Origin of the sequence: Marinicella meishanensis, from assembly GCF_019931145.1 — a bacterium.
In the GTDB taxonomy this organism is placed as follows: domain Bacteria; phylum Pseudomonadota; class Gammaproteobacteria; order Xanthomonadales; family Marinicellaceae; genus Marinicella; species Marinicella meishanensis.
Genome location: NZ_JAIOUV010000003.1, coordinates 56,886 through 114,556, shown reverse-complemented (window position 1 = coordinate 114,556; position 57,671 = coordinate 56,886). Strand labels below are relative to the sequence as shown.

Annotated in this window: 48 protein-coding genes (2 of these 48 cut by a window edge); 13 read left to right on the top strand and 35 right to left on the bottom strand. The window is 53.0% G+C overall.

Annotated features, from left to right (window positions below):
- A protein-coding gene (gene ssb / locus K7G70_RS05360; protein WP_255589889.1) for a single-stranded DNA-binding protein crosses the window boundary here: on the bottom strand, positions 1 to 296 show its 5' portion. The gene continues 166 nt to the left of window position 1, outside the view; 296 of the gene's 462 nt are visible here — the first part of the coding sequence; its start codon is at positions 294 to 296; its stop codon lies beyond the left edge, outside the window.
- Positions 297 to 483: 187 nt separating this feature from the next.
- Between ssb and K7G70_RS05355 the strand changes: the two genes are divergently transcribed.
- Positions 484 to 1,008: a GspH/FimT family pseudopilin gene (locus K7G70_RS05355; protein ID WP_223787581.1), complete on the top strand. Its 525-nt coding sequence runs from the start codon at positions 484 to 486 to the stop codon at positions 1,006 to 1,008.
- A gap of 90 nt (positions 1,009 to 1,098) precedes the next feature.
- On the opposite strand, the gene K7G70_RS05350 is transcribed toward K7G70_RS05355, so the two are convergent.
- A complete protein-coding gene (locus K7G70_RS05350) occupies positions 1,099 to 1,425 on the bottom strand; it encodes a HesB/IscA family protein (RefSeq protein WP_223787580.1) in 327 nt (108 codons plus the stop codon).
- 781 nt (positions 1,426 to 2,206) lie between these two features.
- Complete coding sequence (locus K7G70_RS05345) at positions 2,207 to 2,602, bottom strand: phasin family protein (RefSeq protein WP_223787932.1); 396 nt, start codon at positions 2,600 to 2,602, stop codon at positions 2,207 to 2,209.
- 120 nt (positions 2,603 to 2,722) lie between these two features.
- On the opposite strand from K7G70_RS05345, the gene K7G70_RS05340 reads away from it, so the two are divergent.
- Positions 2,723 to 3,484: a hypothetical protein gene (locus K7G70_RS05340; protein WP_223787579.1), complete on the top strand. Its 762-nt coding sequence runs from the start codon at positions 2,723 to 2,725 to the stop codon at positions 3,482 to 3,484.
- A gap of 114 nt (positions 3,485 to 3,598) precedes the next feature.
- On the opposite strand, the gene lpxC is transcribed toward K7G70_RS05340, so the two are convergent.
- The 21 genes from lpxC to K7G70_RS05235 all read right to left on the bottom strand — a co-directional run bounded on the left by lpxC (position 3,599) and on the right by K7G70_RS05235 (position 28,736).
- On the bottom strand, positions 3,599 to 4,510 hold the full coding sequence (gene lpxC / locus K7G70_RS05335) for a UDP-3-O-acyl-N-acetylglucosamine deacetylase (protein ID WP_223787578.1): 912 nt from the start codon (positions 4,508 to 4,510) through the stop codon (positions 3,599 to 3,601).
- Between the two features lie 246 nt (positions 4,511 to 4,756).
- Complete coding sequence (gene ftsZ, locus K7G70_RS05330) at positions 4,757 to 5,926, bottom strand: cell division protein FtsZ (RefSeq protein WP_223787577.1); 1,170 nt, start codon at positions 5,924 to 5,926, stop codon at positions 4,757 to 4,759.
- 65 nt (positions 5,927 to 5,991) lie between these two features.
- Complete coding sequence (gene ftsA, locus K7G70_RS05325) at positions 5,992 to 7,215, bottom strand: cell division protein FtsA (RefSeq protein WP_223787931.1); 1,224 nt, start codon at positions 7,213 to 7,215, stop codon at positions 5,992 to 5,994.
- Positions 7,216 to 7,217: 2 nt separating this feature from the next.
- On the bottom strand, positions 7,218 to 7,958 hold the full coding sequence (locus tag K7G70_RS05320) for a cell division protein FtsQ/DivIB (protein WP_223787576.1): 741 nt from the start codon (positions 7,956 to 7,958) through the stop codon (positions 7,218 to 7,220).
- A complete protein-coding gene (locus K7G70_RS05315; RefSeq protein WP_223787575.1) occupies positions 7,951 to 8,859 on the bottom strand; it encodes a D-alanine--D-alanine ligase in 909 nt (302 codons plus the stop codon). Before K7G70_RS05315 ends, K7G70_RS05320 begins: the two co-directional genes overlap by 8 nt.
- Positions 8,852 to 10,279: a UDP-N-acetylmuramate--L-alanine ligase gene (gene murC / locus K7G70_RS05310; protein WP_223787574.1), complete on the bottom strand. Its 1,428-nt coding sequence runs from the start codon at positions 10,277 to 10,279 to the stop codon at positions 8,852 to 8,854. The genes K7G70_RS05315 and murC overlap by 8 nt, the downstream gene beginning before the upstream one ends.
- A complete protein-coding gene (gene murG / locus K7G70_RS05305; protein ID WP_223787573.1) occupies positions 10,276 to 11,325 on the bottom strand; it encodes an undecaprenyldiphospho-muramoylpentapeptide beta-N-acetylglucosaminyltransferase in 1,050 nt (349 codons plus the stop codon). Before murG ends, murC begins: the two co-directional genes overlap by 4 nt.
- The gene (gene ftsW / locus K7G70_RS05300) at positions 11,322 to 12,497 is read right to left on the bottom strand and encodes a putative lipid II flippase FtsW (RefSeq protein WP_223787572.1); all 1,176 of its coding nucleotides are present in this window, start codon (positions 12,495 to 12,497) and stop codon (positions 11,322 to 11,324) included. Before ftsW ends, murG begins: the two co-directional genes overlap by 4 nt.
- Positions 12,498 to 12,500: 3 nt before the next feature.
- Positions 12,501 to 13,583, bottom strand: a complete 1,083-nt coding sequence (gene mraY, locus K7G70_RS05295; RefSeq protein ID WP_223787571.1) for a phospho-N-acetylmuramoyl-pentapeptide-transferase — start codon at positions 13,581 to 13,583, stop codon at positions 12,501 to 12,503.
- Positions 13,580 to 14,941: a UDP-N-acetylmuramoyl-tripeptide--D-alanyl-D-alanine ligase gene (locus K7G70_RS05290; RefSeq protein WP_223787570.1), complete on the bottom strand. Its 1,362-nt coding sequence runs from the start codon at positions 14,939 to 14,941 to the stop codon at positions 13,580 to 13,582. The genes mraY and K7G70_RS05290 overlap by 4 nt, the downstream gene beginning before the upstream one ends.
- Entirely contained in the window at positions 14,938 to 16,437 is a 1,500-nt protein-coding gene (locus tag K7G70_RS05285; protein WP_223787569.1) for a UDP-N-acetylmuramoyl-L-alanyl-D-glutamate--2,6-diaminopimelate ligase, read from the bottom strand. The genes K7G70_RS05290 and K7G70_RS05285 overlap by 4 nt, the downstream gene beginning before the upstream one ends.
- On the bottom strand, positions 16,424 to 18,154 hold the full coding sequence (locus K7G70_RS05280) for a peptidoglycan D,D-transpeptidase FtsI family protein (RefSeq protein WP_223787568.1): 1,731 nt from the start codon (positions 18,152 to 18,154) through the stop codon (positions 16,424 to 16,426). Before K7G70_RS05280 ends, K7G70_RS05285 begins: the two co-directional genes overlap by 14 nt.
- Entirely contained in the window at positions 18,151 to 18,414 is a 264-nt protein-coding gene (gene ftsL / locus K7G70_RS05275; RefSeq protein ID WP_223787567.1) for a cell division protein FtsL, read from the bottom strand. Before ftsL ends, K7G70_RS05280 begins: the two co-directional genes overlap by 4 nt.
- A gap of 2 nt (positions 18,415 to 18,416) precedes the next feature.
- Entirely contained in the window at positions 18,417 to 19,331 is a 915-nt protein-coding gene (gene rsmH, locus K7G70_RS05270) for a 16S rRNA (cytosine(1402)-N(4))-methyltransferase RsmH (RefSeq protein ID WP_223787566.1), read from the bottom strand.
- The gene (mraZ, locus tag K7G70_RS05265; RefSeq protein ID WP_223787565.1) at positions 19,331 to 19,795 is read right to left on the bottom strand and encodes a division/cell wall cluster transcriptional repressor MraZ; all 465 of its coding nucleotides are present in this window, start codon (positions 19,793 to 19,795) and stop codon (positions 19,331 to 19,333) included. Before mraZ ends, rsmH begins: the two co-directional genes overlap by 1 nt.
- 562 nt (positions 19,796 to 20,357) lie before the next feature.
- Positions 20,358 to 22,580, bottom strand: a complete 2,223-nt coding sequence (locus tag K7G70_RS05260; RefSeq protein WP_223787564.1) for an NADP-dependent isocitrate dehydrogenase — start codon at positions 22,578 to 22,580, stop codon at positions 20,358 to 20,360.
- A gap of 172 nt (positions 22,581 to 22,752) precedes the next feature.
- Complete coding sequence (locus K7G70_RS05255; protein ID WP_223787563.1) at positions 22,753 to 24,165, bottom strand: metallopeptidase domain-containing protein; 1,413 nt, start codon at positions 24,163 to 24,165, stop codon at positions 22,753 to 22,755.
- Positions 24,166 to 24,232: 67 nt separating this feature from the next.
- Positions 24,233 to 25,021 (bottom strand): N-formylglutamate amidohydrolase, encoded by a 789-nt coding sequence (locus tag K7G70_RS05250; protein WP_223787562.1) that lies wholly within the window; start codon positions 25,019 to 25,021, stop codon positions 24,233 to 24,235.
- Positions 25,003 to 26,529 (bottom strand): histidine ammonia-lyase, encoded by a 1,527-nt coding sequence (hutH, locus tag K7G70_RS05245; RefSeq protein WP_223787561.1) that lies wholly within the window; start codon positions 26,527 to 26,529, stop codon positions 25,003 to 25,005. The genes K7G70_RS05250 and hutH overlap by 19 nt, the downstream gene beginning before the upstream one ends.
- A gap of 12 nt (positions 26,530 to 26,541) precedes the next feature.
- A complete protein-coding gene (gene hutU / locus K7G70_RS05240) occupies positions 26,542 to 28,218 on the bottom strand; it encodes a urocanate hydratase (protein ID WP_223787560.1) in 1,677 nt (558 codons plus the stop codon).
- Positions 28,215 to 28,736, bottom strand: a complete 522-nt coding sequence (locus K7G70_RS05235) for a MarR family winged helix-turn-helix transcriptional regulator (RefSeq protein ID WP_223787559.1) — start codon at positions 28,734 to 28,736, stop codon at positions 28,215 to 28,217. The genes hutU and K7G70_RS05235 overlap by 4 nt, the downstream gene beginning before the upstream one ends.
- A gap of 156 nt (positions 28,737 to 28,892) precedes the next feature.
- On the opposite strand from K7G70_RS05235, the gene K7G70_RS05230 reads away from it, so the two are divergent.
- The 6 genes from K7G70_RS05230 (at position 28,893) to dxs (ending at position 36,452) form a co-directional block, all read left to right on the top strand.
- Positions 28,893 to 29,486 (top strand): hypothetical protein, encoded by a 594-nt coding sequence (locus K7G70_RS05230; protein ID WP_223787558.1) that lies wholly within the window; start codon positions 28,893 to 28,895, stop codon positions 29,484 to 29,486.
- Between the two features lie 70 nt (positions 29,487 to 29,556).
- Positions 29,557 to 30,576: an alpha/beta hydrolase gene (locus K7G70_RS05225; protein ID WP_223787557.1), complete on the top strand. Its 1,020-nt coding sequence runs from the start codon at positions 29,557 to 29,559 to the stop codon at positions 30,574 to 30,576.
- Positions 30,577 to 30,660: 84 nt separating this feature from the next.
- Entirely contained in the window at positions 30,661 to 31,344 is a 684-nt protein-coding gene (gene trmB, locus K7G70_RS05220; RefSeq protein WP_223787556.1) for a tRNA (guanosine(46)-N7)-methyltransferase TrmB, read from the top strand.
- The gene (locus tag K7G70_RS05215) at positions 31,344 to 33,182 is read left to right on the top strand and encodes an SLC13 family permease (protein WP_223787555.1); all 1,839 of its coding nucleotides are present in this window, start codon (positions 31,344 to 31,346) and stop codon (positions 33,180 to 33,182) included. The genes trmB and K7G70_RS05215 overlap by 1 nt, the downstream gene beginning before the upstream one ends.
- 609 nt (positions 33,183 to 33,791) lie before the next feature.
- A complete protein-coding gene (gene gpmA, locus K7G70_RS05210; RefSeq protein WP_223787554.1) occupies positions 33,792 to 34,541 on the top strand; it encodes a 2,3-diphosphoglycerate-dependent phosphoglycerate mutase in 750 nt (249 codons plus the stop codon).
- Positions 34,542 to 34,547: 6 nt separating this feature from the next.
- A complete protein-coding gene (gene dxs / locus K7G70_RS05205) occupies positions 34,548 to 36,452 on the top strand; it encodes a 1-deoxy-D-xylulose-5-phosphate synthase (protein ID WP_223787553.1) in 1,905 nt (634 codons plus the stop codon).
- 4 nt (positions 36,453 to 36,456) lie between these two features.
- On the opposite strand, the gene K7G70_RS05200 is transcribed toward dxs, so the two are convergent.
- Both K7G70_RS05200 and radC read right to left on the bottom strand, forming a co-directional pair.
- Positions 36,457 to 36,933: a hypothetical protein gene (locus tag K7G70_RS05200; protein WP_223787552.1), complete on the bottom strand. Its 477-nt coding sequence runs from the start codon at positions 36,931 to 36,933 to the stop codon at positions 36,457 to 36,459.
- Between the two features lie 129 nt (positions 36,934 to 37,062).
- The gene (gene radC / locus K7G70_RS05195; protein WP_223787551.1) at positions 37,063 to 37,722 is read right to left on the bottom strand and encodes a RadC family protein; all 660 of its coding nucleotides are present in this window, start codon (positions 37,720 to 37,722) and stop codon (positions 37,063 to 37,065) included.
- A 158-nt stretch (positions 37,723 to 37,880) separates the two neighbouring features.
- Here radC and dut point away from each other — a divergent pair, with 158 nt between their 5' ends.
- Complete coding sequence (gene dut / locus K7G70_RS05190) at positions 37,881 to 38,336, top strand: dUTP diphosphatase (RefSeq protein ID WP_348525069.1); 456 nt, start codon at positions 37,881 to 37,883, stop codon at positions 38,334 to 38,336.
- Complete coding sequence (locus K7G70_RS05185; protein ID WP_223787549.1) at positions 38,336 to 40,747, top strand: phosphomannomutase/phosphoglucomutase; 2,412 nt, start codon at positions 38,336 to 38,338, stop codon at positions 40,745 to 40,747. The genes dut and K7G70_RS05185 overlap by 1 nt, the downstream gene beginning before the upstream one ends.
- Before the next feature lie 66 nt (positions 40,748 to 40,813).
- On the opposite strand, the gene K7G70_RS05180 is transcribed toward K7G70_RS05185, so the two are convergent.
- From K7G70_RS05180 to K7G70_RS05170, 3 genes are all read right to left on the bottom strand, one after another.
- Complete coding sequence (locus K7G70_RS05180) at positions 40,814 to 42,316, bottom strand: PH domain-containing protein (protein ID WP_223787548.1); 1,503 nt, start codon at positions 42,314 to 42,316, stop codon at positions 40,814 to 40,816.
- A gap of 4 nt (positions 42,317 to 42,320) precedes the next feature.
- Positions 42,321 to 42,800, bottom strand: a complete 480-nt coding sequence (locus K7G70_RS05175; protein WP_223787547.1) for a PH domain-containing protein — start codon at positions 42,798 to 42,800, stop codon at positions 42,321 to 42,323.
- 65 nt (positions 42,801 to 42,865) lie between these two features.
- Complete coding sequence (locus tag K7G70_RS05170; protein ID WP_223787546.1) at positions 42,866 to 43,756, bottom strand: prohibitin family protein; 891 nt, start codon at positions 43,754 to 43,756, stop codon at positions 42,866 to 42,868.
- A 216-nt stretch (positions 43,757 to 43,972) separates the two neighbouring features.
- Here K7G70_RS05170 and K7G70_RS05165 point away from each other — a divergent pair, with 216 nt between their 5' ends.
- Positions 43,973 to 48,286: a beta strand repeat-containing protein gene (locus K7G70_RS05165; protein ID WP_223787545.1), complete on the top strand. Its 4,314-nt coding sequence runs from the start codon at positions 43,973 to 43,975 to the stop codon at positions 48,284 to 48,286.
- A 68-nt stretch (positions 48,287 to 48,354) separates the two neighbouring features.
- Here the strand turns inward: K7G70_RS05165 and K7G70_RS05160 are convergent, their stop codons facing one another.
- Both K7G70_RS05160 and K7G70_RS05155 read right to left on the bottom strand, forming a co-directional pair.
- Positions 48,355 to 49,767 carry a M28 family peptidase gene (locus K7G70_RS05160; RefSeq protein WP_223787544.1) on the bottom strand — a complete coding sequence of 471 codons (1,413 nt, stop codon included), beginning with the start codon at positions 49,765 to 49,767 and terminating at the stop codon, positions 48,355 to 48,357.
- 121 nt (positions 49,768 to 49,888) lie between these two features.
- Positions 49,889 to 52,633 (bottom strand): M16 family metallopeptidase, encoded by a 2,745-nt coding sequence (locus K7G70_RS05155; protein WP_223787543.1) that lies wholly within the window; start codon positions 52,631 to 52,633, stop codon positions 49,889 to 49,891.
- Between the two features lie 341 nt (positions 52,634 to 52,974).
- Between K7G70_RS05155 and K7G70_RS05150 the strand changes: the two genes are divergently transcribed.
- Positions 52,975 to 53,442 (top strand): YciI family protein, encoded by a 468-nt coding sequence (locus K7G70_RS05150; RefSeq protein WP_223787542.1) that lies wholly within the window; start codon positions 52,975 to 52,977, stop codon positions 53,440 to 53,442.
- Between the two features lie 5 nt (positions 53,443 to 53,447).
- Here K7G70_RS05150 and K7G70_RS05145 read toward each other — a convergent pair whose 3' ends face one another.
- The 4 genes from K7G70_RS05145 to K7G70_RS05130 form a co-directional block, all read right to left on the bottom strand.
- The gene (locus tag K7G70_RS05145) at positions 53,448 to 53,828 is read right to left on the bottom strand and encodes a TonB-dependent receptor (RefSeq protein WP_223787541.1); all 381 of its coding nucleotides are present in this window, start codon (positions 53,826 to 53,828) and stop codon (positions 53,448 to 53,450) included.
- Between the two features lie 26 nt (positions 53,829 to 53,854).
- On the bottom strand, positions 53,855 to 55,129 hold the full coding sequence (locus tag K7G70_RS05140; protein ID WP_223787540.1) for an N-acetylmuramoyl-L-alanine amidase: 1,275 nt from the start codon (positions 55,127 to 55,129) through the stop codon (positions 53,855 to 53,857).
- An 86-nt stretch (positions 55,130 to 55,215) separates the two neighbouring features.
- On the bottom strand, positions 55,216 to 55,635 hold the full coding sequence (tsaE, locus tag K7G70_RS05135) for a tRNA (adenosine(37)-N6)-threonylcarbamoyltransferase complex ATPase subunit type 1 TsaE (RefSeq protein ID WP_223787539.1): 420 nt from the start codon (positions 55,633 to 55,635) through the stop codon (positions 55,216 to 55,218).
- Positions 55,632 to 57,092 carry an NAD(P)H-hydrate dehydratase gene (locus K7G70_RS05130; RefSeq protein ID WP_223787538.1) on the bottom strand — a complete coding sequence of 487 codons (1,461 nt, stop codon included), beginning with the start codon at positions 57,090 to 57,092 and terminating at the stop codon, positions 55,632 to 55,634. The genes tsaE and K7G70_RS05130 overlap by 4 nt, the downstream gene beginning before the upstream one ends.
- Positions 57,093 to 57,180: 88 nt before the next feature.
- On the opposite strand from K7G70_RS05130, the gene queG reads away from it, so the two are divergent.
- Positions 57,181 to 57,671, top strand: the 5' portion of a protein-coding gene (gene queG, locus K7G70_RS05125; protein WP_223787537.1) for a tRNA epoxyqueuosine(34) reductase QueG. It continues 568 nt past the right edge of the window; 491 of the gene's 1,059 nt are visible here — the first part of the coding sequence; the start codon lies at positions 57,181 to 57,183; the stop codon falls past the right edge of the window.

Here is a 57,671-nt window from a genome sequence, read left to right as displayed (position 1 = left end):
TCGGTGGTGTAGCGGTCTTGACCGTTTTGGTCTTGCCATTTGTTGGTTCTGAGTTTGCCTTCAATGTAAACCTGGCTGCCCTTCTTCAGGTATTCACCGGCAATCTCAGCCAAGCGGCTGAAAAACACCACACGATGCCATTCCGTCTTTTCTTGGCGGTTGCCTTCTTTGTCTTTCCAGCTTTCGGTGGTGGCCACGGAAATGGTGGTCACCGCCGCACCTGCCGGGGTGTAACGGACTTCTGGGTCGTTACCCAAATTGCCAACCAGAATGACTTTGTTGATTCCTCTTGCCATGATGTGAGTCCAAAAAAATGAAAGGTCAATTATAGGGTGCCCCCTGCCGTGATTCAAGTTGAGGTTCTGGATTCTTGGGGTCATTTTTGCCCCCAGTGGTCCGAATATTTTGACCGGCCCATAAGAATTCATGGGCAGCCCTGCAGCGTTGTGAACTTGATAATGGGGGTCATTTGGAGCCAATCCCATGAATGCCCATCAAAACCACGGATTCACCTTGATTGAATTGATCATCGCCTTGAGCATGCTGGCGATCCTGTCGGCCTATGCCATCCCCAATTACCGAACCTTTCAACTCAACCAAAGCATGACCCACGAGATCAATCGCTTGGTGGCCACCATCAACCACGCCAGGAACCAAAGCATCATTGCGCAGCAGTCGGTGGTATTGTGTGCCACGGCCAGTGAATTGGGATGCGACGGCAACAGCCAATGGCATGCCGGCTGGATGGCTTTTGTGGATCACAACCAAAACCGGGTGTTTGATGGCAGCGATCGTTTGTTGTTACAAGAACACGGCATGGCTGACTCTTTGCGGGCACAAGCTTCGGTGTACCGACCTTACATACGTTTCGATCGCACCGGGTTTGCCCCAGGCGCCAACCAGACCATTCGTTTTTGTGATCAACGGGGTGCAGAATACGGCAAAGCGGTGATCATCAGCAATGTGGGACGGCCACGACTGGCGAGGCAAATAACCAGCTGTGATTGAATGGATTGGTCATTCCAATCGATCGGTGAGCAACGCAGGGTATGGCCTTTGCAGGCTGAACAGTGGTCTTTCAGTTGGTGTTGACAGACCCTAGTTGGTGGTGAAGCTTTCGCCACAACCACACGAACCGGTGGCGTTGGGATTTCTGTAGACAAAGATTTGATTGATGCCTTGGCGTTCGTAATCGATCACCGTGCCATCCACCTTGTCCAAAGCGTCTTGGGGTACAATTAATGTCACGCCTTTGTCTTCCATGGTCATTTCATCGGCTTTGACTTCGTGGGCCAGCTCGACCTCGTAACCCCAACCGGAACAACCCATTTTCTTCACCGACACCCGAAAACCCATGGCCTTCTCATCCAAAGACAAAAAATGCAAGATGCGGTCAGCGGCTTGTTGGGTGAGTTGTAAGGACATGATAAATGGCTCAATTGACTTGCTGACAATATGCGGTAAATGCAGCGATTTTTCAAGGCATTCTTTAACGGGATTGTGGACCAACAAGGCTGAGACCTTTGGTTGGGTCCTGGGTCTTTGGCAAAAAGAACTGAAAATGCACTGATTAAGGCGGGAAACGCAGTCCAATGCGCCGTCAGTTTTCAAACGCCAAGCAGGGAATTTTAAGGCTTTTAGACATGATCCACGAAACCAACCTCGAGACCTTTGGTTGGTTTCTGGGTCTTTGGCAAAAAGATCTGAAAACGGACTGATTAAGGCGGGAAACGCAGTCCAATGCGCCGTCAGTTTTCAAACGCCAAGCAGGGAATTTTAAGGCTTTTTGACATGATCCACGAAACCAACCTCGAGACCTTTGGTTGGTTTCTGGGTCTTTGGCAAAAAGATCTGAAAACGGACTGATTAAGGCGGGAAACGCAGTCCAATGCGCCGTCAGTTTTCAAACGCCAAGCAGGGAATTTTAAGGCTTTTTGACATGATCCACGAAACCAACCTCGAGACCTTTGGTTGGTTTCTGGGTCTTTGGCAAAAAGATCTGAAAACGGACTGATTAAGGCGGGAAACGCAGTCCAATGCGCCGTCATTGGCAAGTTTTCCAACGCCAAGCAGGTCGTTTTGAGGCTTTTTGACATGATCCACGAAACCAACCAAAGGTCTCACAAAGCCTCAAATAAAAACAGCAACCTTCCTTGGCTGCTGCTGGGGGACGAGGTACAAACTCGTGATTGAAAATGAAGCGGTATTAAGCGGCTTTCTTTTCAATTTTTTTGATTTCTTTGATCAAAGTATCAACACGCTTGGTCAAACCTTTCAGGTCTTCTGCAGTTGGGATGTCCAACTTGTTCAAAGCGCTTTCAACTTTGCCTTCAAAAACAGACTCAATTTTGCTGAATTGCTTGCTGGCCAAAGTTTTGATGTTGTTCAATTTACCTTCGGTTTTCTTGGTCAACTCATCAACAGATTTTTTGGATTTCTTTTCCAAAGACTGACCTTCTTTCAGCAAGTTGCCATACAGCTTGTTGGCTTCTTTTGAAACGTTACCGTAAACTTTGGCAGCTTCTTTCTGGGCAATTGAAACAACACCCAAACCAGCCAATACGGCATTTTTTACTGATTCTTTTACTTGTTTAGTATTCATTCGTGACACCTCATTAAGTTGTGTTTTATTGTTGATGTGGGTATAGTAATCAGCGCTTGTAGAGTAAACACACTAAACCCCCATTTTTTTTCAATTATTTTTTTGGAAGCCGAAAACCTCATGAATATCAGTGACTGGGAAGCAACCGATCCTCAATTCATTCAAGACCTGACCGATGCTGATTTGTTGTCACGCTGGTCAGACCTGCACGCCGCTGACTTGGCTCCTGCGCCCAGTGGTGATTTGTTGGCCGCTTGGCTGCTGTTCCACAATGGCCACTTCGCCGCCGCCGCCGCAGCGGCCCAAGAACTGGGTGATGCCGGAATACCGGTACTGATCCGTTCGGTGGTGGCCTACACCGACTACCTTTGTGAAGATGAAGCCCAGTGCACCGATTTATTGGAACAAGCCTATTTACTAGGAGAGGCTGCAGACAGTAATGACCACAATGTGCAGTTCACCACCGCGCTGGCCATGGGCCGTTATTCTCAGTCGATTTCCATCACCAAAGCCCTGTCCAAAGGACTGGGTGGCAAAGTGAAGCATTTGTTGACAACGGTGCTTGAGGCCCAGCCTGATCACGCCGAGGCCCACCTGGCCATGGCCATGTACCACGCAGAAATCATCGATAAAGTCGGCGCCACTTTGGGCGGCCTGACCTATGGTGCCAAACCCAAAATTGCTTACCAACACATGGAACAGGCCTTGGAGCTGGTGCCCAATGCCATCAATTTGATCGAAGCGGGTAATGCCATGTTGCTGCTGAAAGGGGAAGACAAAGGGATGGATGAAGCCACCGAATATTACACCCAAGCGGCAGCGGTCGAGCCGTTGGATGCCTTACAAAGCATGGATGTGGATTTTGCCGTTTCGCAGCTCTGATCCCCGAACAACACCACCCAACAAAAAACTGGCACCCAACAAAAAACCGGCCAAGCAACCACCTTGCTTGGCCGGTTTTTTATGCGTCTATTTAATGCGGTTCAGAATGTCAGATCAGGCCAGTAAACCCGCTGGCAACATCGACTCGGCTTGGTCTTTGGCTGAAGTGAAGGTCACAATTTCATACGCCGATTCATCGGCCAACAAAGCGCGGGCCAATTCATTGTTTAAGGCGTGACCTGATTTGTGCCCATGGTAGGCACCGATGATCGGGTGACCGAGTTGGTAAATGTCGCCAATGGCATCCAACAGTTTGTGGCGCACGAATTCAGCTTCATAGCGCAAACCGTCATTGTTCAACACCCGGTAGTCATCCAACACAATGGCGTTGTCCATGCTGCCACCCAATCCCAGGTTGTTGTTGCGCAACATTTCAATGTCACGCATGAAGCCAAACGTTCTGGCCCGTGAGATTTCTTTGATGAACGATTGGCTGTTCAGATCAATTTCGGCTTGGTTGCAGTGGTCTTCAAAGGCCGGGTGATCAAAGTCGATCTCAAATGAGAATTGGGAGCCTGAGTGTGGTTTTAAAGTGGCGAATTTATCATCCACTTCAATTTTGATGGCTTTTTTGATTTTGATGAATTTTCTGGGGGCGTCTTGTTCTTGAATGCCCGCCGATTGAATCAGAAACACAAACGGCCCGGCAGAGCCATCCATCACCGGCACTTCTGAGGCGCTCAAATCCACATAGCAGTTGTCGATGTTCATGCCGGCAAAGGCCGCCATCAAGTGCTCAACAGTGCCCACCTTGATGCCGTTTTTCACCAATGTGGTGGACATGCTGGTTTCGCCCACTTGCGTGGCCATGGCTTGGATCGCCACTGGACGTTTGTAATCAACCCGACGAAACACGATGCCAGTGTCGACTGGCGCGGGTCGTAAAGTGATGAAAACTTTTTGTCCAGAATGGATTCCCACACCCGTCGCGCGGACGGTGTTTTTCAAAGTCTTTTGTGCAATCATAGGCGAATGGTACTGATTGTGATGATCAATTTTTGTGAATTGTATCACACTGTCCAGTTCATTCAACGGCTTTTGTGGTATTTTTACAACGCCTGTGACTTTTCTGCCACAGCCCAATTGGCGCCACAAAGGGGGCCGGCCACTGGAGGTTTGGTGACCGGCCAAGTTGACGTTTTTAACTGACAACCTCGGTGGGAATCGGGCTGCCTTATGGTTATTATGGGTTCACAGCCTGCGTCCTCAGTTTCAATCCAGTTGATTTCTCAGGAAGGTTGGGATGTCCAGGTAGTCATCCTGTTCCGCTTCGGTTTTGTTGTCACGCAACTGGTCAATCACCGCCTGACCACCGCTGCTGTTGGCGGTGTTGGGCTCATCTCGGGTGGCCCGAATCGGTTGTTCAATCCGGTTGTTGGTGGCATTGCGCACAATTTCCACCGATTTGAATTGCTTTTGCTTCACCGCTTTGTTCAAGCCGGTGGCCACCACCGTGACGCGGATTTCATCTTTCATGTCCATGTCAATCGACGTGCCGACCACCACGGTGGCTTCATCCGAAGCGTATTCCTTGATCAAGTCGCCAATTTCTTCGTATTCGCCAATGGTCATGTCCATGCCTGCGGTGATGTTGACCAACACGCCGTTCGCACCGTGCATGTCGATGTCTTCCAACAACGGTGAGTTCATCGCCAATTCGGTGGCGGTGGCAGCACGGTCATCGCCTTTACCAACCCCTGAGCCCATCATGGCCATGCCCATTTCAGACATCACGGTTTTGACGTCAGCAAAATCGACGTTGACCAAACCAGGACAGGTGATCAATTCAGCAATCCCTTGCACCGCACCTTGCAGCACGTCATTGGCTGCTTTGAAGGCATTCAATAAGGTCACATCGCGACCAAAGTGCGTCAACAACTTGGCATTGGGGATGGTGATCAATGAATCCACGTGTTGTTCCAAATCTTGGATGCCCTTGTTGGCCACATCCATGCGTCGTTTGCCTTCAAACGGAAATGGCTTGGTCACCACAGCCACCGTCAAAATCCCCATTTCTTTGGCAATCGCGGCAATTACGGGTGCCGCGCCGGTGCCCGTGCCACCACCCATTCCGGCGGTGATGAACACCATGTCGGTGTTGGCCAGACATTCTTTCAAGCGCTCGGAGTCTTCCAAAGCCGCTTGTCTGCCGACTTCGGGATTGGCGCCCGCACCCAGGCCCTTGGTCACGTTCTGCCCGATGCGCACCACATTGCGGCAGTTGGTTTTTTCCAAAGCCTGCATGTCGGTGTTGGCACAAATAAACTCCACACCTTCGATGTCTGCATCGACCATTTGTTGTACGGTGTTGCCACCGCCCCCGCCAACGCCGATCACTTTGATGACCGCGCCAGTGTCTTCTGTTTCCATTAATTCAAACATGTTATATACCTCCGAACTTTATTTTTAATCGCAATGATGATGTTTGATTGGTCTTCATGACGTCCTCAATAATCACCCAAAAACCACTTTTTAAACCGATGCAACCAGCCCTCTGATTCCATCACTGAATCGGCAACAAAATCGGTGTTACTGCCGTATTGCAACAACCCAACACCAGTGGCATGCACTGGGTTGTTGACCACTTCTCTGAGTCCGGCCACATCGACCGGGACCCCCAGCCTGACGGGCACATGAAAGATTTCTTCGGCCAATTCAACGGCCCCTTCCATCCTTGATGCACCGCCGGTGAGCACGATGCCGGCAGCGATCAAGTCAATGTATCCGCTGCGCTGCAAATCGGCCTGCACCAGGCTGAACAATTCTTCGTATCTGGGTTCCACCACTTCGGCCAGGGTCTGTCGGGCCAAGCGCCGAGGCTGGCGATCACCGACACTGGGTACTGAAATGGTTTCTTCCGCCGATGCCAACTGACGCAAGGCACAGGCGTATTTCAATTTGATGTCTTCGGCATGCTGGGTCGGCGTGCGCATTGACACCGCAATGTCATTGGTCACCTGATCGCCGGCGATGGGAATCGCTGACACATGTCGAATGGCGCCTTGGGTGAACACCGCAATGTCGGTGGTGCCCGCCCCAATGTCGACCATGCACACCCCCAATTCTTTTTCGTCTTCGGTCAACACCGCGGTTGATGAAGCCAATTGTTCAACGATCATTTGGTCGACCGACAAGCCACAACGGGCCACACATTTGGTGATGTTTTGCGCCGCACTTTCAGAGCCGGTGATCAAATGCACCCGCGCTTCCAGGCGCACCCCGGACATGCCAATGGGGTGGCGGATGCCGTCTTGGCCATCAATCACATATTCTTGTGGCAACACATGCAACACTTTTTGGTCATTGGGAATGGGCACGGCTTTGGCCGCATCCAGCACTTTTTCCACATCAGTCTTACTGACCTCTTTGTCTTTGATGGCGACGATGCCATCGGAGTTGATTGAGCGGATGTGGCTGCCAGCGATGCCAACGTACACCGATTGAATTTCACAACCGGCCATCAACTCAGCCTCTTCAATGGCCCGCTTGATCGATTGCACGGTGGATTCGATGTCCACCACCACCCCCCGTTTTAAGCCACGGGAAGGCGATGAACCGATGCCCACGACCTCAATCGAACCATCCGGATGCAACTCACCGACGATGGCCACCACTTTGGATGTCCCGATGTCCAGTCCCACTTGCAGTTTTGTTTCATGCTTCTTGGCCATTTTCATCCCATCTCTTGGACCGCAAATTCAACTTTTTGCGCGGTCTGTTCGTCTCCGATGCGCCACTTCACCACATATCCATTGCTGTAACGCAAATCCACTTTTTCCGGCAACCGCTCGGCGGTTGCCAACAATTGATCCCAGGTTTCTGCCAGCCGCAAGACCCGGGCTTCGTGCTTTTCTGAACCCAACAGCACTTCCAAGCCATTGCGCAGAATCAAGCGCCAGTCACCGCGCTCATTGACCCGGGCTTCACTGATTTCATAACCCACCGGTTTCAACAACTGGTTGAACCGTTTGAAATGTTGCAAGGTGGTTTCCGAATCTTCACTGATGCCGTAAATCCGTGGTAAGGCTTTCAAATGATCCACCGCGTCCACTTTGAACACCTCACCCGATTGATTCAACAAATCTTCGCCATTCCAAATGGCCACGGCCTGGTGCTCTTTGATGGTGATTTTCAAAGTGTCTGGCCATTGTTTCACCACATGAGCATAGCGCACCCAAGACATCGATTCGATGTTGGCTTTCACCTGTTCGGCATCCAATCGGAAAAACGACCGCTCTGGGGTTTTGGCCACCATCAAACGCAATTGCTCCGGGGTGATGCGCTGGTATTCAGCGGCCACTTCCAATTGGCTGATGCGCCACCGGTCAGACTGGATCAAACCACTCATCATGGCCACCACCAACAGCAACACCAACAAGCCAAAGATCATCGCCAATTGCATGGTTTTACTCATCCTGACCTCCATTGTCAGCGGTGGCTAAAATCGCCGCCACCAATTGCGTGAAATCCCAACCATGCACCGCTGCGGCCTTGGGCAACAAACTGGTGCTGGTCATGCCGGGGGTGGTGTTGGCTTCCAAGAACCACCGCCGACCCTGGGCGTCCACAATGAAATCGATGCGACACCAGCCATTGATGTTCAAGACCCGGTATATGGTTTGTGCATCGGCTTGCAAGGCTTGCTGCCAATCGGCGGCAAAATTGGCCGGGCAATGGTATTGGGTGGCCTGGCTTTGGTATTTCGCTTGGTAGTCATACAACTCATTGGCCGGTTCGATGCTGACCACCGGCAACACCACTTCGCCAACCAGGCCCACGGTGCATTCCTGGCCGTCAATGTAATCTTCCACCAACACCTGATCAGTGACGGCAAAGGCTGCGGACACCGCCTGCTGGAGTTGCTTCGCGTCATCGACTTTGTACAAGCCCACACTGGATCCTTCGGTGGCTGGTTTCACAATCCACGGGCCTTCACCATTCACCGCCAATTCTTCCATCCGGTGCAACAGTTGGCTGTTGGGGGTCAGGATGCCAGCGGCAGCGACCAAGGTTTTGGCCAGATCTTTATGCCAGGACACACAGGCGCCAGCGAAATCACCGCAAGTCGAACGGTAGCCTTCCAACGCCAACCAAGCGGCCAGTTGACCGTCTTCGCCTTCGGCACCGTGCCAAATATTGAACACCACATCCACAGCAGCCGGACCCAGTTGTCTCAACTCATGCAACTCTCGCACCACCGTGACGCGATGACCCAGTTGCAACAAGGCTTGCTCCACCGCTGCCCCAGAATTCAACGACACTTCTTTTTCGGCGCTGTGCCCACCCATCAACAATGCCACGTGCAACTCAGTCATCATCACCTCCGTTGACAGTCACCATGGATTGGATCAGGGCGCCGATGTTGCCAGCACCAGCCAGCAACACCACATCACCGTCTTCAACCACATGGGCCAAAGCCTCGGGGATGGTGTTGACATCTTGCACGAACACCGGATCGAGCTTGCCCCGGTGGCGGATGCTGCGACACAAGTCATTGGCGGTGGCCCCGGAGATCACGGCTTCACCGGCTGGATACACTTCACTGAGCAGCAACAAATCAACGCCATTAAGCACATCGGCAAAGTCATCAAACAAATCCCGTGTGCGGCTGTAACGATGGGGTTGAAACACCAGCACCAATCGGTTGTTCGACCAGCCATCCCGCACCGCCTTGATGGCCGCTGCCAGTTCGGTTGGGTGGTGGGCATAATCGTCGATCAGGGTCACTGCATGACCATTGATCTCGGTCTCAGGATAAATATTGAAGCGGCGGCCCACGCCATTGAATTCGGCCAAGGCTTTTTTCATGTCAGGCAAGGCCACGTCCAACTCCAGGCCGATGGCAATCGCCGCCAAAGCATTCAAGACATTGTGCTCACCGGGCAAGTTCAGCATCACTTGCTGGAGCACCACTTGTTGGTTGATCAAGACATCGAATTCAACGCGTTGTTGATTTTGTTGTAAGTTAACGGCCTGTATCTGCGCCCGGTCGGTCAGGCCATAGGTGATTTGGTGGCGTGAAATGGACTTGGCCAATTCATACACATGGTCATCATCAACACACATCACCGTCACCCCGTAAAACGGCACGCGGTGTAAGAACGTGGCAAACGACTGTTTCAAATGATCCAGGTCATTGTCAAAGGTTTCCATGTGGTCTTCGTCGATGTTGGTGACCACCGCCATCACCGGCTGCAACAATTGGAACGAACCGTCAGACTCATCGGCTTCAGCCACCAGATACTCACTGGTGCCCAAGCCAGCGTTGGTACCCGCCGAGGTCAACAAGCCACCTATCACAAAGGTCGGATCCAAGCCCGCTTCGGTGAGGATGCTGGCCACCAAACTGGTGGTGGTGGTTTTACCGTGCGTACCAGCCACCGCAATGCCCACTTTGAAGCGCATCAATTCAGCCAGCATTTCAGCCCGGGTCAACACCGGGATTTGCGCCGCTCGGGCGGCTTTCAATTCTGGGTTTTCGGCTTTGATGGCCGATGAATAGACCACCACATCAGCCATTTCCACATGGGCCGCGTCATGACCCAGCATCACTTGAATGTCCATGTTCAGTAATCTTTGTACCACCTTACTGGCTTGGATGTCGGAACCGCTGACTTTGAAGTCCAGGTTGTGCAGCACCTCAGCAATGCCGGACATGCCAGAACCACCCACACCAATCAAGTGAATGCGGCGCATGCGGCTGGCGAATTTGTGTTCAGGATTCAAATAACTCATGCGCTGACCACCTCCTCACACAAACTGGCAATGTGGGCCGAGACGTGGGTTTTTTTGATGGCCTGCAAAGCCTGCTGCATTTGTTGGCGCAGCACCGGATCAATCAATTGCTCAAACAGGGCCACAAATTCAGTCTGTGCAGCCCGTTCCTGCCACATCAGTGCCGCGCCTTTGTTGACCAAACTCAAAGCATTATGAGTTTGGTGGTCATCGACCGCATGCGGATAAGGCACAAACAAGGTGGGAATCCCCACCGTTGAAATCTCAGCTATGGTCAAAGCGCCGGCCCGACAGATACACACGTCAGCCCATTGGTAGGCGCCCGCCATGTTTTGAATGAATTCCTGGATGTCCACTTCCAATGACAGGTCGCCATAAGCAGCTTTGGTGGCCCGCAATTTGTCTTTGCCGCATTGGTGTTTGATCTTGATGGTGCCGTCCTCAATCCAGGTTGACAGGCTTTTGGGAATCAATTGGTTCAAGCTTTGGGCCCCCAAAGAACCACCCAAGACCAACACATTGATGGGGCTGGTGCGGTTGAATTGTTTGTTGATGTTTTCAATGCTGTCGCGCACCGGATTACCCACCCACTGGGCTTCATGCTGTTGTTTCAAATCAAATCCGGTGAGGACCTTTTGCGCCCATTTGGCCAGGTTTTTGTTGGTCAAACCAAACACGCTGTTTTGTTCGTGCACAATCAGCTTGGTGTCACACAAGCGGGTGGCAAAGCCGCCTGGAGCGGCCACATAACCGCCCATGCTGATGGCCGCGTGGATGTGGTTTTGTTGGAAAAATCGCCGGGCCTGCCAAATCCCTTTGAGCAGGCGGAATGGCATGGTCACCATGCCCACCAGGCCCTTGCCTCGCAGGGGTTTGATCGGCAATAAGGTCAATTTGATGCCATGTTGTTTCACAATGCGCTCTTCCATGCCACCCACGGCGCCCAACCAAAAAATTTGATGGCCTTTCTTTTGCAATGACTTGGCCACTGCAATGCCTGGAAAGATGTGTCCACCGGTTCCGCCGGCCATGATCGCGAAATTCATGCGCTGGCCTCCTTATGCACCGCCCTGAAATGCACTTTCCGGTTTTCATATGAAATCCGAAACACCACACTCATGGCAATGATGTTCATCATGATGGCACTGCCACCTGAAGAAATGAATGGCAAGGTCAAACCTTTGGTGGGCAACATACCCAGATTGACCCCCATGCTCAAAAACGCTTGCAGGGCCATCCACACCGCAATACCGGTGCACATGAAGCCGGCAAAATCATTGCCTTGATCAAACGCATTTCTGGCCACTTTAAAAATCCTGAAAATCAACAACACAAACAAGGCGATCATCACCATCACCCCGATGAAACCCAATTCTTCGGCATACACCGCAAAAATGAAATCGGTGTGCGCTTCGGGCAAATAAAACAACTTCTGGATGCTCGAACCGATGCCGACCCCAGTAATTTCACCGCGGCCGACGGCAATCAAGGCCTGCACCAATTGGAACCCTGCATTGAATGGGTCTTGCCATGGATCCACAAAATTAACCAACCGCTTGACCCGGTAAGGTTCGGCCCAGGCGATCACCATCATGGCCGAACCGGCCAACAGGCTGATGACACTCAAATCCCGATAGCGGGCACCGGCGATGTAAACCATGATCAGGGTGATGATCAGCAACAACACCGCCGAACCAAAATCCGGTTGTACCAACAACAAACCAGCGATCAACACCACCATCACCAATGGCTTCAGCACACCCAGCATGGAATGTTGAATGCTTTTTTTGTGTTTCACCACATAGGTGGCCAGTGACATGATCAAGGCCAGTTTGATGGCTTCCACCACTTGGAAGCGGGAAATGCCCAAATTGATCCAGCGCCTGGCACCATTGACCTCAACCCCAATGCCCGGAATCAACACCAGCATCAAAGCCAACACCCCGAGTATCAAAGCTGGGCGACTCAAGCGATTCATCCAGGGCGAAGGGATGTTCATCACCATGGCCCCGAACACCACGCCCAGTCCGATGAAGATCAGGTGGCGTTTGAAATAATAAAACGGATCGTTAACGGCATTTTCTGCCACCGCGATCGAAGCCGAAGCGACCATCACCGCACCAATGGTCAACAATGCCAAAAAGGCCACAGCCAACAAACCGTCGACCCCGACGTTGTACCAGCTGGAAACCAATTTTTTGTTGTTCGCTGCTGCCATGATTTATCTGATCTTCAAAGTGGCCAAACCAATCAACACCAAGATGATGGAAATGATCCAGAAACGCACGATGACTTTGGGCTCGGCCCAACCTTTTAATTCAAAATGATGGTGGATGGGGGCCATGCGGAAAATGCGTTTACCGGTCAACTTGAATGACGCCACTTGCAACATCACCGACACGGTTTCCAGCACAAAAATGCCACCCATAATAAAAAACACAAACTCCTGGCGGGTGATGAAGGCCACCAAACCCAATGCCGCACCCAGGGCCAAAGCCCCGACATCGCCCATGAACACCTGCGCGGGATAGGTGTTGAACCACAAAAAGCCCAAGCCCGATCCGGCCATGGCGGCACAAAAGATGGTCAATTCGCCGGTACCAGGAATAAACGGCAACAACAAGTAATCTGAAATCACCGCGTTACCCGAAACGTAGGCGAACACGCCCAAAGCCGAGGCCACCAACACCGTCGGCATGATGGCCAAACCATCCAAACCATCGGTCAGGTTGACGGCGTTACTGGACCCCACAATCACAAAATAGCCCAAGGGGATGGCCAACAAGCCCAATGACCAGTTGTAATCGCTGATCAACGGCAGCACCAGTTGCTGGTGGATGCTGCTGTGCCCATACTCATATAAATACAACACCGCCAACAAACCGACCAAGGACTGCATGCTGTATTTCCATTTGGCCGACAAGCCGGCCGAATTTTTCAGGTGAATTTTTTTGTAGTCATCGACCCAACCAATCAAACCAAAACCAAACAACACGAACAGGGCCAACCACACGTATTGGTTGCTCAAGTCGCCCCACAACAGGGTGGACATGATGATGATCGACAAGATCATGGCGCCGCCCATGGTGGGGGTGCCTTGTTTGCTCAGGTGGGTTTCCGGACCCAAATCCCTGATGGGTTGCCCAATCTGCTTGATTTGTAAGGTGCGGATGAACCAAGGGCCCAAAAACAAAGACAACAACAGGGCCGTCAATGCCCCCATGATGGCCCGGAAGGTCAAGTAATTGAACAGGTTCAAGCCAGAAAACTGCTCACTGAATTGTTGTGCCAGCCAATAAATCATGCGTGTGCTCCTTGACTCAAAACCGGGATCACCCGCTCCAGGCGCATGCTTCTGGAGCCTTTGATCAGGACCGTTCCCGCTGTGGGTCTGTGTTGTTGTAAATGCGCCATCAGCTCATCCACGGCCGCAAAAGACTGGCATTGACATGTCCCGTCATGGCCGGTCTTTGTGGTGGCGTCCTGACAAACTTGGGTGGCATATTCGCCCACCGCCAGCACCTGATTGATGCCTTGTTGGCAGGCATAAGAACCCACTTGTTGGTGCATCTGTGCGGCATATTCACCCAATTCAGCCATGTCGCCCAAAATCAACACCGTCGGACCGGACTGGGTTTTGAGCACGTCAATGGCGGCATTGACCGCTGCGGGATTGGCGTTGTAGCTGTCATCAATGATGGTCAGGGCATTGGCACTTGGGATGATTTGCAGGCGCCCAGCTTCGGGTTCGAACTCCAGCAAACCTTGGGCAATCTCAGCGAAGCTGACCTGTAAGGACAACGCAATGGCCACCACCGCAGTGGCATTGAGGTAATTGTGGAAGCCCAACACCGGCAAATCCAAATCAAAGGATTCGCCCCTTCGGGTCACCACTTGGTATCGTCCGGCATGCTCGAGCAAACGGAAGTCGGCCTGTTCGTGCTCACCAAAAGTCATCACTTTGCCTTGGACCCTGGCTTTGAATTGTTCGGCATAGGGTGAATCGGCATTGATCACCGCCAGCCCATCGCGGTCCAGCGCCTCGTAGATTTCACCTTTGCCCTGAGCGATGTTATCAACACTGCCAAAACGGCCCACATGGGCGTTGCCCACGTTGGTGACCAGGGCCACATGAGGCCGGATGATGCGGGTTAAGAAGGCAATGTCACCGACTTTCGCCGCGCCCATTTCAATCACCGCCACCTCATCTTCGGCAGCGATCGACAACAACGACAAGGGCACGCCGATTTCGTTGTTGTAATTGCCACTGGTGGCGTGACAACGGTATTTCTGACGCAACACCGACAGCAGCATGTTTTTCACCGTGGTTTTGCCGTTGGAGCCAGTGACGCCAATGACTTTGACGCCGGTTTGCTTGACCCAGGCGGTGGCGATGGCTTGCAGAGCCACCAAAGTGTCTTTCACAATCAACTGAGGCACATCCACTTCCACGGCATGGGCCACCATCACCGCTGCGGCGCCTTGTTGCACCGCGACTTGACAAAAGTCCTCGCCGTTGAAAAATTCGCCTCGTAAAGCCACAAACAATTTGCCTTGGCAGTCGCCCCTGGAGTCGGTGGTGACGCCTTGAATGCGGGCTTCTTTGCCGACCATACTGCCGCCCACAATGGCGGCTAATTGATGCACATTCATCTGAATCATACCGCCACCTGCATCAGTTGTTTGATCACTTGCATGTCATTGAAAGGAATCAACTTGCCATTGATCTCTTGGGTGGATTCATGACCTTTGCCAGCCAACAACACGATGTCACCGGCTTCACTTTGGTCAATCGCATGGGCAATGGCTTGTTGGCGGTTGCTGATCACGTGGGGTTTGGTTTTCATACCAAACTCAATGTCCGCGATGATTTGGGCAGACGATTCAAACCGGGGGTTGTCATCGGTCAACACCACTTTATCGGCCCATTGTTCGGCAATGGCCCCCATCATGGCGCGTTTGCCTTTGTCGCGGTTACCGCCACAGCCAAACACACACCACAATTGTCCTTGGGTGTGGGCCCGCAACGCTTTGAGCACTTGCTCCAATGCATCCGGGGTGTGGGCATAATCAACCACCAGGGTCGAGCCGTTGCTTGGGTTGTCAATGCGGTTCATGCGCCCAGGTACGGGTTGTAAAGCCGCCACCACCGGCACCAAAGCTGCCAAGTCATGGCCTTGGTGGTGCAAGGTGGCAATCACCGCCAGCACATTTTGCACGTTAAACTCACCCAACAATTCGGTGGTGAACTGGACGCTTTGTCCGCCATGTTGCAAAGCAAAAGCCAATCCCGCCGGTTCCAAATGGATGTCGGTGGCTTGGTAATCCAAGCCATTTTGACCCAAACCATAACTTCGGGTGTTGGCCGTGGCCAAATCCTGTTGCAACCAGCCAAGGCCCACCTCGTCATCGGCATTGATGATGCTGACCTCCGGTGCAAAATCAGTGAACAATTTGCGCTTGGCAGCGGCATAGGCTTTCATGGTTTTGTGGTAGTCCAGGTGGTCACGGCTCAAGTTGGTGAACAAGGCGGCCGCCACTTGGGTGCCACTGAATCGGTCCTGGGTCAAGGCATGCGAGGACACTTCGACACACACCTGCTGACAACCCCGTTGTCGCATCTGCGCCAGTTGTTGCTGTATCGCCAAAGCCGATGGGGTGGTGTTGGGCAACGCCTGTAATTGATCCATGTCACCGGCACCCAAGGTACCCAAATAACCGGTTTTTTGACCCAGTTGCTCCAAAGCATGCATCAACAACCAAGCGGTTGAGGTTTTGCCATTGGTACCGGTCACCGCAATAACCTGTAAATGCGCACTGGGGTGGTCATAAAAGGCACAGGCCAACGGTCCCAGCTGGGCGCTCAAATCAGGCACTTCGATCACCGGAATGCCCAACGGCTTTTGGCGGCCCACTTGGGCGGCACGATCTGCCTTGACTGGTTCGGTCAAGACCGCAATGGCGCCGGCCCGTTCGGCTTGGTAGGCATAATCCATGCCGTGCACTTTGAAGCCCGACAAGGCCATGAACACATCACCGGCTTGCACTGCGCGGCTGTCCAAACACAGGTCATGAATCGTTTGTTCGGAATCACAGCCCTCTGGCATGGGAACCTGGAGTTCGGCCAACAACCAGCCCATGGTTTTATTCATTGACATGGGCAGCTCCGGTTGTGTTTTCAGCCCCAGTGACGTCGGCCAGGGTGCGGTTCAATTGATCGGCCGGCACATTCAATAAACGCAGGCCGGTTTTCATGATTTCTGCAAACACCGGTGCTGCCACCAGTCCGCCATAGTATTCTTCCCCTTTGGGGTCATTGATGCTGACAGCCACCACCAGCCGGGGTGATTCCACCGGCGAAAATCCCGCAAAGGAAGACATGTATTTGTCTGAATAGCCGCCTTTTTCAGCGATCCTGGCGGTCCCGGTTTTACCGGCCACGCTGTAATTGGGGATGAAGGCCTTGTGTCCTTCGGTGTCATTCACCACATGCGACAACATGTCGGTCAATTGCGCGGCAATCATCGGATCAATGATGGCTTTGTCTTCGTTGATGTTGCCTTTGATGAAAGTGGGCGCGCGGTAACGCCCTTGGTTGGCAAACACCGAATAGGCCGAGGCCAATTGCAAGGTGGTGACCGATAAGTTATAGCCCCGCGACAAAGCGGCATGGTCGGCTGTGCGCCAACGGTCATGGTGCGGCAAGTAACCAGCGGACTCACCCATGAAACCACTGCCGGAGGATTGACCGAAACCAAAGCGGTGGTACACATCCCACAAATGCTCTTTGCCCAAATCCAAGACCAGTTTGGCCACCCCGATGTTGCTGGATTTGACCAAAATATCGACCAGGCTCAATTCGCCGTAATCTTTGAAGTCATGGATCACAAAACCGTCCACCTCATATTCACCGGGTGAGGTGTTGACCACCGATTGGGGGGTGTATTCAGCACTTTCCAAGGCCGCCACCACGGCAAAGGGCTTCATCACCGAACCGGGCTCATAGATGTCCGTCACTGACCGGTTGCGCAAACCTTCGTTGTTTTCTTTGTTGCCATTGGGGTTGAAGGAGGGTTGGTTGACCATGGCCAGGATTTCGCCGGTCTTGACATCCAGAACCACCGCAGAACCGGACACTGCCTGGTGTTTGTACACCGCCTTTTTCAGGGCCAAATAGGCCGCGTATTGCAACCTGCGATCGATGCTTAAATGCAGGTCTTTACCGGGTTTGGCCGCTTCCAGCTCATCCACATCAATGTCAGCCACCACCTGTCCCAACAGGTCTTTGACCACGGTTTTCTTGCCTGAAGTGCCGGTCAACCAATTGTCATAGGTGCGTTCCAAGCCTTCTTGTCCCACGTCTTCCACATCGGTGAAGCCAACCACATTGGCCAAGATTTCACCGGCCGGATAAAACCGTTTGAATTCGGTTCTGAATTCCACGCCTTTCATATTCAATGCCTTTACTGAGTCAGCAAGCATCGGCGTGATGCGCCGTTTGATGAACAAAAACTGGCGGTCTTTTCTGGACGTGATGACTTGTTTCAGTTCATCGGCATCCAAATCCAATACTTCGGCCAATTGTTCCACCTTGCTGAATTGATCCAACAGCTGTCCAGGCACAATACCGACCGATACCATGGCCGTGCTCAAAGCCAAAGGCTCGCCATTGCGGTCGTAGATGGTGCCACGTGACACCGGAATCTCCACTTCCCTTACATGCCGCTTTTCGCCTTGGCTTTGGTAGAACTCAGCGCCCCTGATTTGGATCGAAAATGCGCGGACTGCCACCACCACAAAACAACACAGCAGAAAAGCCATAACAATGGCAATCCTGAGGCTGATATTGACTTGTTTGTGTTGTGATTGTCTCATCGCACTATGACCAAAACCTGTTCATCTTCTGGCAATTTCATGTTCAACTGTTCCCGGGCCACCTGCTCAATGCGGTTGTTGGACACCAGGGTCGATTTTTCAATTTGTAGCCGCGCATACTCGGCATTCAATTCCAATTTTTCTTTCTCAATGCTTTGGGTCTGGGCAAACAGTTTTCTGGTTTCGTTTTGTTTGTACACATAACTGACCAACACCCCGATCAACACGCAAGCCAACAGCACCGTTATGCCACTTTGCATGTTCATAATTTCTCCGCCACCCGCATGATCGCGCTGCGGGCCCGCACATTGTCATCATGGTCCACGGCCTTGACCGGTTTACCCACCAATTTCATGGTCGGCTGTTTCGCCGTCTCAGGCACCACCGGCAAGCGTCGATCCACTTTTTCAGGTCGCGACAAGCCACGCATGAAGCGCTTCACCAAGCGATCCTCCAGTGAGTGAAAACTGATCACCACCAAACGGCCGCCAGCATTCAACAAGCGCCATGCCACCGGCAACACCCGCTCCACCTGGCCCAACTCATCATTGATGAAGATGCGGATGGCCTGGAACACCCGGGTGGCGGGGTGTTTTTTCTCGCGGCGATTGATTTGACTGACCACGTCGACCAAATCAAAGGTGGTCAGCAATGGCTTGTCTTGTCTGACCTCCACAATTTTGCGGGCGATGCGCCCGGCATTTTTCTCTTCTGCATAGCGCCAAAACACACGCTTCATGTCATCGGCACTGGCGCTGTTCACCCAGTCGGCAGCGGTCATGCCTTGGGCGTTGTTCATGCGCATGTCCAACGGCCCATCTTGCTGAAAGCTGAAGCCGCGCTCGGCTTGGTCCAGTTGTGGCGAAGACACCCCAAAATCAAACAAAATTCCATCAAAGGTCAGACCCGCTTCCTCCATTTGCCTCAACACCTGCTCAAAACCTCCAGCATGAATCGACAAGCGCTGATCGTTTTGTTGCATGGCCTCGGCCACGGCAATGGCTTCAGGATCACAGTCCACCACCGACAAACGCCCGTGGGCGCCCAGCTGAGACAAGATCAATTGGCTGTGGCCACCGCGACCAAAGGTGGCATCCAGGTAGTGACCGTCGGCATTCACGGTCAGGGCTTCTACTGCTTCGCTGAGTAGAACCGTTTGGTGCAATGATTGGCTCATCACAACACCAATGACTTCATCGCATCAGACACCTCACCATTCATGGCCGGTACCTGATGTCTGGTCTTCTGCAGCGCGTCCTCATTCCAAATTTCAAACTTACTGCCCAACCCCAGCATCACCACACGCTTCTCCATCGAAGCCACTTGTCGCAAGGTGATGGGCAACAAAATTCTTGAGCCCTTGTCAGGCACCACGTGGTACGCACTTCCCACCAGTCGTCGCTGCAGCGCCCGATGCATGGGATCAAAGGTTGACAGCGACATCACTGAGTCACGCACCTTCTCCCACTCTTGTTCGGGGTACAGCCACAAAGAGTCGTTTTCATAGGCGTTGTAGGTCAACACAAGTCGGTTTTCGCAGACGTCAAGAATCGGCTGACGATACATCGAGGGTATTGCCAGGCGACCTTTGACATCCAAATTGAGGGCGACTTCACCGTAAAACACTACTAAATCCCACAAATTTACTACTTAACTCCACATTTATGCACTTTATGACTAAAAAAGTCTTAAGTCAAGCTCCAAATCGGAAAATGTGAACAGAATCAATGACTTACAAGATATTTTACATTAAGAAAACTCTGTAAGTTGTTGATTTATATGAATTGGTTAATGATTAACCAATGCGGCAGCCTGCTGAATCAATGGGTTTGATGGGGCCCAAAACAGGCCGATTCGTGGCTCAGTGGGAAATGGTGGGCCAGTGGTGGGTCAGTGGTGGGAAATGCGTCGTTGATCACCCGGGCCACAGGCGTTGCGCCCATCCAATGTGGTATTTCAGTGATGGCCTCAGTGATGGCCTATATATGGTATGTTGAAGACTTGCCATGATCCATTGACCAACCAACCCAAAAGGCAAACCGCTGGCAGTCTACCGGGCTTCAAAGTTTCGGTCTTGTTGCCAAGAATGGGGCTTGCTCAATGCCGTGGCCCGATTCATGCTTGGATCATTTGGCAGGCGCATCGGCCCATGCTGACATGGCCTGTGCAACCAGCCAGTCAGCATGAACTTTTCATTCAGCCATTAAATCGAATCGATGATTTGATTCAAGGTGGTGCTGGGGCGCATGGCGGCTTCGGCCATGGCATCGTTGGGCTCATAGTAGCCACCGATGTCCACTGGCTGGCCCTGTGCATCCAACAACTCTTGCAAGATGGCCGCTTCATTGGTTTGCAACTGCTCAAACACGGCGGTGAAGCGGGTCTTCAAAGCCGCATCGTCGTCTTGTCTGGACAGGGCTTTGGCCCAGTACTTGGTCAAGTAGTATTGCGAACCGCGGTTGTCCAACTCATTGACTTTTCTGGATGGCGCTTTGTTGTGCATCAGGTAACGCCCATTGGCGTCATCCAAGGCTGCGGCCAACACTTTGGCTCGGGGGTTGTTGGTTTTGTCGGCCAGGTCTTCCAGCGACACCGCCAAGGCCAAAAACTCACCCAACGAATCCCAGCGCAGGTGCCCTTCTTCAACAAACTGCTGCACGTGTTTGGGCGCCGAACCACCGGCCCCGGTTTCGAACAATCCACCACCGGCCAACAACGGCACGATGGACAACATCTTGGCACTGGTGCCCAATTCCAGAATGGGAAACAAGTCGGTCAGGTAATCACGCAAGACATTGCCGGTCACCGAAATGGTGTCCAGCCCAGCAGTCACCCGTTCACAGGTGTAACGCATGGCTTGACGTGGATTCATGACTTTAATTTCCAGCCCATCGGTGTCGTGATCTTGCAGATACAGGTTGACTTTTTCGATCAGGTTGCGGTCATGGGCGCGGTTCTCGTCCAGCCAGAAAATGGCGGCCGAACCGGTGTTGCGGGCGCGGGTCACGGCCAGCTTGACCCAATCTTGGATCGGCAAGTCTTTGGTTTGACAGGCGCGCCAAATGTCGCCGGCTTCTACCTCATGTTGCATCAGGATTTCACCGGCGGCGTTGACCACCCGCATCATGCCTGCAGATGACACCTCAAAAGTTTTGTCATGTGAACCATACTCCTCAGCCTTTTGCGCCATCAGGCCGACATTACACACATTGCCCATGGTCACCACATCAAAGGCGCCGTTTTCCTGACAGTATTCAATGATCTCTTGATAAATACCGGCATAACTGCGATCAGGAATGACCGCCAAGGTGTCCTGCAATTGGCCATCGGCATTCCACATTTTGGCTGAAGATTTGATGGCGGCGGGCATTGAGGCGTCGATGATGACGTTGTTGGGTACATGCAAATTGGTGATGCCTTTGTCCGAATCGACCATCGCCAAAGCCGGCTGCTTGGCATAACAAGCTTCGATGTCGGCTTTGATTTCGGCTTGTTTGGCCGCCGGCAAAGCCTGGATTTTGTTGTAGACACTGCCGATGCCGTTGTTCACTTCGACCCCGATGTCATCGAACAAAGCGCCGTGTTTTTTGAAGACGTCTTCGTAATACACTTCGACCGCGTGACCGAACATGATCGGATCAGACACCTTCATCATGGTCGCCTTCAGGTGCAAAGACAACAACAAATCAGCATTCTTGGCCGACTTGATGGCTTTGGCAAAGAACTGCCGCAGGGCCTTTTTGTTCATGCACGAAGAATCAATCACCTCTTTGGCCTGCAGTTGAATGCCTGACTTCAACACCGAAACGGTACCGTCTTCGGCCACGTGCTCGATGCGCACTTCACCGGCCGCCGGCATCACATAAGACTGCTCACTGCCATAAAAATCATGCCCGTCCATGTGCGCCACCCGGGTTTTGGAGTCCTGGGAGATGGCCCCCAAGCGGTGGGGATTTTCTTTGGCGTAGGCTTTCACCGCGGCGGCCACCCGGCGATCGGAGTTGCCTTCACGCAACACCGGATTCACCGCACTGCCCAGCACGGTGGCGTACTTGGCTTGAATCGCCTGCTCGGCGTCATTTTTCGGCTCTTCTGGGTAATCCGGCAAATTATAACCGCCTGTTTGCAATTCTTTGATCGCGGCATTCAATTGTGGGATGGACGCAGAAATGTTGGGCAACTTGATGATGTTGGCCTCGGGGGTTTTGGCCAATTCACCCAATTGGCTCAAAGCGTCTTCTTGTTGTTGTGCCGTTGTCATGCGCTCAGGAAATTGAGCCACGATGCGACTGGCCAATGAAATGTCTTTGGTTTCTACCGCCACACCGGCTTGGCCGGCAAATTTTTGTACGATGGGTAAAAATGAATAGGTGGCCAAAGCCGGGGCTTCATCGGTGATGGTGTAAATGATGGTGTGATTTGTCATGTCCGCTCCAAAAAGGTTGTTGTGGCCCATGATCTTCCGGATCTGGGTGCCACATTTTTCGGGGCGCATTATAACAAAACGGTGTCGTGATTACATGACCTGAAGCGAATCAATTGAGGCCTGACAAAGTCCCTCTGAGATCATCTGATTCAGACAGCGTTAACAGGCCCAGTCATTCAAAACCATCGATAAAAATCAAGTCATCCTGGGATTTGATCCTGACGTTGTAACCACTGGCGAATTGACCGAGGACTTCGACGATGAAGCCGTCGATGGGATCGACAAAGGTTTCGCCGGTTTTCCACATCACCCCTTCGGTATCGGCGTAATTGGCTGGCGGGTTGTCGGCATCGACCACCCAAGGCGGTTCACTGCGGGCATGGTCCACGTGATGGATGATCACTGCGGTGCCAGGCAGGTTGCTCTCATAATTGCCCTCTTCTTTTCTGGCCTCCACCACATAATGGGTGCCATCGGACAAGGGGATGCGGGCAAAGCGATAACCATTTCCGACCACCGGGCTGGAAGAGTTGACCAATAAGAACACGTCATTGGATGATGCATCAGCGATGTAACCCACCCCATCATTGACCCAACCCAGGTTGTGTTTGAACTCCATGTTGACGTGTTTGCCCAGCCGTCCATAGACCGGATCATTCACTGAATAACCAGTGGCCGAGCTCATCACATCCCAGGGGCTGTCATAGGGACTGCCATCACCATCGGAGTTGTTGGCATGGGGCAAACCAAAACCATGACCCATTTCATGCGCAATCACCCCTTCACTGCGAAAAGCCCAAGGCGGGTTCCAAGTGGTGCGCCACACTTTGGTAACACCGTCCAAAGTGGCAAAGCGACCACCACCCCAGGCACAACAATCCAAGCTTTCATTGAACATCATGTTGATGCCAACGAATTCATTGCCATTGGCGCCAGTGGCGAAATTCACCACCGGATCGGCCACCCCGGTGCAGTCTTCAAATAATGTGCTTAGGTCGGCATCGGTGCCGCTGCCAGGGTCTGGCACATAAGCCGTGTGGCTCAGGGGCAAATCCAACCAATCAATGGCCAATGAACCCACCACGTTGATGTTGTTGTATGAAACCTCACGCCAGTAATGGTCCAAACCGGCCGGTTGGTTGGCATACATACCCTGGAAAAAGGCCAGGTTTTCAGGCTCATCGGCCACGTCATTGAATTTGCATAAGATTGACACCCATGGCTGGGCCCCGAACACACCGCCACCCGCGCGCTCACCTTCGAGCAATTCAATGGCTTGGACGCGGTTGTCTTGTCCATTGAACAGCGGCTCATGTTGCAACAACACCGCCACCCGCTTGCCCAGCCAATGGCTGATTGGCATGCGCGAGGCAAACGCCCCACTGACCCGCAATGGCACCAACTGATCTGCCGTTTGTAAGTGGTAACGCACATGGGCTGCTGCTTGGGGCGAATGCGGATCGCCGACTTCATGTAACAACACACCTTCCAGTCGTTTGCCGTGGGCCGTCATGGCCAGCAACACCAACAACAGGCCAAACAGTTTTTTCATGGGTAATTCAATCATGCTCAATCTCTCTTTCATCAATGGCAAGATTAAACATTCTACCGAGCCCAAGCACAAGAGGGAACTGTTTTTCAAGCGCGGCGTGTCAGGACATTTCAATTTTGTGAACTGACAACAAATGGTTCAAGGTTTGTTGCCAAAACTGACGCAATTGTTCACCTTGGGTCGACCATTTCAGCGCCGCATCGAGGTAGGCCGACTTGGCATGTTCCAATTGGATGGCATGCACCCCTTGTTCGGGTTGGCCATAATGGCGGGTGATGTGACCGCCCTTGAAGCGGCCATTGTTGACCACACTGAAATCACTTTGCGCCTGCAACCGTTGCATCAACGCTTGCTCCAGCGCGGGCGCACAGCTCTGACCGCTGTTGGTGCCAACATTGATGGCCGGCAGTTGCCCGGTAAAAAACCGCGGTACGGTGTCATCAATGCTGTGGGCATCGATCAACAAACAGAAGCCATGGCGGACTTTGGCTTGCTCGATCAGTGCCTGCAGTTGTTGGTGATACGGTCGCCAAAAAGCCTCAATGCGGCGCTTGATTTCGGCCGCATCCGGTTCATGACCAGGCAAGTAAATGGCTTGCCAATCGAAGGTGGTGGTCGGGCACAATTCGGTTTCGGCTTGGTCGGCATACAAGGCCGCGCCATCATCAGGGCGGTTCAGGTCAATCACATGTCTGGAATACAATGCTTTGATTTTGGAACCCACAGGCGGGGCAAAATTGAACACCTGATCGATCAACAAATCCCGGTCTGATGAACCCATCACCGACGGGTTCATCTGGCGTTTGATGTCATCCGGGATCAAAGCGCCATCATGCGGCACACTGATCACCAGCGGTGAGTCAACCTGGTTCAGCTCAAAGACGGGCATACGGCTGGCAGGTACGCATTCAACAGGCCAGAAATGACCAGTTGTTGCATGTGGTTGATGTCGGGTGACAACAAGCGGTCCTCACTTAGGAATGGCACATCGGCACGGACTTTTTCATACACCGCATACAAGGCGTCGGACGTTTTCAGGTCTTCATGAAAGTCAATGCTTTGACAGGCAGCCATCATTTCAATGCCGATGACTGCGGCCGAATTTTCGGTCAGATCGGTCAGCTTGCGCGCGGCAAAAGTCGCCATACTGACGTGGTCTTCCTGGTTGGCCGAAGTTGGGATGGTGTCAACACTGGCCGGATGCGCCAGGGTTTTGTTCTCCGAGGCCAAGGCCGCTGCCGTCACATGGGCAATCATGAAACCGGAGTTGACGCCTGAATCGGGCACCAAAAACGCCGGCAAACGACTCAAAGTCGGGTCGATCAACATCGCCAGGCGGCGTTCGGACATGTTGGCCATGTCGGTGATGCCAATGCCCAGAAAATCGGCCACCAAAGCCACCGGTTCGGCATGGAAATTACCACCCGACAGCACCTCACCCTCATCGGCAAACACCAAGGGGTTGTCGGTGGCAGCATTGGCTTCGATCAATAATTTATCGGCCGCGTAATGGATGGTGTCCAGCACCGCCCCCATCACCTGCGGTTGACATCGCAAACAATACGGGTCCTGGACCCGATCACAATCTTCGTGCGACACCACAATCTGGCTGCCTTTGAGCAAGCCGCGGATGGTTCTTGCCACCTGCACCTGACCCACTTGACGGCGGGCCTGATGGATGCGTTCATCAAAGGGTGCCAATGACCCTTTGGCGGCATCGATGGACAGGGCGCCCGCCAGCAATGCTGCGTTGAAACAGTTCTCGGCCAAAAACAGGCCTTTGAGCGCCAATGCGGTGGACACCTGGGTGCCATTGAGCAAGGCCAGGCCTTCTTTGGGCCCCAGTTTGATCGGTTGCAAACCGGCGGCTTGCAAGGCTGCCATGGCGTCCATGGTTTGTCCTTGGTAAGTGACCTGACCCAAGCCGATCATGGTCGAAGTCAAATGCGCCAACGGCGCCAGGTCTCCCGAGGCCCCCACCGACCCTTTTTCCGGGATCACCGGGTAAATCTCGTGGTTGATCATGTCGATCAACAATTGCAAGGTGTTGGGATGGATGCCCGACACGCCTTGGGCCAGACTCATGGCTTTGAGGGCCATGATCAGGCGGGTGGTGTCGGGGTCGATCGGATCACCCACACCCACGGCGTGGGAAATCACCAAGTTGCGTTGCAAGGTATCCAGCTCTTCTTTGGCAATTTGCACGTTGGCCAACAGGCCAAAACCGGTGTTGACCCCGTAAACGGTCTGGTCCGAAGCCGCCACCTGCTCGATGGTGTGGCGTGATTTGATGACCCCTTGCAACATGTGGTCATCAACCGACAATTGGCTTGGCTGTTGCCAAATCTGGCGCAAATCGGGCAAGGTAAATCCTTGGATGGTGATGCAGAAATTCATTGGTTTATCCCCTCACTGTGATGGCAACATCGGTAAATTCAAACCCTGCTCTCGGGCACAATCTTGGGCGATCTCATAGCCGGCATCGGCATGCCGCATCACCCCAGTGGCTGGGTCATTCCACAACACCCGCTCGATGCGCTGGGCGGCGGCATCGGTGCCGTCACAACAGATCACCACGCCAGAATGCTGTGAATAACCCATGCCCACACCGCCGCCGTGGTGCAAAGACACCCAGGTGGCGCCGCCGGCCACGTTCAACATGGCATTCAGCAGCGGCCAATCAGACACCGCATCCGAGCCATCGGCCATGCTTTCGGTTTCGCGGTTGGGTGAAGCCACCGAACCGGAATCCAAGTGATCGCGACCGATCACCACCGGCGCTTTGAGTTCACCGGACTTGACCATTTCATTGAAAGCCAAGCCCAAGCGATGACGCTGACCCAGGCCCACCCAACAAATTCGGGCCGGCAATCCTTGGAATTGGATGCGCTCGCGGGCCATGTCCAACCAATTGTGCAGGTGTGGATCATCCGGGATCAATGCCTTCACTTTGGCATCGGTTTTGTAAATGTCTTCGGGGTCACCAGACAAGGCGGCCCAGCGAAATGGCCCCACCCCACGGCAAAACAAGGGCCTGACATAGGCCGGCACAAAGCCAGGAAAATCAAAGGCATTGCCCACCCCTTCATTGAAAGCTTCCTGCCGGATGTTGTTGCCATAGTCGACCGTCGGAATGCCCTGGGCATGGAACGCCAGCATGGCCTGTACCTGCACCGCCATCGAAGCCCGGGCGGCCTTGGCCACGGCTGATGGATCGGTTTTGGCCGTTTGACGCCATTGTTCCACAGTCCAACCTTGGGGCAGATACCCGTTGACCGGATCATGGGCCGAGGTTTGGTCGGTGACCAGATCGGGCCGAATGCCCTGCTGCTGCATGGCGGTGAACACATCGGCGGCATTGCCCAACAAGCCAATCGAAGTCGGTTTACCCGCCGCCAATGATTCACGCAACAAGCGCATGGCCTCATCGATGCTGTGCGCTTTGCAATCCACATAGCCGGTTTTCAAACGAAAATCGATGCGCGTCTCATCACACTCCACCGCAATCATGGAATAACCAGCCATGGTGGCGGCCAAGGGCTGGGCGCCACCCATGCCGCCCAAGCCACCAGTCAAAATCCATTTACCCTGGGTGTCACCACCAAAGTGTTGACGTCCGGCCTCAACAAAGGTTTCATAGGTGCCCTGCACAATGCCTTGTGAACCAATGTAAATCCAGGAACCGGCGGTCATCTGACCGTACATCATCAAACCCTTTTGATCCAGTTCGTTGAAATGTTCCCAGTTGGCCCAATGGGGCACCAAATTCGAATTGGCGATCAACACCCGCGGCGCATCGGCATGGGTTTTGAACACCCCCACCGGCTTACCCGACTGCACCAACAAAGTTTCGTCTTCATGCAATTGTTTCAGGCTGTCGACGATGGCATCAAAACAAGCCCAGTTGCGGGCCGCTTTGCCGATGCCACCATACACCACCAAATCTTCAGGCCGTTCGGCCACGTCTGGGTCCAGGTTGTTCATCAGCATCCGCAAGGGGGCTTCGGTCAGCCAGGATTTGGCTTGCAAGGTGGTGCCGGTGGGGGCTTTGATGACCCGGGCAGCTGGTTGATCTTTGGGCGTCATGATGATGGGTTCCTCTGCAGTTGTTTGACCGCACCTGTGGTGCGGCCAAGTTTACTTTGAAAACGGCTGTACAGGTCTTGTTTTTTCAAACCGGCGATGGCCGCGGTCAACACCGCGTACAAATCGGCTTGGATTTCAGCCGACAACTCGGCATAGACCTGGGTCAAAGAATGGTCATTCAACATTTGTGCTTGGTCCTGCCCCAAAGCCGTCAAGCGGTACCAGAATCGGCGCTTGTCATGGGGATCTTGTTGGCGGGTAATCAGGCCCAATTGGGTCAAGCGCGGCAATTTTTGTTTGACCAATTGATGGGATTGTTGCAGCAATTTGGCCAGTTCGGTCAAAGATGCTTGCTCGCTTTGGCGCAAAGCATGGATGATGGAGACCGACTTCACCGGCACCACAATGCCCAAGGACTCATAGATCGGCTTGATTTGCTCACTGATCAGGTTACCCAGGTCTTCGGCTTGTTTACCGATGAAAGATCGGGTGAATGTGTGGTCTGGTTGTTGGTTCATTTCCAGCTATTTAGGTAATGTATTGCGCAATATATTGCATTATTATCTACAGGGTTTGCCTGGCTGTCAACTCAAAGAGAATATAAAAACACTTATTGATATGATAATGATTATCATTTATATTTAGAGCCCAGTGAACCTACGGACCCCTTACGCATGAATTGGCAACTGCAATATGAACCCAACCACCAACACTGTGGTGAAGCCTGTTTGACCCTGACTCAGCACAACCGTTGTGAACCCTTGCGCCGCTGGTTTGGCCCAATGGCCACCCAGCTGGCCCGTTGGCTGCGTGCCAGCCACAGCAAAATCAGCGGCCAACACCCCACCACCATCAACAAAAGCCTGGCTCAACAGCTGTTGATGCAGGCCAGTTTTCACCACCAAGCCTGTTTGCACCGGTACCACGTGACCCAGGATTTACCTGCTCAGTCTCCGGCCATGTGTGATGTGCTGCTGTACTTGCGCATGTCGCGTCTGCATCCATGCCAAGACACCATGGAAACCCTGCTCAACACCCAAATGCCCCATTGCCAGGATCTGGAAGACATTTTACAGCGGCTGGTCCAAGCAGAATTGATCCAATGCATCAACAGTGGCTCACAGCGCTTTTACGACAAAAACCCCTACCCACATGACCACATATTGGACACCCAAACAGACCGGCTGTTTGATTACACGGGGCCCGAAGACCTGTCGGCCACGCGCATCTTGATTCAGCCGCATGCGGCCCGTTATTGGATACATTGAAGCAACCACCATCGCAGTCAACTTGCGATTGTTTCATTTAGATGATAATCTAAATATTTTTGCCTGAACCATGCATCGACTACATTTCATTTTGGGACTTTGGCTGTTGCTCTGCTGTTCCGACACATCGCGGGCTGAAGACACAGGCCTTGAAAAAGCTGACCATGAAAACGCCAGCCAATGGGTGCAAACCACCGTCAATGGCTACCTGATTAAAGCCCATTATCTACCCGCCAAGCAGCCAGACCTGCCCAGCCCGGCGGTGTTGTTGGTAGCCGGTTCTGGTGCCACCGACCACAACGGCAACAACCTGGCCATGGGCTTACACAACAACAGCTACCAGATGTTGGCTGCCGCCTTGCAGCAGGCAGGTTATGCCGTCTTGCGCCCCGACAAGCGGGGGGTGGGTCAATCCCGCGCAACCGATCATGATCCGGCCGCAGTCCGGTTTGATCATCACGTCAAAGATGTGGTGGCATGGATTCAATTCTTACGCCAACACCACACCGACATCACCGTCATCGGCCACAGCCTGGGCGGGCTGATGGCAATGCAAGCGATGCGTCAGGAACCGGTCAATCGATTGGTGGCATTGGCCAGCGTGGCCGACTCAGCCCATGCCACGGTCAAGCGACAGATGCAAAACCAACCGGAATTTGTGCGCCAGGCCGCTTTGCCTTTGCTCGACCGCTTGGCCCAAGGTGAAACCATCCCTGGCAGTGAAGTACCGGTGTTCTTACACCCCCTGCTGGGTCCTGACACCCAAGGTTATCTGCAATCTTTCATGCAACTGGAACCCCGCTCAGCGCTGCAAGACTTGTACATCCCCACCCTGGTGCTGGTGGGTGATCACGACATCCAAATTGCGGTGCCGGAGACCCAACAGATGGCCGCTGGCTTACCCCATGTGCGCCTGCAAGTCATTGCTGGCATGAACCACGTGCTGAAAGCGGCACCAGCGGAACGAATGGCCAACATGGCCACCTACGCCGAACCCGAGCGCCCCTTACATGCCGATTTGATGCCAGCGCTGCTGGCATTTTTGCCGACCGTTCATGACAACCATGCGCCGAGCCCACCAAGCCCTTGATTGAATCCATGACCGCTTGAGAAAGGGGTGGTCACAGATCGGTGAACTTCGGTAGAATAGGGTCACTCCAACAACAACGGCCGCATGAAATTCGAATCGACTGACCGACAAATACGCAGCTTTGTCCTCAGAAAAGGCAAAATGACCACCGGTCAACGCAAAGCGGTGGAGGCTTTGATGCCGATCTACGCCTTTGACCCCACCACCACCATCGACTTCAAGGCTTTGTTTGGTAACGACCACCCAGTGTGGCTGGACATCGGTTTTGGCAACGGTGAATCCATCATCCATGCCGCACAACAGTACCCCGATGTGAATTTTCTCGGCATCGAAGTTCATTTGCCCGGTGTGGGCCATTTGTTGATGGCCATTGAGCAATTCGGCCTGAATAATGTGCGCATCATCCGCAATGACGCAGTGGACATGCTGAATCTTTACATGGCAGACCAGACATTGGCCGCCATCCACATCTATTTTCCAGATCCCTGGCACAAGAAGCGCCACCACAAGCGACGTTTGCTCAATCAAGAATTTCTCGATTTGATCCAACCCAAACTGGTCACCGGCGGGCGCTTACACTACGCCTCAGATTGGGAGCCCTATGCCTTGGAAGTGCAGGAATTGGTGGCCGAAAATGCTTGGCTGCAAAACCAAGAACCCAACAACGCGTTTGCCGCACGGCCAGCATGGCGACCGGTCACCAAGTTTGAGCGCCGAGGTCAAAATCTGGACCATGGCAGCTACGATTTGATCCTGCATAAGCGCTGATGGAAACGCTGCCATTGACCAATGAAATGCTCATGGTGTTTGCCATTTTGGCCTACACCGTGTTGATGTTTGTGACCGAAGTGATTAGGATTGATGTGGCGGCTTTGTTGATCCTGGTGATGTTGGGCTTGTCTGGTTTGGTGCCGGACACCCATTTGTTTGACGGCTTTGCCTCCAATGCGGTGATCGCCATCATCGCGGTGATGATATTGGGTGCTGGCTTGGACCGCACGGGGGTGATGAGCGCGGTGGCCAACCTGATCCTGCGGATTGGCGGCAAAACCGAAAAAACCGTGATGCCCATCGTGTCCATGACCGTCGGCACCATCTCGGGTTTCATGCAAAATGTTGGGGCCACCGCGTTGTTCTTGCCGGTGATGAGCAAAATCTCCAGCGCCGCCAACTTGCCCATCTCGCGCTTGTTGATGCCGATGGGCTTTTGTGCCATTTTGGGAGGCACCGTGACCATGGTGGGTTCCTCGCCATTGATCCTGTTGAATGACTTGATTGACACCTCCAACCGCTCTTTGCCTCCCGGCGCCGACACCATGCCCAAGTTCAGCTTGTTTGCCACCACCCCGATTGGTTTGGCCTTGTTGGTCAGTGGGGTGGCTTACTTTTTGCTGATTGGCCGTTTTCTGTTGCCCAAAGCCAAGGCCATTTCATATGCCCACAATCACAAGTCAGACAGCTACTTCCGTGACAACTACGGCATCGATAAAACCATCACCGAAATGATCGTCAATCGCGACAGCCCATTGGTGGGCAAAATGATTCAGGAGTTGGAATTCGACCCGCATGTGCCGAACATTGTGGCCATGTTCACCGAAGGCGAATCGATGCTGTCACCACCAAGGAACAAATTCATATGGAATGGTGCGGTGTTGGGCGTGATGGGTTCCAAACAACAGATCCAAGATTTTGCCGAAGAATTCAACCTCACCATCCTGCCCAAACTGAAACAATTCAAATTGGATTTCAACCCCGCCATCTCCGGCACTTCAGAAGCGGTGGTGGTGCCCGGCTCACGTTATTTGGGTGTGAAGCTGTCCGAGTTTCACTTCCGCAAAGAATTCGCCATCACCATTCTGGCGGTGTCTCGCAACAACCGCATATACACCGGTGAGGACATGTATGACCTGGAGCTACAATTGGGAGACACCTTCATCATCCATGGCCGCTGGACAGACCAAATGGGCCTGGGCAAGTCCCGCAATGTGGCCTTGGTCAGTGATGTGCCCAACGAGCCGCAAAGGCCGCAGAAAATCCCTTTTGCCTTGCTGTTTTTCGCTGTCAGCATCTGCTTGGTGATCTTCACCGATTTGAAATTATCCCTGTCGCTGTTGACCGGCGCCATTGGCATGATCATTTTTGGGGTGCTCAACATGGACGAAGCCTACCGGGCGGTGAGCTGGAAGACGGTGTTCTTGTTGGCCTGTTTGATCCCCTTGGGCTATGCCATGGAACACACCGGCGCGGCGGCTTGGATTGCCCAACAAGCGATCAACACCTTGGGCTCTCAACCCCAATTGATCTACCAATTGGCCATCGCCACCCTGGCCACATTGTTTTCATTGGTGATGTCCAATGTCGGTGCCACGGTGTTGCTGGTCCCCTTGGCCATCAACATCGCCCTGGAAACGGGTGGCAATCCGGTGGTGTATGCTTTGATCGTGGCCATTTCCACTTCCAATGCCTTCTTGTTGCCCACCCACCAAGTGTCGGCTTTGGTGATGGGACCTGGCGGCTACAGCGTCAAAGATTTCTTGAAAGTGGGCAGTGTCATGACTTTGATTTTTTGGGCCGTCTCACTGTCCATGATCAACTGGCTTTTTTGATCTGACAAGCCTGTTCAATTTTCAGTTTGAACAACTCACTGAGTAATTGTTTACTTTTCAAGTCAATGCCTTTTTTACAATAATTGCACTGAGCCAATTGGTTGATGATTAACCAGGGCCTATTAACACTAACTGAAAGACCACTGTTCAGGCTGCAAAGGTCACAATCAAGGCGCGAATCGCGTGGTTTGGTCATTCCAATTGAGCGATGAGCAACGCAGGGTGTGGCATTTGCAGTCTGAACCCATTGGGCTGGGTCGTATTTTTCATCCCTCAGCGTTATTCACTCGTTCATGTGGAGTGACCACACCTCACGACTGATGCCTTGATGGCTGAAAAATACGATCCAGCAGTCGCCTTTCAGTTAGTGTTAATAGGCCCTAGAATTCTTGCATCACTTTTTGCAGTTCAACCTGATTGATGTATACACCCTTTGTTGTGTATGTGTTTGAGGCTCCATGGTAAAAAATGGCCCCTCACAGCGATACCGCAATATTCTGATCGGTCGGTAAGAAAAAATAGACGAATGGAACATCATTTGCTGGCAGCGAATGCCTGCTGCCACATCGATCATGGTATAATTGGCCGGTTTAGACCTTGGGCATAAATATGATCAAACTGGTGTTGTTGCGACACGGCGAAAGCGAATGGAATCTGGCCAACCGGTTCACCGGCTGGAAAGACGTGGATTTGACCGAAACGGGTGTGGCTCAAGCCAACAAAGCCGGTCAATTGTTGTTGGATGCTGGGTTTGAATTTGATCAAGCATACACTTCGGTGTTGAAGCGGGCGATCAAAACTTACAACATCGCGGCCGACGTCATGGACCAGTCCTGGCTGCCAGTGAAACGCAGCTGGCGCTTGAATGAACGGCATTATGGTGCCTTGCAGGGCTTGAATAAAGCCGAAACCGCCGCCAAATATGGCGATGAGCAGGTCCACATTTGGCGCCGCAGCTATGCCACTCCGCCGCCCAAGTTGGCTTGGGATGATGAACGAAATGTGGCCGGTGACCGCCGCTACCAAGGCCTGACCAAAGAACAAATCCCATTGGGCGAGTGCCTCAAAGACACCGTTGCCCGGGTGTTGCCTTATTGGCATGAACACATTGTGCCGGACCTACAAGCCGGTAAACGCCTGATCATCGCCGCCCACGGCAATTCATTGCGTTCTTTGGTGCAATACTTGGATGACGTCTCCGAAGACGACATCCTGAAACTGAACATCCCCACTGGCGTGCCATTGGTCTATGAGCTGGATGACGACCTCAAACCAATCACCAGTTACTACTTGGGTGACCAGGATGAATTGAACGCCGCCATGGAGGCGGTGGCCAAACAGGGGCAAGCACAACACTGAGAACACATGTCTAACGAGTCAAACACAAGCACCAACTACCCCTTGCTGGATCAAATCAACATCCCCGCCGACTTGCGCCAGTTACCCAAGTCTGATTTGAAACAAGCAGCCGATGAATTGCGCGCCTACCTGATTGAACAGGTGGCCCAGTGCGGTGGCCACTTTGGCTCAGGACTCGGCACAGTGGAGCTGACTGTGGCCCTGCACTATGTGTTCAACACACCGCATGACCGCATCGTCTGGGATGTGGGCCATCAGGCTTATCCACATAAAATCCTCACCGGTCGCAAAACCCGTTTGAACACCATCAAACGCAAAGGTGGCCTGGCACCCTTCCCCAAGCGTTGTGAAAGCGAATACGACACTTTCGGCGTGGGGCACTCCTCCACCTCCATTGGCGCCGCCCTGGGCATGTCCCTGGGCAGCCAACTGACCGGTAGCGATCGTGAAGTGGTGGCGGTGATTGGCGACGGCGCCATGACCGCCGGCATGGCCTATGAAGCCTTGAACCATGGCGGTGAATTGGACACCAACATGTTGGTGGTGCTGAACGAAAATGAAATGTCCATCTCACCGAATGTCGGCGCCCTGACCCGCATGCTGATCAAAATTGTCAGCGGCCGCACCTACAACCGCATGCGCGAAAAATCCAAACGCATCATGCGCCGGGGATCATGGTTGTGGAAGTTCATCTCACGCTGGGAGGAACACACCAAAGGCATGTTCGTACCCAACACCTTGTTTGAAGAATTGGGATTCCACCACCTGGGCCCGATTGACGGCCATGATGTGGGCCAATTGGTGGAAAAGCTGGAAATCGCCAAAGACATCAAGGGACCGAAACTGCTGCACATCATCACCAAAAAAGGCAAAGGGTATAAACCCGCTGAAGCAGACCCGATCAAATACCATGCGGTGGGCCAGTTCGACCCCAAAGCCGGCATGCAAAGCAAAGCCAAACCCAGCAAACCGACCTACACCGAAGTGTTTGGCCAATGGCTGTGTGACCTGGCTCGCATAGACAAAAATCTGGTGGCCATCACCCCGGCGATGCGCGAAGGTTCTGGTTTGGTCGAGTATTCGAAGCTGTTCCCCAAACGTTATTTTGATGTCGGCATTGCCGAACAACACGCGGTCACTTTGGCTGCCGGCATGGCCTGTGAAGGGGCCAAACCGGTGGTGGCCATTTATTCCACTTTCTTGCAGCGGGCCTATGACCAATTGATCCATGATGTGGCGATCCAAAATCTGGATGTGCTGTTTGCCATTGACCGCGGTGGTGTGGTGGGCCCTGATGGCGCCACCCATGCCGGCAACATGGATCTGAGTTTTTTGCGCTGTGTACCCAACATGACCATCATGGCCCCAGCCAATGAGAACGAATGCCGTCAAATGCTGTACACCGGTTACCTGCACCGCGGCCCTGCGGCCGTGCGTTACCCACGTGGCAAAGGCCCTGGTGCCGCCATCGTGCCGAAAATGACTGAATTGAACCTGGGTGAAGCCGACCGCGTGCGCAAAGGCAGCAAACAGGTGGCCATCTTGTCTTTTGGTGCGTTGTTGGAAGCCGCCATGGCGGTGGCCGAAAAACTGGATGCCACTGTGGTCAACATGCGCTTCATCAAGCCCATCGACCGTGCCATGATCGAGAAAGTGGCCCGCACCCACGAGCACCTGATCACCTTGGAAGACAACGTCATTCAAGGCGGCGCCGGTAGCCACGTCAACGAAGTGTTGCAACAGTTAAAAATCGACACCCCGGTGTTGAACTTGGGCTTACCCGATGTGTTTCAGGATCACGGCACCCGTGAGGAGCTGTTGGCCGAGGCCGGCTTGGATGTCAAATCAATGCTGCAGCAAATCAACGACTTCACCCGCCGAGGGCCCAACAAACAAGTCTATTCGGTGTAACGGCTCAGCCCGTTTCCTTGCCACGAGACAAGATGTATTGCGTCATTTCGTGGTCAGGGTAGTGCCATTTGAGGTAGTTTTTGTAACTGGCGGTTTTCTTGCCAGCCCCTTTTTCTTCCAGGTAATTGATGATCGCCACCAGGGCGTCAATGAATTCGGGTAATTCACATTCCTTGCGGATCATGTTGTTGATGATGTAGACCGCATTGTTTTCAAAGCCATTGGCGGCAAACACCACCGACAAACGCACCAGGGTTTCGTCATCCAGTTGAATGCGCCCCTGGGTGGTGGTCATGTACTTGACGAAATCACTGTGAATTTTCTCGCCCGAGACATCAAATTGCATCTGCAAATTGAAATAGTCTTTGGCGGCTTGGTGATGGTAGTCATCAAAGGGAATGTATTTGCCATACTCAAATCGCAATCGGGCCAAATCCAGGCTGTTGGGGTATTTTTTGAAGGTATTGGCCAAAATTTTCATGGCCTTTTTGTAATTACCTTTCTGTATGTATTTTTCAGCTCGGGCGACTGGATTTAATCGATTTCCAAACACTGTCCATCATTTGCTATATTTTGTTCACGCCATAGCATAGCAAAAAAGCACTTCAATTCATATCATTTGATGGGCCGCCATGGAAAATGTTTGGCGCGCATTGACCACAAAATGATCCAGCACTTTGACATCAATCAATGCCAGGGTTTGTCGCAAGCGTTGGGTCAGTTCAATGTCAGCGGTTGATGGCTTGAGATCACCCGAGGGGTGGTTGTGGGCAAAGATCACCGCTGCGGCATTGAGTTTCAAACAATGCTGGGCCACCGTGCGCGGATACACCTGAGCCGAATTGATGCTGCCATTGAACAGGTATTCAAATTTCAATAAATGGTTTTTGCTGTTCAAAAACAAGGCGGCAAAGCGTTCATATTGGCAACATTCAAAATTGGCTTTGAGGAATTGATCCACGGCGCCTGGATTGGCAAAGCTGGTGTCTGAAGCGAATTGTTCATTGATGGCGCGTTTGACCAATTCATGGGCCGCCTGCAGTTGCGCATATTTGGCCAAACCCAAGCCATGAATGGCCTCGAATTGGCCCAAGGTGGCAGCCAGTACCTGGCTGACACCGCCAAAATGCCGCAGCAGGTCAGCCGCCAGTTCAGTGACCGTTTTCCCACGCACCCCAATGCGCAAAAAAATCGCCAACAACTCCTCATCGCTGAGGGCCTGGGCACCGAGGGTCACCAACTTTTCCCGGGGTTTGAGGGCATGGGACATGTTCTGCTCCATCATGGATGTGACAAAAAATGTTGATGTTAAGCGCAGGTCTCTGATTTTGCAGTCAATTGATTCTGACTGGGTGGTAGGAATTCATAACATTGGAGATTTTTGTCACAGTGGTTTACAATCACTTTTTAATTCAATTTCACCCTTTGATGAAGTCAATTGATTTGAAAATTTTGGATCAGGCGTTTGTCGATGAATTCGGCACCCCAGACTATGGCACCAGTGGTTCTGCCGGCTTGGATTTACGGGCTTGTGTGACTGAAGACATGACCATTGCCGCCGGTCAAACCGAATTAATCCCCACTGGACTGGCCATTCACATCGCCGATCCGGGATTGGCAGCCGTCATTTTGCCCCGCTCTGGTATGGGTCACAAACACGGCATCGTGTTGGGCAATTTGGTGGGGCTGATTGACTCTGATTACCAAGGTCAATTGTATGTCTCTTGTTGGAATCGATCTGGCCAAGACTTTGTGCTGAGTCGAGGGGCTCGTTTGGCTCAGTTGGTGTTTGTGCCGGTGGTCCAAGTGGCGTTCAACCCAGTGACATCATTTGATCATTCACACCGCGGAGAAGGCGGCTTTGGGCACACAGGAGTCAGTTAATGGATTTAAACAAATTAGTTGCTTCATTCAAGCAAAAAAAGAACCCGTCGGCCAAGGCTGACAAGTCGACTTCTGAAGACGAAGCGCAACAAGAAGACAGCAAAAAAAAGAAAAAACCACTGATAGACTTTGGTGATGAATACCTGTGGACCAGTTGTTATGCCTTGGCAGTGATTGCCAGTTTGTTGTTTGGTTATCTGTTAAAAGACAATATTTTTGAGCGCCGTGCCTTGTCTCACTTGGAGAGCCAAAGTGAACGACTGGCCACTCAGATAGAACAAGCCACCAACAACATCAGGGACCGCGCTGGTGCCATCATCGCGCACAACCCCGATGCCGATGACATCGTTGGTTTGATCGAAGCCAACACCGAGGACACCCTGCGGGTGGTCAAAATCACCGAACCGGTGGATCAGATCGAACCCACCACTGAATTCCCAGGGATCAACTTTGCCACCCTGGACATGATCAAACAAACCAGTGAAACCCAACAAGAACCACAGCCTGAAATTCACTTATACGGTCAACGCAACCAGTACCTGAATTTTGTTTACATCCAAAAGCCCAATGACACCTATGTGGTGGTCAGCTATCCGGTTGAATTGATCATCAAACCGCAAAGGCTGGAATTTGATCGCAGTGAATTGGCCTTAGTGCAGAAATCAGGCGCATACAGCAGTGTGGTGTTACAAAAATGGGGCCAGGTCGATCCCAATGCCGCCCGCAACAACCAAGAAATCCCGATCCCCAATTCACCCTTTTATGTGACTTATGCGGTGGAAAAAAATTACAGTGGCTTGTTTAATTTGTCGTTCACTGGCAGTGCCATCGCGCTGTTGTGCTCCCTGGCCCTGGCCTATCTGACCTACCTCAAGCGCAAAGAAGCTTTGGTCATCATCAACCAGAAAAAAGCCGCCGCCAAAGAAGAAAAAGTTTATGTGCATACCCCCAGCGTCAAAAAATCCAGCGGCACCGCTCAATTGGATGACAAAAACACTGAATCAGGCGGTGACGCAGCGGCTGCATTGGAAGACATGCCATTGCCAGACAAGTCCATCTTCAAAGCCTATGACATTCGGGGTATTGTCGACAAGACCCTAACGGTCAGTGCCGTGGAACAAATCGGTCATGCCATTGGTTCAGAGAACCTCAACCGCGGTCGCAAGAGCATCGTGGTGGCCAGAGACGGTCGCTTGTCCGGCCCTGCCCTGTTGGAAGCTTTGATCAAAGGCATTGCCCGCAGTGGCTGTGATGTGATCAACATTGGCGCGGTTCCCACCGGGGTGCTGTATTTTTCAACCCATCACCTGGAAACTGGTTCTGGGGTGATGTTGACTGGCAGTCACAACCCGGCCGATTACAACGGCCTGAAGATCATGCTGGACGGTGAAACCTTGGCCGGCAAGTTGATCAGCAACCTGTATGACATGATCGCCAACAAAGACCTGTTACATGGGCAAGGTTCAGTCCAAGAACTGGACATCGCCGATGATTATGTGGATTACATCAGTTCCGAAATACAATTGGAAAATGAACCCACTGTGGTGGTTGACTGCGGCAACGGCATCCCTGGAGAACTGGGGCCTGAGGTATTGGAAGAAATTGGTTGTGAAGTGATTCCTCTGCATTGCGAAGTGGATGGCAGCTTCCCCAATCACCACCCCGATCCCAGCGTGCCGGAAAACCTGCAAGACCTGATTGCCACCTTGAAATCGGTGGATGCCGACATCGGCATCGCTTTTGATGGTGACGGCGATCGTTTGGGGGTGGTCACCAAAGCCGGCGAAATCATCAACCCCGATCGCCTGTTGATGTTGTTTGCCAAAGACGTGTTGTCCAGACAGCCTGGTTCAAGCATCATTTTTGATGTCAAATGCACCGGTCACTTGCCCAAGTCCATTGTCAAACATGGCGGCATGCCCATCATGTGGAAAACCGGTCATTCTTTCATGAAGGCCAAACTCAAAGAAACCAACGCCGCCTTGGCGGGTGAAATGAGTGGCCACTTTTTCTTCAACGAACGTTGGTTCGGCTTTGATGACGGCATTTATGCAGCGGCCCGCTTGTTGGAAATTCTCGATCAGGAAGATGGCACCCCAGAAGAGGTGTTTGACACCTTGCCCAACAGCGTCAACACCCCAGAATTGAAAGTTCACATGCAAGAGGGTGAACATTACCTGTTCATGGATAAGTTCATTGAAAAGGCTTCATTCCCAGACGCCAAAATCACCACCATTGATGGCATCCGGGCTGACTTTGCCGGTGGTTGGGGTCTGGTCAGATGTTCCAACACCACACCGTGCTTGGTGATTCGTTTTGATGCCGATGATGAGGACACGCTGCATCAAATCCAAGAAGAGTTCAGGAGCCAATTGTTGGCGGTCAGTGATTCTCTGGAATTGCCGTTCTGATCAGCCACGCGTTGTGCCTTGCCTCCATTGACGGTGATGAACGCCAGGCAGCACCCAGTTGGTTCATCACCAAACGAATTTCACTTGACTGACCTGCCTTGACAAGCGCGTCATCATGGCATGGACTTCTGCCGTGTTCAGGTAGTGGATGTTGATGTCTTGCGTCACCGGATTGGAACCGGCCGTATCCACCGATAAGCGGGCCATGCCATTGCGCCGGTCAAACGGTGTTTGGCGGGCTGACAGATTCTGAATTTTGCCCACTTTGACCACCCCCATGGTGTGGAAGAAAACGCCCTGTCGCCAAGCGATCACCTGATCATTGATGGCATAGGCTGCGTGTTTGATGAAGGCTTTGGCATACCAGAAATTCAGTGGCAGCAACAACAGCGGCAACAGACCCCAACCGTGGTAAACGTAGACCAGTGGCGCACACAGCAACAACACAAAGAAGGTCAAGCGCTTGAACACCCGTTTCCAGGCCCTGGCGGCCACCGGCTGCCAATCCATACCTTGCCAATCCACTTCTGGTTGCACCCGAGACAACAGTTGTGGCCACTGTTTGGCCGCGATCAACGGTGCAATCCAGCGCATGGTGAGGCCACTTTGTTCGGTCACCCCGCCAGCGGTTTCCATTTTGATGCTGACCCGCTTGAAATAACGGTGCAAGGGTGAATGGCGGATTTTGATTAATTGGATCCGTTTCAACGGGATGTTGGCATTGAGTTTGGTCAACAAGCCCATCTCGGCATGCAGGTTGTCATCCACGCGGTTGATCTGAAACCGGTACAGCTTCAAAAAAGCCAAAGCAATCGACGACAGCCAGATGGACACCAGCATCAACACCGCAAAGCCCAGTCCATAGATCAACCATTGAGACCAGCCCCACGACTCGACGTGCAAATCACCAATGAACTTCTGCATGAAACCGATGAACTGACTCCGATAGTAATCGTTTTGAGACAGAATTGATCCAACGATGCCGATCGGCACCAGGGCCTGGTGCGAGATGAAACCATACTTGGACACCTCCTGGTGACTCATGCGAAACATCGCTGGGTCATCGGTGGCTGATGCGGCGCTGGCATCAGCTGCGGCGCTGTCCTCCGCGTCATCCTGGACCCCAATGGTGTGCCCGGTTCGGCGTTTGATGGTGTCCTGGATGTGTTTGACCTGGTCGTTACTGATGACCCGAATCACCGCCTCAGGCTTGACCCCAGAGGCCGATTCGATTTGCAAGGTGGCCACATTAAACAATTTGTGCAGCAAGTTGCGTTCCACATTGAGGTTCTGAATGCGTTCATAGGGCACCTGGCGCAATGACTTGAACAAAATGCCTTGTTTGACCACCAAGCGGTCGGCTTCCAACCAATAGTGATAAAACCAAAACTGCACGATGGTGATCACCGAGGCCAAAGCGGCGATGCCGATGAGGAACAGGTCTTGGCGGTCACCACTGGTGCCGACGATGCCGATCAATAACGGAAAGACCATTTTCTTCACCGCTTCGATGAACAGAAACAGTGGGGAAACCGGACTCAGTCGATATCCTGCGGTATTCAACTCCATGGGCTCAGACCGTGTCTTCGTTTTGGTTGGAGTTGATCAACTCTTGCCGCAAGGCCACCGCATCATCATGTAATAAGCCGGGCAAAGTCACCGAGGCATTGCTGGTACCGGCGGTGTGCACCACCAGTTTACTCAAATCATAACGCCGTTCAATCGGCCCGGTGGTGATGTCGATGTGCTGCACCCGGTTGCGGGGGATCATGGCATGCTGCTGCCAGAAAACCCCTTTCTTGATGCCCAATCCCACTGTTTTCAGGGCATATCGGTATCTTTTGTACCAATGTTTCCAGTACCAAAAAAACAAGCCCAACAACAAACCATAAAACGACACATAGCAGGCCAACACCCAATACCATGGAATGCCTGAAACCGCAGTGACCAAAATCGCCGGGCCGGTGGCAACCAGTAACAAGGTGATGGCGGTGCTGATGCGCACCACCTTCAAATAAGCCGGTTGCAAGGGTTTTTCTTCAAATGTTTGCATGAGTGACTCCGTTCTGATTGAAATCACAGGTGGGTCGTCATGACCCACCTGTGTTTGTTTGGCCGTTATTTATTGTCTGACATGTGCATCAGAGGCAGTGGTTGCGCTGAATCACTGTCGATGAAATAGATCTTGGATGCCGGATCTTTGGAGATCGCTTTCAAAGCCTCCAAAGCTTGCAACTTGACGTAATTGGGGTTGTTGCCAATGGCGGTGTTGATCTTCTCAATTTCATAGGCTTGGGCATCGGCCAATAAGCGGCGTTTTTCCGCCTCTTCTTCTGCCGCTTGACGCTGGGCTTCGGCAGCGGCAATGAGTTGCTGCTGTTCGGTTTTGTAGCGCTCCAATTCGGCTTTTTGTTTTTCCACTTCTTGTTCCCGTTCTTTTTTGGCTTCGATGGCTTTGGTGATGAAAGGTGGCAAGGAAATGTCCCTGATCAGTACCGCAGAAACGTTGATCCCTTTGGGAGCCAGGTACTCTGACAAGCCAGCCGTGAGACCCAACTGCAATTGTTCCTGAGTTTCCTCCAAGAAAAAGTCTTCGGCACGCTTGATGGTTTTACCTTGCTCCCTCAGTAATGACCGCAACTTAGGCACCAATTGCACTTCGATCATGCTGTCAATGTTACCGGTATCTTTCAGGATGTTGTTGGCCATTTCTCCATTCAGACGATATTGGACGGACACATCAATTTTGGTTTGTAACTGATCCTGAGAAGGTACATGGGCGGTTTCCTTGTGGGTTTTCTCACGCACATCAAATTCATGAAACTTCAATAATGGGTTAACTGGGATGTTCAAGCCCTCACTGTATGTTTTGGCTTGGACTTCTCCAAACAAAGTGGCGACGGCGACGTGACCGGCCGGCACACTGACCCAGAAACGGGACCCGACCAACAACAAGATCACGATCACGATCAAGGGAATGAATTTGGCAAAAGATATTCTTTGGCTCATACGCTGCTCTCCTAAAATTAACGTAAATCATTGTAGCAAGTCTGACAGAAATTGTCTCATGCCTGAAGTCATTCCAGTCAATTCATGACGATGGCTGCTGTGAATTGACAACTCAAGTAAAAAAGCCGCCTTTGGTCTGAATTGTGTGGCAAATCCATTACAGAAAAATATAATCATTACCCAGAAAATCCTTTTCAATTCAAAAAGAGTGTGTGTATGAAAAAATTATGGGTACTGGGCCTGCTGCTGCTGGCCGGAACGGCTGCGGCCATCAAAGGCAAAGACGGCGATTTCACCGTTGTGGCCAGCCAACAAGTCAATTACTTCACCGGTTTGACCGCGGTCAACACCGTTGGCGGCGTCACTTTGACCGTCAGCAACATCAATGACCTGACCGATGTCGCCGGCATCTATGCCACCCCGACATTGACCCCCGGTGATCTGATTATGTTGTACCAGGCGCAAGGGGCCTCTTTTGCTGACAGCGGCAACAATAGCACCTACGGTGCTTTCAACTTGGGCAACGCCGGACGTTATGAATTGTACGAAGTGATTTCAGTCACTGGCAACGATGTGGTGGTGGCTGAAAATGGCAACTTGTGTACCGGTAACAGCCTGATTTACAGTTACAACCTGGGACAGACACAAGTCATTCGTGTGCCCCAATTTGATAACCTGACCGTCAATGCCGGTGGCAGCATCACCACCACCGCTTGGAACGGATCGCGTGGCGGTGTGGTCGCCATAGATGTCAACACCAATTTGACCGTCAACGGCACCATCACCGCAGCGGCGGCTGGCTTCCGTGGTGGTGTGGTTGATAACGTCACCACCGGCGCGGGCACCGATGTGACTTTGTACCGCGGCGCATCCAATGCCAATGGCGCAGAAAAAGGCGAAAGTGTGTTGGGTTTTGCGGCGGTGTACGATGCCAACAATGGTCGCTATGGCCGTGGCGCACCGGCCAATGGCGGTGGTGGCGGTAACGCCCACAACGGCGGTGGTGGCGGTGGCGCCAATGGCAACAACGGCGTCGCCTGGACTGGCCAAGGTAACCCGGACAATGGTCCGGCTGGTTGGAGCACAGCTTGGGACATCGATGGCACCATCACCTCTGCCAGCACCTCATCTGGTGGTGGCCGCGGTGGCTACACCTATGGTTCCAGCAACCAAGACGCCCTCACTTTGCCACCTGGCAGTGGTGCATGGGGCGGTAACCTGCGACGTGAGCGCGGTGGCTTGGGTGGACGACCCGTGCCGTTTGACGATGTTGGACGCTTGTTCTTTGGCGGCGGCGGTGGGGCCGGTGACGGCAACAATGGCCGAGCCGGGGCTGGTGGCCGCGGCGGCGGTTTGGTCTATTTGATCACCACCAACTTGTCGGGTACCGGAACCATCAACGTCAATGGCCAAGACGGCTTTGACACCGCCAACAACGGCGGTAACAACGACGCCCCAGGTGGCGGTGGGGCCGGTGGCACCATCGTGGTTTCTGCCAGCAGCACCGCAGCCGGGGTTAACCTCACGGCCAACGGCGGTGTGGGTGGCGATCAATTACCGATCGGCAATGAAAATGAAGGCCCAGGTGGCGGCGGTGGCGGTGGCGTCATCTCAGTCAGTGGCGGCACCGGCACGCCGGTGGCCAACGGTGGGGCCAATGGCATCAGTCAATCCACAGCCGTGACCGAATTCATGGCCAATGGTGCCACCATTGGTGCTGCTGGACAACCCAATGAAGTGACCTCACCGGTGGTCGATTTGCCGGTGTGTCGGGCCATCAACTCTTTGAGCACCACCAAGGCGTTGACCAACAATGCCGATGAAGACGGCTCTGGCACCGTGACCGAAGGCGATACCCTGACCTTCACCATCACCGTGACCAACACCGGCGATTTTCCGCTGAACAACATGACGGCCTCAGACCCGCAACTGACACCCAACAGCAACAACTGCGGCACGGTGGCACCTGCCGGCACCTGTGTGCTGATCGGTACCTACGAGGTCACGCTGGCCGATGTGATGGCTGGCAATTTCACCAACACCGGCAGCGGCACTTCGGATGAAACCGGCCCGGTGGATGATGTGGTCATGACCCCGGTGTTTGGCTCACCGGCTTTGACCACCAACAAACAATTGACCAACAACGCCGATGAAGACGGCTCCGGCACCGTGACCGAGGGCGACACGCTGACCTTCACCATCACCGTGACCAACACCGGCAACATCCCCTTGAACAACATGACCGCCTCAGATCCTCAATTGATACCCAACAGCATCAACTGTGGCACCGTGGCACCAGCCGGCACCTGTGTGCTGGTCGGCACCTACGTGGTCACGTTGGCCGATGTGATGGCTGGCAATTTTACCAACACCGGCAGCGGCAACTCGGACGAAACCGGCCCGGTGGATGATGTGGTTGTCACCCCTGTGGTGGGCTCACCGGCTTTAACCACCGACAAACAATTGACCAACAACGCCGATGAAGATGGTTCGGGTACCGTGACCGAAGGCGACACGCTGACCTTCACCATCACCGTGACCAACACCGGCAACATCCCCTTGAACAACCTGACGGCCTCAGATCCCCAGTTGACACCCAACAGCAACAACTGCGGCACGGTGGCACCTGCTGGCACCTGTGTGCTGGTCGGTACCTATGTGGTCACCAACGCCGACGTGTTGGCTGGGAATTTCACCAACACTGGCAGCGGTAACTCAGACGAAACAGGCCCCGTAGATGACGTGGTGGTGACCCCAGTCTTGCCATCTCCGGCGCTGACTGTGGCCAAAGCCTTGACCAACAACGCCGATGAAGACGGTTCGGGCACCATCACCGAAAATGACACCCTGACCTTCACCATCACCACCACCAACACCGGTAACATCCCGTTGAACAACGTGTCCACCTCTGACCCCATGATCACGCCGAACACCATCAACTGCGGTACTGTGCCAGTTGGTGGCACTTGCGTGTTGGTTGGGACTTATGCGGTCACCGCGGCCGACATCACCAACGGTTCGATCTCGAACACAGGTACCGGCGATTCTGATGAGACCCCACCCGTGACCGACACCCTGATCACGCCGACCGTCGGTTCGCCTGATTTGACCGTGGTCAAAGCCTTGACCAACAACGCCGATGAAGACGGTTCAGGCACCGTGACCGAGGGCGACACCCTGACCTTCACCGTGACCTCAACCAACAGTGGTAACATTCCGTTGAACAACATGACCACCTCAGATCCGATGATTTCCCCCAACACCATCAACTGTGGCACCGTGCCACCGGCTGGCACTTGTGTGTTGGTCGGCACCTATGTGGTCACCGCAGCCGATGTCACCAATGGCAGCATCACCAACACCGGTACCGGCGATTCAGATGAGACGCCACCGGCCAATGACGTCTTGGTGACGCCGGTGGTGGGCTCTCCGGCCTTGATTGTCAGCAAAGCCCTGACCGGCAATGCCGATGAAGACGGATCGAGCACCATCACTGAGAATGACACCCTGACCTTCACCATTACCACCACCAACACCGGTAACATCCCGTTGAACAATGTGTCCACCTCTGACCCCATGATCACCCCCAACACCATCAATTGTGGCACCGTTGCCGTCGGCGGCACCTGTGTGTTAGTCGGCACCTATGTGGTCACCGCAGCCGACATCCTCAACGGATCGATCAACAACACCGGCACCGGCAACTCCAATGAAACCGGACCTGAAACCGACACCTTGGTGACTCCGGTGGTGGGCAATCCCGGTTTGGACGTGGTCAAAACTTTGACCAACAATGCCGATGAAGATGGTTCTGGCACCATCAGTTTGAACGACACCCTGACTTACACCGTGGTGGCCACCAACACCGGTAACATCACGTTGAATAATGTCACGGTGACCGACACCCTGATCACCCCGAACAACACCACCTGTGTCACTTTGGCTCCGGCGGCCACTTGCTCCTTAACCGGAACCTATGTGGTGCAACAAGCGGATGTCAATGCCGGTCAGATCAGCAACACCGGTACGGCAGATTCTGATGAAACCCCACCAGTTCAAGACACGATCAACACACCGCTGTCGACCAATCCGGCCCTGAGCATCGACAAATCGCTGACCAGCAATGCCGATGAAGACGGTTCGGGCACGGTGACCATCAATGACACGCTGACTTTCACCATCGTGGCCACCAACGTCGGTAACGTCACCTTGAACAATGTGGTGGTGACTGACAACATGATCACCCCCAACAACACCAGTTGTGCGGTGCTGCTGGTGGGCGGCACCTGTACCTTGGTCGGGACTTTTGTGGTACAACAGTCTGATGTCGACAATGGCCAAGTGGTCAACGTGGCCCAAGCGGTGTCGGATGAAACCATCACCGACCCTGAAATTGACACCGAAACGGTGGACACCGAAGGGCCGATTTCATCGGCCATCCGGGTCCCCACCTTGAGTCAATGGATGTTGTTGTTGATGGCCCTGTTGATGCTGGCTGTGGCGGCATACCGCCAACAGCTGCGTCGTTGATCTGAGCCACTGAGCACAAAAAAGCCTGGTCAGATTGTCCAGGCTTTTTTTTGAACTGCTTGCTGCGCTTATTTTGGGTCGGTCAAACCAAAGCCAAAATCATGTTCGGTCTGGGCAGCCAATGCCACCACCACGACCCAGGCGGCCACATTTTGTGCCAGGGCCGCTGGATCCACTTTATCCAAGGTGTCATTGGCGGTGTGGTGGTAGTCAAAATAGTCGGTGCCATCTTGCTTGAGGCTGAACACCGCCATACCGGCGGCCCGCAATGGGATCAAATCCGGTGCTGAGCTGCTTTGGTTGTTGGCATATTCAATGCCCAAAGGCTTGAGCAATGGCATCATTTGTTCAATGATCGGCAACGCACTTTCAGCAACCCGGGTGCCCAAGGCGTAAATGCGGCCGGCACCAAAGTCAGATTCGCCACCCAAGATGTGCTGTTGCATTTCAGCTTGGTGGGCGGCGTGATAGGCCTTGGCCCCAGACAAGCCGTATTCTTCATTGGCCCACAACACCACCCGAATGGTTTTGCGCAAAGGGCCCAAATGTTGTTTGATCAATTTGGCCGCTGCCATGGTGATGCCACAACCCGACGCATCGTCGATCGCACCGGTGCCCAAATCCCAGGAATCCAGATGACAGCCAATGACGATGTACTGGTCTGCTTGGTCGGTGCCCAGCATGTCACCAATCACATTGTGTGAGGTGTATTGGCCCCCAAACTCGGAACCCAATCGGTATTTGATGGTGACTGGCTGGCCGCGTTTGAGCATATTGACCAATAAATCGGCATCGGGATTGGACAAAGCAGCCGCCGGCACGGTTGGGACCTCGTGCTCATGTTTCATGGCGCCCGTATGCGGTAAACGGTCACTGTCGGTACCAATGGATCGAATCAAAGTCCCGATACCACCTTTGGCAGCGGTGACTTGGGCAGCGGTCCCTCTGGCACCCACGGCCTGACCATAGCCTGACCCATCTTTATGACGTGACATGCGGTTGCTGATGAAGGTGATTTTGCCTTTGACTTGATCGGGGTCAGCCGCTTCCAAATCTGCCAGGCTGGCAAAATGCACCACTTCGCCAGTGACTCCAGCTGGGGGTGTCGGCATGGATTTACCCAACGCCGTGATCACCAATGGTTGTGGATATGGGGCTAAAATTTCTGCGGTTTCCTCACCACGGACCCATCGTTGGAACGAGGCAGGCTCCAAAGTGACCCGGTCAAAGCCCAGGGCATTGAATTTGGCCTCACCCCAAGCCACCGCTTTGGCGTCAGCCGGACTGCCCGCCAAACGGGGGCCCACTTCGGTGGTCAATGACTCCGTCAGCTCATAGGCCAACCCATCGGTCAAAGCGTGATCACGCAATGCGCTCACTTGTTGCAAAAATGCTGGGGCAAACAACGCCCCATCTGCTTCATGACTGTGTGCCGAACCAACGGTGACCAACATCATCGCCAACAAAATACCTGGTTTCATGGACTGCCCTCTTAACTACAATGCCCAGGATTGTAACAAAACAGCCCCGTGGCATGTATGCTTTGGGGCACAAAAAAAGCCGAATCCAAGGACCCGGCTTTTTGCTTGCTTGTGATGATGCTTATTCAGCGACCATTTTTTTCGCATCTCCGGCTTTGATGATGGAGAAGCTGTCGGCACTGACGTACTTATTGAACGCCATGTTGACCTGCAAGATGGTCAGGTCTTGGATCGCCTCTTCATATTTTTTGTTCCATTGTTGGGTGCGATCCAAATCAATGAAACCGGCCAGTTCTCGGGCCAATCGGTCATCTTTGGCGCGGTCAATGCGGTTGTTTTGCAACACCCCATTGCGGGCATCATCCAGTTCCTGTTGGGTGAAACCTTCATCCAGAACTTTTTGCAATTCCTCTTTGAAACCGATTTCAACCCGCTCCAGGTTTTCTGGTGCACAGATCGCATAAGCCCCAAAAGTGGCCAACTCATCGAAAGACGATGCGTTGAAGAATGAACCGGCGCCATAACTCAAACCATCTTGTTGACGCAAGCGGTTGGCCAGACGGCTGCTGATGAAACCACCACCAAACATTTGGTTGGCCATCACCAAGGCCGGATAATCCGGATGGTCATCACCAATGGGCAATCTCATCATGGCCCCAAAGGCGGCGCCTGATTTGTCGGGGGTGTCGACAAATTTATTGATTGAATCCACCGCTGAATAGGCCGCGGGTACCCGCTGATACTCGACGTCACTGCTCCAACCATTGAGCACCTTTTTGACGCTGTCAGAGACCGCATTGACGTCGAAGTCGCCCACCACACTCACATCGGCATTTTGACCGCCATAAAAGCGTTTATGGAAGGCTTTGACTTGGTCAGCAGTGGTGGCTTTGATGGCCTCAATTTCATCATCGATGTCCATTTGGTAGCGGGGATGACCTGGCTCATAAGGGTCCAGGTGTTGCCCCAACTGGCGGAACACTTGGGTGGTGGGTTGTTGTTTTTGTTGCTCCAATGAAACCACCAACTCCTGTTTCAACACCTCCAGCTCTTCGGCATCGAATGCCGGTTTTTTCAACACCTCGTCCAGCACATTGATCACGGCAGGCAGGTTTTCATGGGTGGTGCGTACGCTGATGCTGGCACCGCGGGCACTGCCCGAAACGCCGACATTGGCTTTCAACTCATCGAATTTGGCTTTCAACTCGGTGCGGCTGTGGTTTTCGGTACCACGGTCCAACATGTTGGCGGCCAAACGACCCACCACCGATTGGTTAAACAGGGCTTCCTCATTACCCAAATCCAGGCGAATGTTCATCACCACCGAGTCGCCACGGGTTTCTTTGCGCACATGCACCATTTTGGCTTCATTGTCTAAGTCCACATAAGCAGTGCGGGCGTCGATGTTATCAAAGGAAGGGTCAAAATCTTCCCCTTGGGCCACCATTTCACGGCCTTCGTAGCCTTCGACTTTGGCTTTGATTTCGGCCAATGTATAGCGTTTGATGGAGTCGGCGCGATCAAAGTCATTTTCTGGAATGAACAAGCCCAGGGTGCGGTTGTCATTGACCAGATACTCTTCGGCGGCGGCTTGTACCTGTTCGGTGGTGACGGCTTCGGTGCGGTCGCGGTTGAGGAACATCAAACGCCAGTCACCCATACCAACCCACTCGCTCAAAGCCAGTGCAATGCGCTCTGAAGAATTGAAAGACAACTCAAATTGTTTGATCAAGTTGGCTTTGGCCTGTTTGACCTCGTCTTCGGTAATGGGGCTGTCTTTGACCCCTTCCAGCGTCGCCAACATGGCCATTTTGGCCGCGTCGATGTCTTTGTCTTTGGCCACTTGCATCATGAAATTGGCCACCCCGGGCTCTGCCCACTGAAAGTTAAAACCAAATGAGTTGGCGGCCAATTCTTTTTTCACCACGTTCTCATGCAGTCGACCACTGGTGGGGTGGGCCATGATTTGTGACAGCACATTCAAGGCTGGGTAGTTTTCATCGGATCCAGCCGGTGCTTTGTACATGGTGGCCACCACTTGCACATCACCCGCCCGTCTGACGGTGACCATGCGCTCGCCATCCTGGATGGGTTCTTCGGTGTACAGCTCACGCAACACCCGCTTGGGCTTGGGAATCGGGGCAAAATGTTTTTTGATCAAACCCAAGGTTTTGGCTTCATCAATTTTACCGGCCACAATCAAAGTGGCGTTGTCGGGTTGGTAATATTTTTTATAAAACGCTTGCAGGTTACTGATGTCGACGTTTTCTAAATCAGAGCGGGCACCAATGGTGCTCTTGCCGTAGTTGTGCCAGTCCATGGCCACTGAGCCCATGCGCTGTAACAACACGCGTATCGGGTTGTTGTCGCCGTTTTCCAATTCATTTCTGACCACCGTCATTTCAGAGTCCAAATCTTCTTTGGCGATGAAGGAATTGATCATGCGATCGGCTTCCAACTCCAAGGCCCATTCCAAATTGTCATCAGAAGCGGCAAAGGTTTCAAAGTAGTTGGTGCGGTCGGTCCAGGTGGTGCCATTGGGTTCGGCGCCGCGATCGGTCAACTCTTTGGTGATGTTGGGGTGTTTGGGGGTGCCTTTGAACACCAAATGTTCCAACAAGTGGGCCATGCCTGTTTCACCGTAGTTTTCGTGTTTTGAGCCCACGTGGTAGGTGATGTTAACGGTTTGGGTTTCTTGTGACTGATCTGGGAACAACAAGACTTGTAAGCCATTGTCCAATCGGTATTCGGTGATGCCCTCGACCGATGTCACTTTCTCAATGCCTTTGGGTAACTTGGCAAAAGCCTGGCCCATGGCCAACAGTGACAACAACAGCAGCCACTTACTGGATGATTTAATCAACATAATACTCCTCTCAATGATGTTTCAATGGATCAAGACCGTTGCCAACCATTGACCTGAAGTAAGGGTCTCAAGCGATGGTGTGGGTGATCAGCCTTGACTGATGGCATGTTTTCCAGTCAGTTCTCCTGTCTGGCTCCGTGATCATGCTACTCACAGAGACATGCGAAACGCGTGAAAATTCCACACGGCCCGATCAGCTGGCTCACTTTAACGCATATTCAGGTCACAAACACCTGACTAAAGTCATGGCTTGGCAGTTCAGGGCCTGTGGTCATTCAGTTGGTTTTAACAGACCCCGCGACTGTGATATGCTGACTGGCTCACAAAACCGAGTAACCGATATGCGAATTTTGTTGATGATGATGGCACTCATGACCGGATTTGCGGTGTGGGCCGCCGATGCCCTGCCGCCATTACCACCTGAATATGACGAGGCATTGGCCACTGAATTGGGCGCCGATGACTATGGCATGAAAATGTATGTGATGGCGTTATTGAAAGCCGGGCCCAAGCGGCCAGACGACCCGGAACAAGCCCGCCAATTGCAGGCCGCCCACATGGCCAACATCAAACGCTTGGCCGAGGCCGGCCAATTGGTGCTGGCAGGCCCCTACGGTGACAATGACAGTGGGCTGAAAGGCATTTATGTGTTTGCGGTGGGCACCGTTGAGGAAGCCAAAGCGCTGACCGAAACCGATCCTGCGATCCAAGCTGGCAGTTTGGTGATGGAGTTGATTCCTTGGTATGGCTCAGCCGCCTTGATGCAGGTCAATGTACTCAGCAAAAAACTGGCCAGAAAATCTTTCTGAATGGATCACTGACGAGCTTGGGGGTGTTTGAGCAACAGCCAAAACATCATCAAAAAGGCCAAGAAAACGCCGATGCTGGCGATGCCCAATACCGGCCCGATCACGTGACCTGGGAATATTTGTCCATATAGCATGAATAAGCCAGCCGTCAAAACCAAGGCAGACAGCACATGCAACACCATTTGAATTTTCGCCAGGCGGGTGATCAAATCACCCAACCACAAACGGTGACACAAGGCATACACAAAGCTCATCAAAAAACCCACCAACAGCAAATGGGCATGGGCCACCAGTTGTGCATGGTTTTGGCTGATGCCCATGTAAATACCCAGCACCAAGCCGAAGGTGGCGAAGCCAAAGGACAGCAGTAATAAATAACGACTCATGATTCCCCCCTGAAATCAGATGGCCCTTAATTGGGCAGGTACAACACCTCACCCACCATCAATTTGTTGGTGGTTTTGTTGTTGATGGATTTGATCGCGGCCAAAGTCACACCGTGTTTGCTGGCTATGTCGGTCAGCGTGTCACCAGATTGAACGATGTGTTTTTTGCCCTTGGCTTGGGCGGCAATCCAGGTATTGGGTGGCGGGCTTTGGTAAAAGTAATTGCGGATGCCCTCAGCGATTTGCCGGGTCAACTTATCGACGTGTTTGGGATCTTTCAATTTCTTTTCATCACCGGGGTTGCTGATGTAACCCGTTTCCACCAACATGGAAGGGACATCGGGCGATTTCAACACCAAAAAATTGGCCTGGCCAAAACCCTGGCCATGTAACTTGACCACACTTTTCATCGAGGCATGGACTGACTTCGCTGCTTTGTGCGACTCTTCTAAGGCGGCGTTTTGTGACAAGTCATATAAGACTTTGGACAACATGTCTTGCTTGTCCTCGATCACCACCCCACCAATTTGGTCGGATTTGTTTTCGGATTCAGCCAACCACTTGGCCGCTTCTGAAGAAGCCCCACGTTGTGACAGGATGTAGACACTGGCTCCATTGACTTTGCGGCTGTGAAAGGCATCGGCGTGGATCGAAACAAACAAATCAGCGCCGTGATCCCGGGCTTTTTCAAAGCGTTTGCGGTGTTTGATGTAATAATCACCGGTGCGTATGATCAAGGCTTTCATGCCAGGTTTGGCATCGATTTTCTTGGCCAATTCCTTGGCGATATTCAGCACCACATTTTTTTCATAGGTACCAGCGGCCCCGATGGCACCGGGGTCTTCACCCCCGTGACCGGCATCAATGGCCACGATCACATCGCGGTTGGGTTGGGTCACAGTTTCTACGGTTTTGGCTTGCGGTTTGACGTCGCGGTTCAGATCCACCACCAGCCGATGACCGTATTTACCCGCGGGTTTTAACAGAAAACTTTTGGATTTCAGAGAATCATGTAAGTCCAACACAATGCGCACTTTGTCGTTTTCTGAGTTGAACCGGACTTTTTTGATGTCTTTGTTGTTCTTGATGGTCAAACTGGAAGTCAGCTTGGCGTCATTCAAATCAATCACCACACGCGGTGGGTTTTGCAATTCAAATAATTTGTAGTCGGCATCGCCACTGAGGTCAAACACCGCCCGGGTGTGCTCAGGACCGGTCCACACACGCATGCCTTCGATGTTGGTGGCCGATACCGTGCCACTGAACAGCAAAAATAACAATGTGAAGACGGTTTTTTTCATGATATGACGCATACAATTGGCTGCAATTTTATGTATCTGCACGATCAATATCAAGTATTATGACACAAAATCAACAAGATAGGCTACTATTTTGATGTTAATGTTAAAGTTCTGTTAGCGCCAGTCATGGTCAGTTCCAGCACCCAGTCTGGTGGTTGCAGCACACCCCGGCCTTTGTCAGGCCACTCCACCAACAAAATGTGGCGCCCATCAACCAAATCCTCCAAACCCAAAAAATACAATTCTTCCGGATCACTCAACCGATACAAATCCATGTGCACAAAAGCCAGATCGGTTGTGACATAGGTTTCATACAAGGTGTAAGTGGGGCTTTTCACCGGATCGGTCACACCGGCCGCTTTGAGCAACATTTGTGTGAAAGTGGTTTTGCCTGCGCCCAGGTCGCCCCGCAAAAAAACCAAATCACCGGCTTGGACCATACCGGCAAAACGCTTGGCAAAACGCTGCAGATCAGACAGGTCGGTGATGTCAATGGTTTCCTTCATGGCAGCACCCGATGCAATTCAGCCAATAAGTCTGAGGCCGTCAGACACAAGCCCTGCGCCGAACGCTCTCCAGCCAAAGCATGCCAGGTCACCGCCAAGCAGGCCGCTGGTGCCGGCGCATGCCCTTGCGCCAGCAAGCCCGCCACCAAGCCACCAAGCACATCGCCGGATCCGGCCGTGGCGAGGTTGGCATTGCCAAATGGACAACACCAAGTGGTCTGCCCATCGCAGATCAAACTGCCTGAGCCTTTGAGCACCGCCACGCATTGGTAGCGCTCGGCCAAGGCCTGAACCGCTTGCCAGCGATCGGCTTGCACTTCAGCCACGGTTGAGCCCAACAACACCGCCGCTTCTTTCGGATGCGGGGTGATCACCGCCAAATGCTCTGGCACCCGGGCCGCCGCTGCCAATAAGGTCAAACCATCGGCATCGACCACCAATGGCACCTCACTGCGGGTGACCATCTGATACACCTGCTTGGACCATTGGGATAAGCCCAAACCCATGCCCAGCAACAGCACCTGCGGTGGTTTGCGTTCCAGCAAAGACCAAAACGCACCTTCACCGTCGGTGCCGTCAAATGCCTGCGACATCAACTCTGGTGTCTGCAAGGGGATCCAGTTGGCATGCTCGGGATCGGTGACCACGGTGCACAAGCCAGCACCGGATCGCAGCACCGCCTGCCCAGCCAACAACACCGCACCAAGCATGCCGGCTTGACCGCCGGCCACCAGCACATGGCCAAAATGGCCTTTGTGGCTGTTCGCTGGCCGGCGCTGGACCACTTGTTGCAACACATGTGCTGGCAACAATTCAGCGCTGACCGGCACGCTCGACAAGGCGGCAGGCGCGACCGCCAAATCGGCGAAATGGATGGTGCCACAGCAAGCTTTGCCATCCAGGGTATACAAGCCGGTGTTGCGGGCCAAAATCGACACCGTGTGATCGGCTTGCACCGCCACCCCTTCGATCTGTCCGGTGGTGCCGTTCAAGCCACTGGGGATGTCCACCGCCAACACCGGTTGGCTTTGTTGATTGATCCAGTTGATGACTGCTTGATAGGCCCCGCGCACCGCTTGATTCAGCCCGGTGCCAAACACCGCATCCACCAACACGTCATGGGGGAAATTCACGCCCTTTTGGAAGGCTTCAAAGGTGATGTGCTCACCCTGGTAATGTTCAGCCGCCAAGCGGGCATCACCAGCCAATTCAGCCGGGGGTCGCATGGCCACCAATAACACCGCCTGACCTTGCTGCCGGGCCATTTCCGCGATCACCCAGCCATCACCGCCGTTGTTGCCTGGACCGGTGAACACCAACAACCGTTTGCAGGTGGTCAGATGGGCATACACCGCCGCTGCGGCCCGCTGCATCAACTCAAAGGAGTTGACTCCGAGCGCCTGGGCCGCCAGTTGGTCGATGGTTTGGGTTTTGTCGTTGCTGTACAAAGGGGTCATGCTGGGTTGGTCCTGGTGGTTTATAATGGTGCCATTCCGGCACCATTTTACCAGTGAACCCAAGCAAACAAAACATGGTCAGCAAAACATGGATTATCAAACCCTGAAATCAGACATCCAGTCTTGGGCCTTGGCTTTGGGATTCCAACAAATGGGGGTGTCGGACATCGACCTGTCAGCCGCCGGCGAACACCTCAATCACTGGCTGGAACAGCAATACCATGGCGCCATGGACTACATGCACCGCCATGGCAGCAAACGCTACCAGCCAGATCAGCTGGTGCCGGGTACTGTGAGCATCATCTCGGTGCGCCTCGACTACATGGACACCGGACTCACACCGTACCAACAACTCACCGAACAACCCCACAAAGCGGCCATTTCGCGCTATGCCCTGGGCCGCGATTACCACAAGGTGCTGCGGGCAAAATTGAAAAAGCTGACCGAACAAATCAGCGAGGCCATCGGCCCCTTTGGTCACCGCGTGTTCACCGACTCGGCACCGGTGATGGAAAAAGCCATCGCCGAAAAAGCCGGCTTGGGTTGGATCGGCAAACACAGCAACTTGCTGAACAAAAA

Excerpts from the sequence above, each read along its gene's own strand:
- K7G70_RS05355 (WP_223787581.1), top strand. The coding sequence starts at position 484 with ATGAATGCCCATCAAAACCACGGATTCACCTTGATTGAATTGATCATC.
- K7G70_RS05350 (WP_223787580.1), bottom strand. The coding sequence starts at position 1,425 with ATGTCCTTACAACTCACCCAACAAGCCGCTGACCGCATCTTGCATTTT.
- K7G70_RS05345 (WP_223787932.1), bottom strand. The coding sequence starts at position 2,602 with ATGAATACTAAACAAGTAAAAGAATCAGTAAAAAATGCCGTATTGGCT.
- K7G70_RS05340 (WP_223787579.1), top strand. The coding sequence starts at position 2,723 with ATGAATATCAGTGACTGGGAAGCAACCGATCCTCAATTCATTCAAGAC.
- lpxC (WP_223787578.1), bottom strand. The coding sequence starts at position 4,510 with ATGATTGCACAAAAGACTTTGAAAAACACCGTCCGCGCGACGGGTGTG.
- ftsZ (WP_223787577.1), bottom strand. The coding sequence starts at position 5,926 with ATGTTTGAATTAATGGAAACAGAAGACACTGGCGCGGTCATCAAAGTG.
- ftsA (WP_223787931.1), bottom strand. The coding sequence starts at position 7,215 with ATGGCCAAGAAGCATGAAACAAAACTGCAAGTGGGACTGGACATCGGG.
- K7G70_RS05320 (WP_223787576.1), bottom strand. The coding sequence starts at position 7,958 with ATGAGTAAAACCATGCAATTGGCGATGATCTTTGGCTTGTTGGTGTTG.
- K7G70_RS05315 (WP_223787575.1), bottom strand. The coding sequence starts at position 8,859 with ATGACTGAGTTGCACGTGGCATTGTTGATGGGTGGGCACAGCGCCGAA.
- murC (WP_223787574.1), bottom strand. The coding sequence starts at position 10,279 with ATGAGTTATTTGAATCCTGAACACAAATTCGCCAGCCGCATGCGCCGC.
- murG (WP_223787573.1), bottom strand. The coding sequence starts at position 11,325 with ATGAATTTCGCGATCATGGCCGGCGGAACCGGTGGACACATCTTTCCA.
- ftsW (WP_223787572.1), bottom strand. The coding sequence starts at position 12,497 with ATGGCAGCAGCGAACAACAAAAAATTGGTTTCCAGCTGGTACAACGTC.
- mraY (WP_223787571.1), bottom strand. The coding sequence starts at position 13,583 with ATGATTTATTGGCTGGCACAACAATTCAGTGAGCAGTTTTCTGGCTTG.
- K7G70_RS05290 (WP_223787570.1), bottom strand. The coding sequence starts at position 14,941 with ATGATTCAGATGAATGTGCATCAATTAGCCGCCATTGTGGGCGGCAGT.
- K7G70_RS05285 (WP_223787569.1), bottom strand. The coding sequence starts at position 16,437 with ATGTCAATGAATAAAACCATGGGCTGGTTGTTGGCCGAACTCCAGGTT.
- K7G70_RS05280 (WP_223787568.1), bottom strand. The coding sequence starts at position 18,154 with ATGAGACAATCACAACACAAACAAGTCAATATCAGCCTCAGGATTGCC.
- ftsL (WP_223787567.1), bottom strand. The coding sequence starts at position 18,414 with ATGCAAAGTGGCATAACGGTGCTGTTGGCTTGCGTGTTGATCGGGGTG.
- rsmH (WP_223787566.1), bottom strand. The coding sequence starts at position 19,331 with ATGAGCCAATCATTGCACCAAACGGTTCTACTCAGCGAAGCAGTAGAA.
- K7G70_RS05260 (WP_223787564.1), bottom strand. The coding sequence starts at position 22,580 with ATGACAAATCACACCATCATTTACACCATCACCGATGAAGCCCCGGCT.
- K7G70_RS05255 (WP_223787563.1), bottom strand. The coding sequence starts at position 24,165 with ATGAAAGAGAGATTGAGCATGATTGAATTACCCATGAAAAAACTGTTT.
- K7G70_RS05250 (WP_223787562.1), bottom strand. The coding sequence starts at position 25,021 with ATGCCCGTCTTTGAGCTGAACCAGGTTGACTCACCGCTGGTGATCAGT.
- hutH (WP_223787561.1), bottom strand. The coding sequence starts at position 26,529 with ATGAATTTCTGCATCACCATCCAAGGATTTACCTTGCCCGATTTGCGC.
- hutU (WP_223787560.1), bottom strand. The coding sequence starts at position 28,218 with ATGACGCCCAAAGATCAACCAGCTGCCCGGGTCATCAAAGCCCCCACC.
- K7G70_RS05235 (WP_223787559.1), bottom strand. The coding sequence starts at position 28,736 with ATGAACCAACAACCAGACCACACATTCACCCGATCTTTCATCGGTAAA.
- K7G70_RS05230 (WP_223787558.1), top strand. The coding sequence starts at position 28,893 with ATGAATTGGCAACTGCAATATGAACCCAACCACCAACACTGTGGTGAA.
- K7G70_RS05225 (WP_223787557.1), top strand. The coding sequence starts at position 29,557 with ATGCATCGACTACATTTCATTTTGGGACTTTGGCTGTTGCTCTGCTGT.
- trmB (WP_223787556.1), top strand. The coding sequence starts at position 30,661 with ATGAAATTCGAATCGACTGACCGACAAATACGCAGCTTTGTCCTCAGA.
- K7G70_RS05215 (WP_223787555.1), top strand. The coding sequence starts at position 31,344 with ATGGAAACGCTGCCATTGACCAATGAAATGCTCATGGTGTTTGCCATT.
- gpmA (WP_223787554.1), top strand. The coding sequence starts at position 33,792 with ATGATCAAACTGGTGTTGTTGCGACACGGCGAAAGCGAATGGAATCTG.
- dxs (WP_223787553.1), top strand. The coding sequence starts at position 34,548 with ATGTCTAACGAGTCAAACACAAGCACCAACTACCCCTTGCTGGATCAA.
- K7G70_RS05200 (WP_223787552.1), bottom strand. The coding sequence starts at position 36,933 with ATGAAAATTTTGGCCAATACCTTCAAAAAATACCCCAACAGCCTGGAT.
- radC (WP_223787551.1), bottom strand. The coding sequence starts at position 37,722 with ATGTCCCATGCCCTCAAACCCCGGGAAAAGTTGGTGACCCTCGGTGCC.
- dut (WP_348525069.1), top strand. The coding sequence starts at position 37,881 with ATGAAGTCAATTGATTTGAAAATTTTGGATCAGGCGTTTGTCGATGAA.
- K7G70_RS05185 (WP_223787549.1), top strand. The coding sequence starts at position 38,336 with ATGGATTTAAACAAATTAGTTGCTTCATTCAAGCAAAAAAAGAACCCG.
- K7G70_RS05180 (WP_223787548.1), bottom strand. The coding sequence starts at position 42,316 with ATGGAGTTGAATACCGCAGGATATCGACTGAGTCCGGTTTCCCCACTG.
- K7G70_RS05175 (WP_223787547.1), bottom strand. The coding sequence starts at position 42,800 with ATGCAAACATTTGAAGAAAAACCCTTGCAACCGGCTTATTTGAAGGTG.
- K7G70_RS05170 (WP_223787546.1), bottom strand. The coding sequence starts at position 43,756 with ATGAGCCAAAGAATATCTTTTGCCAAATTCATTCCCTTGATCGTGATC.
- K7G70_RS05165 (WP_223787545.1), top strand. The coding sequence starts at position 43,973 with ATGAAAAAATTATGGGTACTGGGCCTGCTGCTGCTGGCCGGAACGGCT.
- K7G70_RS05160 (WP_223787544.1), bottom strand. The coding sequence starts at position 49,767 with ATGAAACCAGGTATTTTGTTGGCGATGATGTTGGTCACCGTTGGTTCG.
- K7G70_RS05155 (WP_223787543.1), bottom strand. The coding sequence starts at position 52,633 with ATGTTGATTAAATCATCCAGTAAGTGGCTGCTGTTGTTGTCACTGTTG.
- K7G70_RS05150 (WP_223787542.1), top strand. The coding sequence starts at position 52,975 with ATGCGAATTTTGTTGATGATGATGGCACTCATGACCGGATTTGCGGTG.
- K7G70_RS05145 (WP_223787541.1), bottom strand. The coding sequence starts at position 53,828 with ATGAGTCGTTATTTATTACTGCTGTCCTTTGGCTTCGCCACCTTCGGC.
- K7G70_RS05140 (WP_223787540.1), bottom strand. The coding sequence starts at position 55,129 with ATGAAAAAAACCGTCTTCACATTGTTATTTTTGCTGTTCAGTGGCACG.
- tsaE (WP_223787539.1), bottom strand. The coding sequence starts at position 55,635 with ATGAAGGAAACCATTGACATCACCGACCTGTCTGATCTGCAGCGTTTT.
- K7G70_RS05130 (WP_223787538.1), bottom strand. The coding sequence starts at position 57,092 with ATGACCCCTTTGTACAGCAACGACAAAACCCAAACCATCGACCAACTG.